General features: G+C 71.1%; 50 protein-coding genes and 1 tRNA gene. 25 read left to right on the forward strand and 26 right to left on the reverse strand.

Annotated features, from left to right (window positions below; translation table 11 throughout):
* Positions 1–170 precede the first annotated feature (170 nt).
* The 6 genes from HCK04_RS34820 (at position 171) to HCK04_RS34845 (ending at position 5,032) form a co-directional block, all read left to right on the forward strand.
* Positions 171–1,133 (forward strand): ABC transporter permease, encoded by a 963-nt coding sequence (locus tag HCK04_RS34820; RefSeq protein WP_240972104.1) that lies wholly within the window; start codon positions 171–173, stop codon positions 1,131–1,133.
* Complete coding sequence (locus tag HCK04_RS34825; RefSeq protein WP_142651612.1) at positions 1,133–1,987, forward strand: ABC transporter permease; 855 nt, start codon at positions 1,133–1,135, stop codon at positions 1,985–1,987. The genes HCK04_RS34820 and HCK04_RS34825 overlap by 1 nt, the downstream gene beginning before the upstream one ends.
* On the forward strand, positions 1,984–2,931 hold the full coding sequence (locus HCK04_RS34830) for an ABC transporter ATP-binding protein (protein WP_142651613.1): 948 nt from the start codon (positions 1,984–1,986) through the stop codon (positions 2,929–2,931). Before HCK04_RS34825 ends, HCK04_RS34830 begins: the two co-directional genes overlap by 4 nt.
* A complete protein-coding gene (locus HCK04_RS34835; RefSeq protein WP_142617308.1) occupies positions 2,918–3,580 on the forward strand; it encodes an ATP-binding cassette domain-containing protein in 663 nt (220 codons plus the stop codon). The genes HCK04_RS34830 and HCK04_RS34835 overlap by 14 nt, the downstream gene beginning before the upstream one ends.
* Before the next feature lie 162 nt (positions 3,581–3,742).
* Entirely contained in the window at positions 3,743–4,348 is a 606-nt protein-coding gene (locus HCK04_RS34840; RefSeq protein WP_142617307.1) for a superoxide dismutase, read from the forward strand.
* A 546-nt stretch (positions 4,349–4,894) separates the two neighbouring features.
* On the forward strand, positions 4,895–5,032 hold the full coding sequence (locus HCK04_RS34845; RefSeq protein WP_167530296.1) for a hypothetical protein: 138 nt from the start codon (positions 4,895–4,897) through the stop codon (positions 5,030–5,032).
* A 195-nt stretch (positions 5,033–5,227) separates the two neighbouring features.
* Here HCK04_RS34845 and HCK04_RS34850 read toward each other — a convergent pair whose 3' ends face one another.
* Together HCK04_RS34850 and HCK04_RS34855 are read right to left on the reverse strand one after the other, a co-directional pair.
* Complete coding sequence (locus HCK04_RS34850; RefSeq protein ID WP_142651614.1) at positions 5,228–6,634, reverse strand: PepSY domain-containing protein; 1,407 nt, start codon at positions 6,632–6,634, stop codon at positions 5,228–5,230.
* 153 nt (positions 6,635–6,787) lie between these two features.
* Positions 6,788–7,441 carry a hypothetical protein gene (locus tag HCK04_RS34855; protein WP_142651615.1) on the reverse strand — a complete coding sequence of 218 codons (654 nt, stop codon included), beginning with the start codon at positions 7,439–7,441 and terminating at the stop codon, positions 6,788–6,790.
* Between the two features lie 303 nt (positions 7,442–7,744).
* Between HCK04_RS34855 and HCK04_RS34860 the strand changes: the two genes are divergently transcribed.
* Positions 7,745–7,909 carry a hypothetical protein gene (locus tag HCK04_RS34860; RefSeq protein WP_168066517.1) on the forward strand — a complete coding sequence of 55 codons (165 nt, stop codon included), beginning with the start codon at positions 7,745–7,747 and terminating at the stop codon, positions 7,907–7,909.
* A gap of 118 nt (positions 7,910–8,027) precedes the next feature.
* On the opposite strand, the gene HCK04_RS34865 is transcribed toward HCK04_RS34860, so the two are convergent.
* From HCK04_RS34865 to HCK04_RS34885, 5 genes are all read right to left on the reverse strand, one after another.
* Positions 8,028–10,289 (reverse strand): DEAD/DEAH box helicase, encoded by a 2,262-nt coding sequence (locus HCK04_RS34865; RefSeq protein WP_221890019.1) that lies wholly within the window; start codon positions 10,287–10,289, stop codon positions 8,028–8,030.
* Positions 10,258–11,610 (reverse strand): ATP-binding protein, encoded by a 1,353-nt coding sequence (locus HCK04_RS34870; RefSeq protein ID WP_142651616.1) that lies wholly within the window; start codon positions 11,608–11,610, stop codon positions 10,258–10,260. The genes HCK04_RS34865 and HCK04_RS34870 overlap by 32 nt, the downstream gene beginning before the upstream one ends.
* A complete protein-coding gene (locus tag HCK04_RS34875) occupies positions 11,607–13,679 on the reverse strand; it encodes a TerB N-terminal domain-containing protein (protein ID WP_168066519.1) in 2,073 nt (690 codons plus the stop codon). The genes HCK04_RS34870 and HCK04_RS34875 overlap by 4 nt, the downstream gene beginning before the upstream one ends.
* Before the next feature lie 495 nt (positions 13,680–14,174).
* Positions 14,175–14,963, reverse strand: coding sequence for a DUF6461 domain-containing protein (locus HCK04_RS34880; protein WP_142651618.1), 789 nt, complete (start codon positions 14,961–14,963; stop codon positions 14,175–14,177).
* Positions 14,964–15,375: 412 nt separating this feature from the next.
* A tRNA-Pro gene (locus HCK04_RS34885) sits at positions 15,376–15,449 on the reverse strand.
* Between the two features lie 92 nt (positions 15,450–15,541).
* On the opposite strand from HCK04_RS34885, the gene HCK04_RS34890 reads away from it, so the two are divergent.
* Complete coding sequence (locus HCK04_RS34890; protein WP_142651619.1) at positions 15,542–15,976, forward strand: hypothetical protein; 435 nt, start codon at positions 15,542–15,544, stop codon at positions 15,974–15,976.
* A gap of 10 nt (positions 15,977–15,986) precedes the next feature.
* On the opposite strand, the gene HCK04_RS34895 is transcribed toward HCK04_RS34890, so the two are convergent.
* Positions 15,987–16,322: a DUF6458 family protein gene (locus HCK04_RS34895; RefSeq protein ID WP_142651620.1), complete on the reverse strand. Its 336-nt coding sequence runs from the start codon at positions 16,320–16,322 to the stop codon at positions 15,987–15,989.
* Between the two features lie 119 nt (positions 16,323–16,441).
* Between HCK04_RS34895 and HCK04_RS34900 the strand changes: the two genes are divergently transcribed.
* The 5 genes from HCK04_RS34900 to HCK04_RS34920 all read left to right on the forward strand — a co-directional run bounded on the left by HCK04_RS34900 (position 16,442) and on the right by HCK04_RS34920 (position 22,285).
* The gene (locus tag HCK04_RS34900) at positions 16,442–17,083 is read left to right on the forward strand and encodes a hypothetical protein (RefSeq protein ID WP_240972105.1); all 642 of its coding nucleotides are present in this window, start codon (positions 16,442–16,444) and stop codon (positions 17,081–17,083) included.
* Positions 17,080–17,985, forward strand: a complete 906-nt coding sequence (locus HCK04_RS34905) for a hypothetical protein (RefSeq protein WP_142651621.1) — start codon at positions 17,080–17,082, stop codon at positions 17,983–17,985. Before HCK04_RS34900 ends, HCK04_RS34905 begins: the two co-directional genes overlap by 4 nt.
* 7 nt (positions 17,986–17,992) lie before the next feature.
* Positions 17,993–18,187 carry a hypothetical protein gene (locus HCK04_RS34910; RefSeq protein ID WP_142651622.1) on the forward strand — a complete coding sequence of 65 codons (195 nt, stop codon included), beginning with the start codon at positions 17,993–17,995 and terminating at the stop codon, positions 18,185–18,187.
* A gap of 382 nt (positions 18,188–18,569) precedes the next feature.
* The gene (locus HCK04_RS34915; RefSeq protein ID WP_142651623.1) at positions 18,570–20,303 is read left to right on the forward strand and encodes an ABC transporter ATP-binding protein; all 1,734 of its coding nucleotides are present in this window, start codon (positions 18,570–18,572) and stop codon (positions 20,301–20,303) included.
* Positions 20,300–22,285, forward strand: coding sequence for an ABC transporter ATP-binding protein (locus HCK04_RS34920; RefSeq protein ID WP_142651624.1), 1,986 nt, complete (start codon positions 20,300–20,302; stop codon positions 22,283–22,285). The genes HCK04_RS34915 and HCK04_RS34920 overlap by 4 nt, the downstream gene beginning before the upstream one ends.
* Before the next feature lie 193 nt (positions 22,286–22,478).
* Here the strand turns inward: HCK04_RS34920 and HCK04_RS34925 are convergent, their stop codons facing one another.
* The 3 genes from HCK04_RS34925 to HCK04_RS34935 all read right to left on the reverse strand — a co-directional run bounded on the left by HCK04_RS34925 (position 22,479) and on the right by HCK04_RS34935 (position 25,148).
* A complete protein-coding gene (locus HCK04_RS34925) occupies positions 22,479–23,777 on the reverse strand; it encodes an NAD(P)/FAD-dependent oxidoreductase (RefSeq protein WP_142651625.1) in 1,299 nt (432 codons plus the stop codon).
* 15 nt (positions 23,778–23,792) lie between these two features.
* A complete protein-coding gene (locus tag HCK04_RS34930; protein ID WP_168066521.1) occupies positions 23,793–24,209 on the reverse strand; it encodes an ATP-binding protein in 417 nt (138 codons plus the stop codon).
* 159 nt (positions 24,210–24,368) lie between these two features.
* A complete protein-coding gene (locus HCK04_RS34935) occupies positions 24,369–25,148 on the reverse strand; it encodes a SigB/SigF/SigG family RNA polymerase sigma factor (RefSeq protein WP_142651627.1) in 780 nt (259 codons plus the stop codon).
* A gap of 184 nt (positions 25,149–25,332) precedes the next feature.
* On the opposite strand from HCK04_RS34935, the gene HCK04_RS34940 reads away from it, so the two are divergent.
* On the forward strand, positions 25,333–25,689 hold the full coding sequence (locus HCK04_RS34940) for an STAS domain-containing protein (protein ID WP_260617518.1): 357 nt from the start codon (positions 25,333–25,335) through the stop codon (positions 25,687–25,689).
* 46 nt (positions 25,690–25,735) lie between these two features.
* Here the strand turns inward: HCK04_RS34940 and HCK04_RS34945 are convergent, their stop codons facing one another.
* The gene (locus tag HCK04_RS34945) at positions 25,736–26,446 is read right to left on the reverse strand and encodes a GAF and ANTAR domain-containing protein (RefSeq protein ID WP_142651629.1); all 711 of its coding nucleotides are present in this window, start codon (positions 26,444–26,446) and stop codon (positions 25,736–25,738) included.
* Positions 26,447–26,543: 97 nt separating this feature from the next.
* On the opposite strand from HCK04_RS34945, the gene HCK04_RS34950 reads away from it, so the two are divergent.
* The 5 genes from HCK04_RS34950 to HCK04_RS34970 all read left to right on the forward strand — a co-directional run bounded on the left by HCK04_RS34950 (position 26,544) and on the right by HCK04_RS34970 (position 32,787).
* Positions 26,544–28,349, forward strand: coding sequence for a SpoIIE family protein phosphatase (locus HCK04_RS34950; RefSeq protein ID WP_240972106.1), 1,806 nt, complete (start codon positions 26,544–26,546; stop codon positions 28,347–28,349).
* A 304-nt stretch (positions 28,350–28,653) separates the two neighbouring features.
* Positions 28,654–29,706, forward strand: a complete 1,053-nt coding sequence (locus HCK04_RS34955) for a glycosyltransferase (RefSeq protein ID WP_142651630.1) — start codon at positions 28,654–28,656, stop codon at positions 29,704–29,706.
* Positions 29,707–29,798: 92 nt separating this feature from the next.
* Complete coding sequence (locus HCK04_RS34960) at positions 29,799–31,154, forward strand: glycoside hydrolase family 16 protein (RefSeq protein WP_142651631.1); 1,356 nt, start codon at positions 29,799–29,801, stop codon at positions 31,152–31,154.
* A gap of 43 nt (positions 31,155–31,197) precedes the next feature.
* Entirely contained in the window at positions 31,198–32,262 is a 1,065-nt protein-coding gene (locus tag HCK04_RS34965) for an RNA polymerase subunit sigma-70 (RefSeq protein WP_260617519.1), read from the forward strand.
* An 87-nt stretch (positions 32,263–32,349) separates the two neighbouring features.
* Positions 32,350–32,787 carry a hypothetical protein gene (locus HCK04_RS34970; RefSeq protein WP_142651632.1) on the forward strand — a complete coding sequence of 146 codons (438 nt, stop codon included), beginning with the start codon at positions 32,350–32,352 and terminating at the stop codon, positions 32,785–32,787.
* A gap of 3 nt (positions 32,788–32,790) precedes the next feature.
* Here the strand turns inward: HCK04_RS34970 and HCK04_RS34975 are convergent, their stop codons facing one another.
* Positions 32,791–33,840, reverse strand: coding sequence for a helix-turn-helix domain-containing protein (locus HCK04_RS34975; protein ID WP_240972107.1), 1,050 nt, complete (start codon positions 33,838–33,840; stop codon positions 32,791–32,793).
* An 83-nt stretch (positions 33,841–33,923) separates the two neighbouring features.
* Between HCK04_RS34975 and HCK04_RS34980 the strand changes: the two genes are divergently transcribed.
* Positions 33,924–34,835 carry a proline dehydrogenase family protein gene (locus HCK04_RS34980; protein WP_142651634.1) on the forward strand — a complete coding sequence of 304 codons (912 nt, stop codon included), beginning with the start codon at positions 33,924–33,926 and terminating at the stop codon, positions 34,833–34,835.
* Positions 34,835–36,508 (forward strand): L-glutamate gamma-semialdehyde dehydrogenase, encoded by a 1,674-nt coding sequence (pruA, locus tag HCK04_RS34985; RefSeq protein WP_142651652.1) that lies wholly within the window; start codon positions 34,835–34,837, stop codon positions 36,506–36,508. Before HCK04_RS34980 ends, pruA begins: the two co-directional genes overlap by 1 nt.
* Before the next feature lie 86 nt (positions 36,509–36,594).
* On the opposite strand, the gene HCK04_RS34990 is transcribed toward pruA, so the two are convergent.
* From HCK04_RS34990 to HCK04_RS41565, 3 genes are read right to left on the reverse strand one after another with little or no spacing between them, the layout of a single operon-like run.
* Positions 36,595–36,927 (reverse strand): putative quinol monooxygenase, encoded by a 333-nt coding sequence (locus HCK04_RS34990; protein WP_142651635.1) that lies wholly within the window; start codon positions 36,925–36,927, stop codon positions 36,595–36,597.
* Complete coding sequence (locus tag HCK04_RS41560; protein ID WP_205831102.1) at positions 36,924–37,286, reverse strand: hypothetical protein; 363 nt, start codon at positions 37,284–37,286, stop codon at positions 36,924–36,926. Before HCK04_RS41560 ends, HCK04_RS34990 begins: the two co-directional genes overlap by 4 nt.
* A complete protein-coding gene (locus HCK04_RS41565; RefSeq protein WP_205831103.1) occupies positions 37,238–37,729 on the reverse strand; it encodes a serine hydrolase in 492 nt (163 codons plus the stop codon). The genes HCK04_RS41560 and HCK04_RS41565 overlap by 49 nt, the downstream gene beginning before the upstream one ends.
* A 126-nt stretch (positions 37,730–37,855) precedes the next feature.
* Between HCK04_RS41565 and HCK04_RS35000 the strand changes: the two genes are divergently transcribed.
* The gene (locus HCK04_RS35000; protein WP_142651636.1) at positions 37,856–38,464 is read left to right on the forward strand and encodes a copper chaperone PCu(A)C; all 609 of its coding nucleotides are present in this window, start codon (positions 37,856–37,858) and stop codon (positions 38,462–38,464) included.
* Between the two features lie 134 nt (positions 38,465–38,598).
* Here the strand turns inward: HCK04_RS35000 and HCK04_RS35005 are convergent, their stop codons facing one another.
* From HCK04_RS35005 to HCK04_RS35015, 3 genes are all read right to left on the reverse strand, one after another.
* Positions 38,599–39,264: an alpha/beta fold hydrolase gene (locus HCK04_RS35005; RefSeq protein WP_142651637.1), complete on the reverse strand. Its 666-nt coding sequence runs from the start codon at positions 39,262–39,264 to the stop codon at positions 38,599–38,601.
* A gap of 193 nt (positions 39,265–39,457) precedes the next feature.
* Entirely contained in the window at positions 39,458–39,757 is a 300-nt protein-coding gene (locus HCK04_RS35010) for a PP2C family protein-serine/threonine phosphatase (RefSeq protein ID WP_142651638.1), read from the reverse strand.
* Entirely contained in the window at positions 39,697–40,359 is a 663-nt protein-coding gene (locus HCK04_RS35015; protein ID WP_142651639.1) for an alpha/beta hydrolase, read from the reverse strand. The genes HCK04_RS35010 and HCK04_RS35015 overlap by 61 nt, the downstream gene beginning before the upstream one ends.
* A 193-nt stretch (positions 40,360–40,552) precedes the next feature.
* Here HCK04_RS35015 and HCK04_RS35020 point away from each other — a divergent pair, with 193 nt between their 5' ends.
* Together HCK04_RS35020 and HCK04_RS35025 are read left to right on the forward strand one after the other, a co-directional pair.
* A complete protein-coding gene (locus HCK04_RS35020; RefSeq protein ID WP_142651640.1) occupies positions 40,553–40,963 on the forward strand; it encodes a hypothetical protein in 411 nt (136 codons plus the stop codon).
* 19 nt (positions 40,964–40,982) lie between these two features.
* Positions 40,983–41,438: a DUF6789 family protein gene (locus HCK04_RS35025; RefSeq protein ID WP_142651641.1), complete on the forward strand. Its 456-nt coding sequence runs from the start codon at positions 40,983–40,985 to the stop codon at positions 41,436–41,438.
* A 44-nt stretch (positions 41,439–41,482) separates the two neighbouring features.
* Here the strand turns inward: HCK04_RS35025 and HCK04_RS35030 are convergent, their stop codons facing one another.
* On the reverse strand, positions 41,483–42,322 hold the full coding sequence (locus HCK04_RS35030) for an MBL fold metallo-hydrolase (RefSeq protein WP_142651642.1): 840 nt from the start codon (positions 42,320–42,322) through the stop codon (positions 41,483–41,485).
* A 134-nt stretch (positions 42,323–42,456) separates the two neighbouring features.
* A complete protein-coding gene (locus HCK04_RS35035; RefSeq protein WP_142651643.1) occupies positions 42,457–42,882 on the reverse strand; it encodes a PPOX class F420-dependent oxidoreductase in 426 nt (141 codons plus the stop codon).
* A gap of 304 nt (positions 42,883–43,186) precedes the next feature.
* Between HCK04_RS35035 and HCK04_RS35040 the strand changes: the two genes are divergently transcribed.
* Complete coding sequence (locus tag HCK04_RS35040; RefSeq protein WP_142651644.1) at positions 43,187–45,415, forward strand: M4 family metallopeptidase; 2,229 nt, start codon at positions 43,187–43,189, stop codon at positions 45,413–45,415.
* Positions 45,416–45,547: 132 nt separating this feature from the next.
* On the opposite strand, the gene HCK04_RS35045 is transcribed toward HCK04_RS35040, so the two are convergent.
* The 5 genes from HCK04_RS35045 to HCK04_RS35065 all read right to left on the reverse strand — a co-directional run bounded on the left by HCK04_RS35045 (position 45,548) and on the right by HCK04_RS35065 (position 52,968).
* The gene (locus HCK04_RS35045; protein WP_142651645.1) at positions 45,548–48,562 is read right to left on the reverse strand and encodes a LuxR family transcriptional regulator; all 3,015 of its coding nucleotides are present in this window, start codon (positions 48,560–48,562) and stop codon (positions 45,548–45,550) included.
* 129 nt (positions 48,563–48,691) lie between these two features.
* The gene (locus HCK04_RS35050) at positions 48,692–49,429 is read right to left on the reverse strand and encodes a lysophospholipid acyltransferase family protein (RefSeq protein ID WP_142651646.1); all 738 of its coding nucleotides are present in this window, start codon (positions 49,427–49,429) and stop codon (positions 48,692–48,694) included.
* Positions 49,430–49,657: 228 nt separating this feature from the next.
* Positions 49,658–51,412, reverse strand: a complete 1,755-nt coding sequence (locus HCK04_RS44470) for a thiamine pyrophosphate-binding protein (protein ID WP_142651647.1) — start codon at positions 51,410–51,412, stop codon at positions 49,658–49,660.
* Positions 51,409–52,194 (reverse strand): cyclase family protein, encoded by a 786-nt coding sequence (locus tag HCK04_RS35060; RefSeq protein WP_205831104.1) that lies wholly within the window; start codon positions 52,192–52,194, stop codon positions 51,409–51,411. Before HCK04_RS35060 ends, HCK04_RS44470 begins: the two co-directional genes overlap by 4 nt.
* A 234-nt stretch (positions 52,195–52,428) precedes the next feature.
* The gene (locus HCK04_RS35065) at positions 52,429–52,968 is read right to left on the reverse strand and encodes a DUF1062 domain-containing protein (protein ID WP_260617520.1); all 540 of its coding nucleotides are present in this window, start codon (positions 52,966–52,968) and stop codon (positions 52,429–52,431) included.
* Positions 52,969–53,090: the final 122 nt, after the last annotated feature.

The following is a 53,090-nucleotide window of genomic DNA, read 5'->3' on the forward strand; positions in this document are numbered from 1 at the left end:
CGCGACGACGAGGTCTGGACCTACCTGGTCTATCTCCAGCACGTCTACGTCGTGCGCGGGAAGTGGACCGGCATCGCTCCGGCCGTGGAAGCGCACGAGCATGCCACCGGCGGGTTGTTCCGCACTCTGGCGGAGTGGAAGCCCGCCGCATGACGCGCGCCCTGGGACGGATGGCGGCATGGAGGCTGGCGTTCACCGCGCCGCTGCTCCTGGTCGTCACGCTGGGGATGTTCGTGCTGGCGAAGGCGTCGCCCTTTGATCCGGTGCGGCAGTATCTCGGCGATCGGGCGCTGACCACGAGCCCGGAGATCGCCCGGCAGATACGGGCCAACTGGGGTCTGGACCGGCCACTCGCCGAGCAGTACCTCACCTGGCTCGGCAACCTGCTCCGCGGCGATCTCGGGGAGTCACGGAGCATGCACCGGCCCGTCGCCGAGGTGATCGGGGAACGGCTGGGATGGACCCTGCTCGCGGCCGGCTGCGCCATGGTCGTCATGCTGGCCGCAAGCCTCGTGCTGGGGTCGCTGGCGGCCTGGCGTCGTGACTCCTGGGCCGACCGGTTGATCAGCGGCACGGCCTATGCCAACGAAGCGGCTCCGGTGTTCTGGACCGCGCTCATCGTGATCTGGATATTCGCCGTGAGACTGCGATGGCTGCCTCCCGGCGGCCTCACCGACGCGGCGTCCGGGACGGTGGAGCCCGCCGACGTGCTCCGGCACATGATCCTCCCGGTGGCCGTCCTGGCGTTCTCGCAGTCCTCATGGCTGGTGCTGTTCGTCCGCGAGTCGCTGATCACGACCTTGCGGGAGGACTTCGTCATCGGCGCCCGGGCCCGTGGCCTGCGCGAACGCACGGTCGTCGTCCGCCACGCGCTCCGGTCGGCGCTGCTGCCGTTCATCACCCTGCTGGGCGCCCGCATTCCCGAGCTCGTCACCGGGGCGATCCTCGTCGAGACCGTCTTCTCCTGGCCCGGAGTGGCCTCCGCGTCCGTGCAGGCGGCGCTCGCCGCGGACTTCCCGCTGCTCGCCGCGCTCACGCTGCTGGCGACCCTTGCGGTGGTCGCCGGCAACCTGCTCGCCGACACCGCGTACGTGATCGCCGACCCGCGGGTGCGGGTCCTGGGGGTGAGCTGATGGCGACAGGAGTCGCGGGTGGGCTCGCACGTTCCCGACGCCGCTTCCCACGCAGCGCCGCGGTGACGCTGGCGTTGCTCCTGCTCGCCGTGGTGCTCGTGCCGCTGTTCGCCAGGCTCGACCAGCAACTGGTCGACCTTCACGCCGCCTCGCTGCCGCCCTCGCTCAGGCATCCGTTCGGCACCGACGAGGTGGGCCGCGACGTGCTGCTGCGCGCCGTGTACGGCCTGCGCGTCTCCGTGCTCGTCGGTCTCGCCGCGGCCGTCGTCTCTGTCACGATCGGCACGTTGGCCGGGCTCGCCGCCGGAGCGGCCGGCGGGACGCTGAACCGGCTCATCATGAGGATCGTCGACGGTTTCAACTCCGTGCCGCACCTGCTGTTCGGCATCTTCATCGTCGCGCTGTTCACCCCGAGCACCACCGCAGTCGTCGTATCGGTCGCGCTCACCCATTGGATGACCGCGGCCAGGATCGTGCGCTCCGAGGTCCTGACCCTGCGCGCCCGGCCGTTCGTCGACGCCGCGATCTCCGGCGGATCGAGGCGGCTGCGGATCGTGCGCCGCCATTTCCTGCCCCATCTGATACCGCACATCATGCTCGCCTCGGTGCTGATGATCCCGCACGCCATCTGGCACGAGACCGCGCTCAGCTTCCTCGGCCTGGGACTGCCGGCCCATCTCGCCTCACTCGGGAACATGATCAACGACGGTGCGCGGTCCCTGCTCGCCGGCAACTGGTGGGCCTCGCTGTTCCCCGGCCTGTTCATCTTCCTGCCGACCCTGGCGATCTCCGCGCTCGCCCAGTACTGGCGCGACCGATCCAATCCGCGCTGGCGATCGGAGCTGCAGCTGTGAAACCACCACGTCTCCGCGTCGAGGGCCTGTCGGTTCGCTTCCACCTACCCGGCGCCACCGTGCGGGCCGTCACCGACGCCCACTTCGAGGTGCGGCGCGGTCAGTGCCTCGCCCTAGTCGGAGAATCCGGCTGCGGCAAATCCGTGATGGCCCACGCCCTCATGGGCCTGCTCCCCGGCAACGCCTCGGTCGAGGGCGCCGCCTGGCTCGAGTCCGGCGACACACCCCCCGTAAACCTGATCGCAGCACCGGAGAAGGTCCTCGCACGCACCGTGCGGGGCCGACGCATCGGGCTCGTCCCGCAGAGTCCCACCACGCATCTCACCCCGGTCCGCACAGCGCGCGCCCAGCTCACCGAGGCCCTGCACGAGCTAGGAAACCCCGATCACGCCGACACGCTGGCCGAGCGGGCAGGCCTGCGCCCATCTGACCTCGACCGTTATCCCCACCAGCTCTCCGGCGGGATGGCGCAGCGTGTGGTCAACGCGATCGCCCTCGCCGGCGACCCGTGGCTGATCATCGCCGACGAGCCGACCAGCGGCCTCGACCGCCCCCTCGTCGAGGCGACCATGACCGAGCTACGCCGCCTCGCCGACGACGGCCGGGCCGTCCTGCTCATCACGCACGACCTGCGGGCAGCGCAGCAGGTCGCCGACCACGTCGCCGTCATGTACGCCAGCCGTATCCTGTCCCTCGAACCGGCAGCCGACTTCTTCACCGGGCCCCGTCATCCGTACGCCGCAGGGCTGCTGGACGCGCTGCCTTCCCGGCGTTTCGCCGCGATTCCCGGCCAGCCGCCCGAGCTCACCGATCTGCCCGAAGGGTGCGCCTTCCGGCCGCGCTGCGCCAGGGCAACCGACGACTGCGGACGACTGCCCCTGCCACCCCTCGGTGACAACCGGGTGGCCTGCCACCACCCTCTGGAGAGCCATGTTGCGCGCTGAGGGCGTCGTCGTCTCCTACGGCCGCCAACGGGTACTGGGCGGCGTCGGCATAGAGGTATCGCCCGGACAGGTGACCGGACTCGCCGGGCCGAGCGGCTGCGGGAAGTCCACGCTCGCCCGCGTGCTCGCCATGCTGCTGAAGCCCGCCGCGGGCAGGCTCACCGTCGACGGAGTGGACGTCCGCCGCTGGCGCCACCGCGTCCCACGCGAGCTTCGCGGCCAGGTCGCACTGATATTCCAACAGCCCCGGCTCGCCGTCGACCCCCGCTTCACCCTGCTCGACGTTATCGCCGAACCCCTCCGCGCCGCCCACCGGTCGATCGAGCACGCGCGGGAACTGGCCGAGGAGATGGGCCTGACACCCGAACTGCTCTCCCGCCGCCCACATGAGGTCTCCGACGGTCAGCTCCAGCGGGCGTGCGTCGCCCGGAGCCTCACCCTCCGCCCTCGCTACGTGATCTGCGACGAGATGACCACCATGCTCGACGCGTCCACCCAGGCCCATCTCGTCGCACGGCTGGAGGCCTACCGCCTCGAATCGGGGGCCGGAGTGCTGGCCATCACCCACGACGACGAATTGCTCATCCGCTGGACCGGACCGTCCGGCGGATCCATCCGTCACCTGTCCGAGATGGCTCCTGCCGCCTGAGGACGTCGATCCGCTCACAGCGATCGACGCGGACAGCGGCAGCGTGGTCCTGCACCCCGATGGAGGTTCGAGTTCGACGATCACAGCGATCACACTCACACCTCCGTGTTGCGTGATAGATGTAGTTGCAAGTGATTCGCAATAACTGTTTGGAGGGACCTGATGGGCCAGTACGCCCTGCCCGACCTGCCCTACGACTACGCCGCGCTCGAACCGGCGATCACGGGCGAGATCCTGGAGTTGCACCACGCGAAGCATCACGCCGCCTACGTCAAGGGCGCCAACGACACCCTCGATCGCCTCGCCGAAGCCCGGGACAAGGGCGACTTCAGCGGACTGGTCGGCCTGGAGAAGACCTACGCCTTCAACCTGTCCGGGCACGTCCTGCACACGATCTTCTGGCAGAACCTCTCACCGGACGGCGGTGACCGGCCCGACGGGGCACTGCGCGACGCGATCGACGAGCACTTCGGCTCCTTCGAGGCGTTCCAGAAGCAGCTGACCACCGCGACCAGCACGGTGCAGGGCTCCGGCTGGGGAGTTCTGGCCTGGGAGCCCCTTTCCCGCCGGCTCGTCGTCGAGCAGGTCTACGACCACCACGGCAACGTCGGGATGAACACCACCCCGCTCCTGGTCTTCGACGCCTGGGAGCACGCCTACTACCTGCAGTATCGCAACGTCCGGCCGGACTACGTTGAAAAGCTCTGGAGCCTGGTCAACTGGACCGACGTGACTTCCCGCTTTGAGGCCGCGCGAGGCGTGGCCTGAACCTTCCCGCCCAAGACCGCGGCGGCCCGTGGTGCTAGGAGATCCTTCCGCAGCACTGTTCCAACCACGGGCCGCCGCCCGGGACTTCTCTCCCCAGCCCCGACAACCTGATGCGGAGAGGCGCGAACGAGCCTCCTTCAAACTCTCGCGCCGCGTCCGTCAGTCGCGCTCACCGTTCTCCGGTCCTGATCCGGGGTCCTCCGAGCTGTCCGGGAGCGGCGGCGTCGACGGTTTCCTGCCGCGTCCAGCAGGACGGCGGCCACTTCGAGAACAGCGAGCGCGGCCACGACCGCCCAGATCCAGCCCGGCATGCCAGTCTCCTGATCCGGGCTGTCCGCCACGGTCACCGGGGTAGCGGAGGGTGCCGCACCTCCGGCCGATGCCACCGAGTTCCTCCTGGATGGGCAGCGGACCATCGCCCTGCTGTCCGACCCGCTGGACACCGGCGCGAACTGGCTCGGCACCGCCGGGTGAACCACCCAGGCGCTCGGCACCACCCCCGCCGGAGTCGCCACCCTCCAGGTCACGGTCATCGTCATCGGCCACGTGCTGGGCACCGTCCTGGCACACGACCGCGCGCTGGCCCCGTCCCCCCGCCGGACCGCCGTCCTCGGCCAGATCCCCCTGCTCGTGCTGATGGTGGTCTACACCGTCGTGGGCCTGCTTCTCCTGTTCGCCGCCTGAGGCGCGAAGGGAGCCCGCGACGAACCGCGAGAGCCGGGCCCGCTACTACAGGCCCCAGGCTCCGTAACCGCGCCCTCCCCGCCGTACGCGCATCACGGTCATGTCCACACACGCCCACTGTTCACCACTCGGCGGGTGATGTGGCCGGAGCCCGAATTCTCGCGGATCCGGGCTCCGGCTGCACAAGCCATGCGCCTAGCCGGCGACCCTGGAACGGAGCCCGAGTAGGGTGTCAATCACCAGGAACGCGGCCAGGGAGATGCCCATCAGGGGCAGGAAGTACCCCACGACGAGGGCGAGCAGGGCCAGCGGCGCCAGAACTCCCCAGTGCACCGCCCGCCAACCGCCGCGGGGGTAGGGCCGGCCGAATCCGGGGGTCGGACGGCGCCGCCACCACATCCGGTAGCCCAGCACGATCAGCGTGACGAGCCCGATTGCGATCGCGGCCAGGACGATCTGGTTGGCCAGGCCGAACAGCAGCCCCATATGCGCGTCGATGCCCCACTCGGTGAGCTTGGCGGCCAGCGGGTAGTCGGCGAACCGCAACTCGCCCACGAACTGCCCGGTCGCCGGGTCGAACGCCAGCTGGTCCAGTCGCGTGGGAGCGGTCTTGCGGATCTCCTTGACCACGTACGCGGCCCCGGGCTCGGCCGGCGGGACGATCTCCAGCGGGCCGGACAGCCGCCAGCTGGCCGCCGCCTGCGCGATCTTGTCGATTCCCACGTCCGCGGTGTCGCCGGCCTGGCCGCCGCTCGCGGCGTGCCCGGCGTGCCCCGTGTGCCCGGCGTGCTCACCGAGATCGGTGCTGATCGACGGAGTCGCCCAGCCGAACCTCGTACGCAGCTCGCCGATGTTCTCTCCGGCGTACTTCGACCAGGTCAGGCCGGTGGCGGACAGGAACAGCACGCCCAGCACGGCCCACAAGCCCACCGAGCCGTGCCAGGACAGCGTGCGGCGTAGCCCAGTGGCGGCGCGGTCGGGAGTGAGCAGGCCACGGAGGCGGCGGCCGTTGCGGCGACGCCTGCTCAGCCACAGCGCCAGCCCGCCGAGGGCGACGACCCACAGCCAGCTGGCGGCCAGCTCGCTGTAGATCCGCCCGGGCTCTCCCAGGTGGAGGCGACGGTGCAGGTCGGAGATCCAGGCGCGTACGGGCAGCGCGCCGGAGCCGCCGTAGCTTTCCAGCGTGCCGCGCACCTGACCGGTGCCGGGGTCGACGAAGACCGCCATCTGAGTGCTTTCGGGCAGGTTCGGCACGTCCAGCAGCACCCGGGTGGTCAGGCCGGGCTCGGCCGCGGGCCGCACCGCGGTCACCTTCCCTTCGGGGAGCGCCTGGCGAGCCGCAGTGACCTGCTCGCTCAGGGGAACGCTGGTCTGAGTCACCGGCGCGGTCAGCTCATGCCGGTAGACGACGTTCTCGATCTGGAAAGAGGCGGCGTACAGCAGGCCCGTGGTCGCGGCCACGAGCAGGAAGGGGGCGATGAGGATTCCGGCATAGAAGTGCAGGCGCAGCACCAGCGGGCGCAGCACCGCCCAGGTCGCACGCCTGGGCTGGGGAGGCCGGGCCGGATCGACGGCACGCTGAATATCAGCGGTAGAAGTCATGGGGTTCTCCGTTCACGGCGAGCGCACACCGACAGGTACGCGTCACCTGCGTAGGGGGGTTACGCCGCGGACCGCGTTCAGCGCGGTTCAGGGCGGCGAAACGGGCGTACGGCATGGCGAGCCGATGCCGCCAATGGCAGGCGGCAGCCCGTATCAGAGAACGGAGACGGCCAGAGGCGGACCGCGCCGAGCGACCACCACGACGAAGTCGGAACGACGAGGGACCCGGAGGAGAGGTTCCACCACGGGGCGGGGAGAGGGTGCGGCGATGTCGACCAGCGCACTCGCGAGGACGCGCAACACGGCCCGCAGTCCTCGCACCGGCGTGACGGCCAGATGCACGATCATCGCCAGGGCCGACTCACCGTGTTCCAGCACCCAGGCGGACAAGACCGCCAGCGCGGCATGGATCAGCAGCATTCCCAAACCGGTGCCGTGCTCACCCGTCCACGGCGACGGCGACGCGTGCGCGGCGCCGAGAGTGAATAGATGGTGCATCCCGTACTGCGCGCCGAAGGAAGCGCTCAGCAGGACCCCCAGGCCCCGCTGACGGCCTGCGAGGAGGAACGCGCCCAGCCAGGTCAGCGCCATTGCGGCGACCAGGGTTCCCCCGCGCACGGGAGCCCCGCCGGCCAGCATGTGCATAGCGGCTGAGACCAGCACGCACGCTGCCGCGAACACCGCGGCACGTAACGCACGCAGGGACGATCCGCCGACATGCACAGCGCAATCGTCCCAGAACGCCCATATACCTTCCATTCTTGACATGTTTGATCGCTGTCGGATATGGGTGTCCATTTCCTTCATATGGGGCCTGGCCAGGCTCTACAGCCTGCCGCGGTTGCGGAATCAGCCGGAGGAACTCCTGAAACGCTCACAAGACGGGTAGATCAGACGATGGCCAGGTCTTCGGCACCAGCGTCGGCCGGGCGAGGCTGGCCTGGGCGCGGCTGGTGCTTTTAGCCCCGGGGACGACCGGTTCCTACGTCCCGCTCTCGACCGGCAAGAGGGTCCTGCGACCGGCTTCGTCGTACGGCCGAAGAAGAAAGACCGCTGGTACGTCACCCGCATGCGGATGAGCTGCTGCGCGGCCGACGCCATCGCCCTAAGGTGGCTGTGCTCGGCGCCGCTCCGCCGCCCGACGACACCTGGGTCGAGGTGACCGCCACCTGGGTCCCGCCGAGGTCCCGCAAGATCCTGAACGGAACCGTGCCACCGGAGATGACCGCCATCCAGGTGACGGAAATCCCAGAACCGAGCGAGCCGTACGAGTAGGCCGACACCACCCCCCAACTCTCCTCCGCCTTCCCACCCGACCCCCCACCGCCGGTCGATTCGCCCTCTCGCTGACGCCGCTTCCGGATGCTTCACGAAGCAACGGACCGGTTTGGAGCTACGAGAGACAGGCGAGGGCGCTCTGCTCGGCGAGACGGCTGATCACGTTTCGAGCACCAGGAACATCAAGCTGCCGGGCAGCGAAAGATCGGGCCAAGAGCTCCTCCCCGATCAATTCGTCGTACTTGTCAATTCTCTTGTCGGGGATCAGCCGAGCCAGCTCGGTCGCTGTGGGCAGCTCGGATTCGCTCATTTCTCTCAGCAGGTCGGCGGTGGTCTGCGGCGATGCTCCGGACAGTGCCAGTGCCAGCCCCTGTCGTTCCACGCTGACTCCCCTGGTATGCAGGGTGAGCGCGATCGTCGTCATGATCGCATCACCGCAGAACGGGAAGAGCAGGGTGTCGTTTCCGTAGGCCAGGATCGGCTGGGCTTCCAGGCCGAAGCGGCGGTAGGCGGCGCGGCCCTCCTCCAAGAGGCGCTGGGCGGTCGCATCCAGGTAGATGGGAACAGCGCTGTCCTGGTAAACGCGCCGCATCTCGGTCCGAATGCGGTCGTGTACCTCCGGGCCGGCTCCCGTGAAGCGTGGCGGGCGGCCGCCTGATGCTCGCGCGACCTCGATGACCTTTGCCCGCGCGTCGATGGCGAGGACTCGCCAACGCCGGCCCGCGAAAATCAGCAGAGCACCTTCGGGGAGTGACTGTTCGATGGGCAGGCTTCCGAGAGCCCGTCCCCCATGCACGATGCGGTATTCGGTGGGAGCCGCGAAGGCGGCGTAGAAGGTGTAATGGTTGACCAGCTTCTCCCCCGCGTCACCGTGCAGAAGGAGGCCATCGGTCTCCTGCCGGATGATCGTCGCTTCGCCGAGGTCGCGCAGCAGGGCGGCGAAGGTCGCGGCGTCGACCAGCCGAAAAGGGCCCTGGCCGCAGAGCGTTCGGTAGGCGTCGTTCGGGGTGATGCCGCCGTGTTGGGCGATCAGCGAGAGAGTCTGCTGCACCAGGGTGGACAGATGCAGCGCCGTTCCGTGTGGGGGTTCGTACCAGCGCTGTAGCAGAAGCTCGATCGTCGCGATGGTCTGCACGAGCTGAGCGCGAAGTTCCTCGGCTGGGTGCAGCGTTGGTGACAGCTCACGCTCGCGGATGTAGACCCGCAGGATCGCCGGCCCTCCGCGTCGCCCGGAACGTCCGAGGCGCTGACGCAGGGCGGCGACCCCGGGGGGCGCTCCGACCTGCGCGACCGACGAGACCGATCCGATGTCGATCCCCATTTCCAAGGTGGAGGTGCAGACGGCGGTGACCGGCCGGGCACGGTCCTTGAGGCGGGACTCGGCATGCTCGCGGATGTCCTTGGAGAGGTTTCCGTGGTGCGGGACGAACTCGTTCGGCACGCCCGCCTGGTCGCATCGACGGCTGAGCAGGTCGGTGTACTCCTCCACGGCAGCCCGGGAATTCGCGAAGATCAGGTTGTGGGAGCCGCGCAGGGTCGTGAACAGGTGATCGGCGATGGCGGACCGCTCCCCTGAGTCCTCCTCGCCCGTCTGTTGCTCCGCGTCCTCATCGGCGGTTCTGTCCAGGGCAGAGAGGTTGGGCTGCGTTTCGACGTAGCCGCGCACCTGCAACTGAAGCTCTTGACCGTCGGCGTCCGACACGATCACGGTGACCTTGTCCCCGCTGCCGGGCCGGAGGAAATCCGCCGCCGCGCGCATGTCGCCGAGTGTGGCCGATAGTCCGATCCGTGGGACGCGGCGGCGGGCGGCCAGGTCGAGCCGGTGCATGAGGGACTGCAGTTGTGCTCCGCGCTCGGTGCCCATGAACGAGTGCATCTCGTCGATGACGACGTAGCGCAGGGCACCGGCCAGGTCGCGCATCTTCCACCCGCGCAGGACGAACATCGCCTCCAGCGATTCGGGGGTGATCAGGAGGATGCCCCGGGGCCGGTCGAGGAGCTTGCTCTTGACGCCGGCGCCGACGTCGCCGTGCCAGCGGGCCACCGGGATGTCCAGGTGTTCGCACAGCTCGTCGAGCCTGCCGTACTGGTCGTTGATCAACGCCTTAAGCGGGCTGATGTATATCGCAGCGAACCCGCCGGTTTGCGGCGGATCCGCGGTCAGCGCCGAGCAGACGGGAAGGAACGCGGCCTCGGTCTTCCCCGAGGCGGTTGCCGCGGCGATGAGCACGTCTGTCTCACCCGCGAGAACGGGAGCGGCGGCCGCCTCCTGGGCCGGGCGCAGCTCGGGCCAGTCCTGCTGCCAGATCCACCGTTGCACCTTGGGGTGGAGCAGCTGGAAGGCGTCAGAGCCGGAAGGAGGCGAGGTCGTCGTCACCGAAAGCTCCGGGCTGGGTCACCGATGCCTGCGTGGCGAGACCCTCGTCTTCTTCGAGCGGGGCCAGATCGGGGTTGCTCTCCTGGTCCAGCTCGACCGAGGGGAGAATCCGCCGCCAGTCCGCTCCGGGATTCTGCTCCAGTACGGCCAGCAGGTCGCAGAAGGCTTTGATCGTCGTTCGTGGCGTGCGGAAGTAGGCGTCACCGACCCGGCTGGAGCAGTGGTGCATGAACGCGGGCAGCGCGTCGTCGGCGACGAGATAGCGGGACGGGTCGCCGAAGGCGTAGACGTGCCGGATCTTCGTGAGTAGGACGTAGAGGTCCTCCGGGGTCAAGGCGGTAAGACGGAGCACTGGCCCGGAGTAGTCCACCAGCCCGTCCCTGGCGAAGGAGTTCTCCGCCAGCCGCGACTGCAGTGCGGCGTAGCTGTAGAGCCCGCGACGGGAATCGGTGAGGAACTCGGGGGTGCCGCCGAACAAGAAGCCCAGGTGCGCGGCCGTGCCCTGCAGTGTGTCGTTGAAGATACGCAGGATCTGCTCGTAGTTGGCGTTGCGGGCCTGGGTGGAGGCCAGCTTGTAGAGGTTGACCATCTCATCCAGGCACACCAGCATGCCGTCGTATCCGGCCAGGCGGACGAACCGGCTCATCAGCTTGAGGTGGTCGTGGAAGGTCGCGTCGTCGATGATCGTCCGGACGCCGAGCGCGGACCTGGCTTCGGTCTTGGTGGAGTATTCGGCCCGCAGCCAGCGCACCGCGGCGGCCTTCAGTTGCTCGTCACCGCTGTCGTGCCCGCGCCAGTAGGCGCCGACGACCTCGGCGAAGTCGTATCCTCCGGTCATCTCGGCCAGGTGGGCAAGGCGCGTACGGATGACCTGCCCGGGGTCGGCGCCGACCTGCTGGGCCTCGGCAAGTGCCGTGGAGACGAACCTCTCGACGACTGCGGAAAGTGCCCCGCCGTCGGGCTTGGCTCTGGTGGCCATGTTGCGCATCAGTTCGGCGTAGAGGCTGCGTGCCTGGCCGCCGGTGGAGTGCAGGCGGCGGTCGGGGTTGAGATCGGCGTGAACGGTGACCAGTTTCTTCTCCAGAGCGATGGATCGCACCAGGTGCAGGAAGAAGGTCTTGCCCGCGCCGAAGTCACCGATGACGAAACGCACGGCTGACCCACCACCGGCGATTCGATCGATGTCGGTCACCAGGGCCTGGACCTCGGGGGCCCGGCCCACCTGCACATGCCGCTGGCCGGCCCGAGGGACTACGCCCGCCCGCAGCGACTGGAGGAGGGCGTCACGCTCGCGGGGGCGGATCGGGATCGTCGTGGTCACGTCAGCATCTCTCCCAGCAGGTATCGATTGACCCAGATCGGGTCGTCTCCCTCGAGTAACGGCTCACCGCCCACCTCGTAGGCGGCTTCGTTGATGCGATCGAGTGCGCCATCGGGGAGCAGGTTCCATTTCGCCGCGAGGTCCTCGAACTCCCCCCGAGACAACTGCTCCACCTGCGGGAGGCCGCGTACGAGGCCGGAGTGCGGGCCGTCCAGCCCGGCGACCGGATCAGCGGCCGGAGGCGGCGAGGGCGCGTGTGTCGGCTCCTCTTCAGTGAAGATCGAGCCCAGCAACGCCCCCACCCTGGCCGTCTCCTCAAGCTTGGCGGCGATGGCACCGTGGTCGAGGTGCACGGCGGCCGGGGCCGTTCGAACGTCGACAGGGCGGGGAATCGCAAAGCCCGGCTCCGGCTCAGCATGGCGAACGACCACTGGACCGGCCGCTGGAGCGGGGTGAGCGGCGGCAGGCAGCACGGCCTTCACCATGGCGGGATCGAGTCCGAGCAGCCGATAGATACGGCTGAGGGTCTTGACCTCTTCAGGAGAAATATGACCGTCGGCTGCGGCCACCCCGGTGAGGAACTCCGCCACGTAGGCCCGCTGTCTCTCGTCGATCTCGGCCAGGCGCCGGGTCAGGCCGGTGAGCTTCACCTCGGTGGCGATGAGCCAGCGCAGGTGCGCGTGCAGGCGCCGGCGTTCGTCCTGTGTCAGGTGCAGGGCCCGTTCGAGGTGATCGCTGAGATGACCCTGCTCCGCCTCCGAGGTCTCCCCGTCGGCGGCGCTCACGGCCGCCGCCAGATGGAGCAGGATCGTCGCGGCGCGGTAGGCGTCCGAGGATGCCGCGGTGGGACCGCCCGGAGCGGCGAAAAGCACCATGGGACCGCTCGACAGGACCGGACCGCCCAGCCGCGGATCGGGTTCGACTCCGATCCCCACGCTGCCCAGCAGTTGCGCCAAAGCGACGACGTCTTTCTTCGCCGGCTTGGCCTCAGACGCGTCCAGCAGCGCGGCGAACTCCTCCGTCGGCACGAGAGCGGTCTCCTGCGCGCCAAGACGGTTCCGCGCCCACGTCACGGCGCGGCTCGCGCCTCCCGACTCGAGGTCCAGCAACTCTGCCGGAAGCAGTGCTTGCGCCTGCACACTCGCCTGCCGGTCCGGGAAGCGTCCGACGAAACGGCTGTAGGCGTCCAAGTCGGTGGTGCACTCGTCAGCCAACGCCACGAGCTTGCGTGTCGGCGCGGCCAGCGTCAGCACGTCGGGGATGCCGTGGAGTGTCAGCCGGGGGTACCCGCCGAAGCCGGCACTGGCGGGCCGGTAATCAAGGGAGACTTCCTTGCGTCCAGGCCGGACCACCAGCCCGGCACGATGACGCGCGGCGTACCGCGCGCGGAACAGCGCATCGAACTGAGCGGCGCAACGCGTCGCCGGAGTACGCGGGTAGTAGTCGGGGTGGGAGCGGATCCAGGCCAACGCCCACTCGGCGGGGACTGGTCGTCCCTCCGCCGCGAACTCCCCCAATCCCACCGTCAGCCGAAGCGGCGTCACCTCGCGAGAAGGCTCAGGGGGATGCCCAGCGCTGGGCTGCGTGTCCTGGCCCGCCAGGATCAGCAGGTCGAGGACTTGGTCGAACTCACCGGCATAGCTCCGGAAGGAGGAGTTCTCACCGTAGATCCGGAGAAGCCGGCGAACCTCGGCCTGGATGATCGACAACTCGCGCCCCACAGTGGAACGATCCAGGCGTAGATCGTGCAGAGCCCGTCGTTCCAGGCCATAGAAGTAGAGGAACACATAGCCAATGGGCACATGCGGGTAGCGCCGTCCGTCGGCGAGCCAGGACAGATAGGCGGCACGCGAATCCGGCGGAATCGACGCATAGGACGGCCAGTAGCGCAGGCCCTGTCCCGTCCAATCCGGACGGCGCAGGTCGACGGGCAGTCGCGGGTCGATCAACGCCGGTTCGACCGTCTGCCCCGATACCGACGGTAAACCGGCGCCCACATACAGCAGGCCGCCGACGATGTTGAGCCCCGCGACGCCGACCCCGACGCCTGGCGGCAGCCAAGGTCCCACGGGAGGCGGCGGAGGCGGGGGCGACTGCGGCTGCTGCGGATATCCCGTTCCTGCAGGGACTACCGCGCGGCGGGGAGCTGCAGCCTGCCTACCGTCGTGCCCGGACGGATGATGCCCCTCGGCCGCTCGACGCCGGCCCGGCTCACCCCGAAAACGGTCCAAGAATCCCACGCGCTCACCTCTTCCGATCACACGCACGATCAGCAGACCGAGAAGCCGTGTGGATGCGATCAAGAAGCACGAGTGAACACTAGCCCCGAACGCCTTTGCCCTACCGTTCGAGCAATCACCTCGTTATCAACTTGAACCACAATTACGGGCAGGAATAAAACCACGATAAGGGACAATTCGACGCCTTCCGTAACCGTCCCATGACCCCAGTGGAAGAACCTCCGACTATCGTCCGGCTGCAAGTCGGCCCGGAGAACTCGCAGTTGACCATCCGGCCTCTACGCCGGTTTGGATCAGCCGGACACCGAGGCGGCAGAGCCGGCTTCAACGGAAGAATGCAGCACCGAGAACGGGACGCTCGATGTGCGCGGGTGTGACCACGACGCCGGAGATTCGGCCGGCAAGCGCGAGGACGGCCTGGATGGCGTTGTCGATCCAGTCGTCGGTGGCCGGGTCGATGCCGAGCTGGCGAAGATGCCGGTTGAGCCGGTCGGGTGCGGTGCCCCAGCGGGTTCCGGGTTGGCTCGGATCGAAACCGGTGACGAGCTCACCGTCGAGGGCGTAGGCGAAGTCGTGCCTGGCGGCGTAATCGTGTCGCATCACGGCGACAGCCTCCTCGCCATCGCGGGACAGCTTACCGATGACCTCGCGTTGCACGCCGAGCCAGCCGCACTCCTCGATCACGATGGTCCAATCTCCCGCCCGCCGTACCGTGACGATCTCTGTGCGGCTGGAGTCGGGGTACTCATCCACGTCGATCAGGCGGATGTGTTCCGGGGCGGCGCCCAACCGCCGCAGCACCTCGTACTCCTCCACTCCCCTGACGAGGGTGATCGTGTAGATCGGTCCCAGCGGGCCCTCGTCCTGCCACGCATAGTCCTCCGGCGAGGCACCGGGCATGCGGGCGGCGGCATGCACCGCCTCGGTCTTCTCAGCCCGCTCATACACGTCAGGGTTGGCAGCGAAGAATGCCTCGACGAGCCCGTGACCGACCCGGCCGCAATCGCTGATCGGGTGTCCATTGGCCCGCGCCCACTCCCGGATCGCCAAGTCGATGTCACGCCCGTACGCCACCTGGGTGACACGGAGCGGAGTGAAGTCGGCGTCGGACATGATCGGAACCTACCGATGCTCGCTACAGGTGACAACGCACTGCTCCCAGCCCCGGCTCGCAGCTCTCCACGTCCCCAGCGTCGGTGTGGCGAACGACGGTCACCAAGTCGTGGCCAGGAAGGTCGCCAGGGCAGCTACGGGCGTCTGCGATGGCTTCCCGCTGCGGATGCGTTGTCGATCAAGTTCCTACCGCTCAGAAGCAGGGTCCTTTACGGTGTAGATCTCCCAGTCCGTTTGAACACGAGGCGCTCCCCCGGCCAGAGGACCGGCGAATGCGGTGACACGCTGGACAGACATCTGTCACCGGGCGGCACGGTCCGGGAGGGCGACTCTTGATGACACCTGGGTGACACAACAGAAAAGCCACAATCCCCGATCTTGGGAACTGTGGCTCTGACCTGCTAGAACAGTGTCGGGACGGCGGGATTTGAACCCACGACCCCTTGACCCCCAGTCAAGTGCGCTGCCAAACTGCGCTACGTCCCGTTGCCCTGGTCTCCCTGGGCACACCCAAACCTTAGCGCAGATTCCGCCCTCGTGCGTACACGAACCGCGCCGGTGGGCCTAGGCTGGCGATCATGGGGCGGAAGGCGCGCATCGACCAGGAAGAACTCGTCCGGCTGGCGGCCGAAGGGTGGACCAACGCCCGTCTGGCCGAGCACTTCGGTGTCACGGAGTCGGGCGTCCTCCAGGCGAAGCGGGCCGCCGGCCTGTCCAAGCCGATGACGGACCACAGCCGTGCCCTGCCGTGGAAGCTCCGGCGCGAGCACAGCCAGAGCGGCCCCGCCACCAATCTGCGGAACCTCTCCGCCGCGGCCCAGGGGCGCCGAGTCCCGAAGGAAAGGCTCAACACCGCCTTGCGGTGGGCGAACCGGCTGGTCGACAACAGGCTCGACATCGCCTATGACCCGGAGATGGGCTTCCACGAGGTGCCCGCCGGGGACGACTCGCACATCGCCCGGGTCCTCGCCGAGGCCCGCGAAGCCACGGACGCGGCGGGCACCACGTCCTGACCCGTACGGCTCACGCGCCGTCGCGGGGCAGGTGCGTGGTTTCCTCGCGTACGTGCACATGGCGCTCGCCCGGGTGGACGGCGGTGTGCGGCTGGGTCTCCTGGACGTGGACGTGCGGCTCGGCCGCCGGGTCCACGGTGTACATCGTGTCCGGCTCGATGGTCTCCACCGTCTCCTCCGTCCGCGGACGGCGGGTGTAACGGCCGGTCAGCACCATGCCGACGACCCCCACGGTCATGAGAATCCAGCCGATCATTTGCAGGTCGATTCCAGGAACGTCCCATTTGACGGCGAACGCGAGAACCGCGCCGACCGCGATGAAGGCGAGACTGGCCCCGAAGCCCATGGCTACCTCCTCTGCTGGTAGAACGCCCCTTTACCCCCAGAATTCGCGATTACGCGAGGCGTGAAGGCCGCATTCCAGGGCAGTGCGGGTGAACAACGCAATCACCCCTGGAGGCAGAAATGACCGCCGTAGCATGGGTGGCCGTCGTGATCGTCGCCGTGCTGGTGATCCTTGCAGTCGGTTACTTGGTGTCGGCCCGCAACCGCCGGCGCCACCTGCAGGACCGTTTCGGGCCCGAGTACGAACGGGCGGTGCGGGAGAGCGACAGCCGTAAAGAGGCCGAGCAGGAACTGCTCGCCCGCGAGGAGCGCCACGCCACGCTGGACATCCGCCCGCTCGACCCGCAGACCCGGGAACAGTACGCGAGGAAGTGGGCCGAGGTGCAGGAGCGGTTCGTGGACGCTCCCGGCTTCGCCGTGACCGAGGCGGACGCGCTGGTCACCGCGGTGATGGCCGAGCGCGGCTATCCCACGGACGAGTTCGAGCAGCGTCTGAGCGACCTGTCGGTGGCCCACGCCACCACGCTCGACCACTACCGCAAGGCCCACGACGTCAGCAGCCGCGCCGCCCGGCAGGAGGCCACCACCGAGGAGCTCCGCCAGGCGATGGTCCACTATCGCGCGCTGTTCCAGGAGCTTCTCGGCGACGGCGCCGACGCTCCCCGGCACGACCACACCGACGACGCCACGTACGCCACCGACGGCTACGACGGCACTTCGACGAACGGCCACCACGCGGACGTACGGAAGGCGCAGCGATGACCATGCGGACGAACAGGCACGACGAGCGCGACGACATCACCGAGCGACCGACTCCCGAGACGCCCGAACCCCTTGAGGAGGAGGCGCGCAGGGAGCAGGCCGTCGCGGACGCCGGACGCGACGAGCACGAGGGCCCCGGCCCGGTCTACTCCCCCGGCGCCGCGTACGCCCCCGACCACACGGACGGCACAGCGCAGACGAAGGGCACGGCGGACACGGACGGCACTGCGGAGACGGACGGCACAGCGCACTCGAACGGCACCGTGCACACGGACGGCGCGGCGGACACGGACGGCGCCGCGTACGCGGATGGCACTGCGCACGCGGACGGCACGGTTCCCGACGCCGGCGACCGCGCGTACTCCGATGCCCCGGAGACCCGCGATGACGCGGACGACGAGCCGTACGGCCAGGCGGGCGACGACGTCCTCACGTCGCCCAAGACCGGCGGCGGGCACACGGCGGAGGACGACCCCCTCGTCGCGGGCGACCACGCCGGATCCCTCGCCGAGGCATCCGGCGACGTCGCGACCGGCGCGTACGGCACCCACGACGCCGCCACGGACCTCGACCCCGGCACGGACGGCAACGCCATCACCGGCACGACCACCGGCGCCATGGTGGACGGTCCGGTGGCCTACCCCACCACCACCGCCGCCGCCCCCGGAGACGACGAGGCGTTCGACAGCCGGTGGCGGGAGATCAAGACGGGCTTCGTCGACGATCCCCGTCACTCGGTCGAGCAGGCGGACGCGCTGGTGGAGGAGGCCCTGTCGGCCCTCACCAGCCGCCGTCAGGAGCTGCTCGACCAGTGGAAGGACGACGAGCGGGGCGACACCGAGGCGCTGCGCCTGGCCCTGCACGAGTACCACACGTTACTTGCCCATCTGAACCGGAAGTGAGGTAACAATGCTCGCCATCGCCGCGGCGGTCGTCTTCGGGATCGCCTTTCTCCTCGATCTACTCAACGCGAGCATCGGCATCGGCCTGACCGCGCTGCTCGCCCTCGGCCTGTGCCTGCTGGCCCTGCACCAGGCCGGCGTCGGCACCGCCGGGGTGAACTCCTGGCGTGGCGGCTGGCGCGGTGGACGCGTCCGCCGCTGACCCCGCGACGTCTCCCCGCACCACGCCGAAAGCACCACGCCGACAGCACAACGCCGACAGCACAACGCCGACAGCACAACGCCGAAAACGCGCTGAGGGTCTCGCGGGTGCCCACCCGCGAGACCTCATCGCTGTGTGTCACGAGAAACCCGCGAGAAGTACGCCCCATTGACCCCTGAGCCCGGCACGTGGGAAAAGGCCGACCCGCACGATCGGCCGCGTGCCCGACGCCCCCTGACGCCCCCTGGACGTCCTCGATTCCGTCCACGACCAGCGAACGCCGTTCGCTCGTGCCGAAAACCACGAGTGAGTGAGTTAGCTGCTCATATAGCGTGTTCGGCATGATTTTCCCCTCCCCGCGACGCTTCCCTGGACCACCGCCGTGCTGAGCCGTCTGCTCCGCACGTTCCTGCGGCCCTACTCCCCCGCGCTCGCGGCGGTGGTGCTGTTCCAGCTCGTCGGCACCATCGCCTCCCTCTACCTGCCGAGCCTGAACGCCGACATCATCGACCAGGGGGTGGCCACGGGCGACACCGGCTACATCCTGGCCACCGGCGGCTGGATGCTGACCGTGTCCCTCGTGCAGATCGCCTGCTCGATCGCGGCGGTCTACTACGGCGCCCGGGTCGCGGCGGGGTTCGGCCGGGATGTCCGGTCGGCGGTCTTCCACCGCGTGAGCGGCTTCTCCCAGCGGGAGGTCGCCCAGTTCGGGGCTCCCTCGTTGATCACCCGCAACACCAACGACGTGCAGCAGATCCAGATGCTCGTGGTGATGACCTGCACGATGCTGGTCGCCGCGCCCATCATGGGGGTCGGCGGCATCATCATGGCCCTGCGTCAGGACGTCGGGCTGTCGTGGCTCATGCTGGTCTGCGTCCCGGTGCTGCTGGTCTCGATCGGGCTGATCGTCTTCCGCATGGTCCCGCAGTTCCGCGCCATGCAGACCCGCATCGACGTGGTGAACCAGGTGCTGCGCGAGCAGCTTTCCGGCATCCGGGTGGTGCGGGCGTTCGTGCGGGAGCGTGAGGAGACCCGCCGGTTCGCCACGGCCAACGACGAGCTGACCGGCACGGCGCTGCGCGTCGGGCGGCTGACCGCGCTCATCTTCCCCACCGTGATGCTGATCCTGAACGCCTCCAGCGTCGCCGTGCTGTGGTTCGGCGCCGCCCGGGTGGACAGCGGCGAGATGCAGGTGGGCGCCCTCACCGCGTTCCTCATGTATCTGATGCAGATCCTTATGTCGATGATGATGGCCACCTTCATCTCGATCATGATCCCGCGCGCCGCGGTCTGCGCGGAGCGCATCACGGAGGTGCTGGACACCGAGTCGTCCGTGCGCCCGTCCGATAACCCCGTACGCCACGTGGACCGCCGGGGCGAGCTGGAGCTGCGCGACGTCGAGTTCCGCTACCCGGGTGCGGAGGCGCCGGTGTTGTCCGGCATTTCCTTCCGCGTGACCGCGGGACAGACCACGGCCATCATCGGCAGCACCGGTTCGGGGAAGACGACGCTGGTCTCGCTGGTGCCCCGGCTGTTCGACGCGACGTCCGGCGCCGTGCTGATCGACGGCGTCGACGTACGCGACCTCGATCCCCAGATGCTCTGGACGCGCATCGGCCTGGTGCCGCAGAAGCCGTACCTGTTCTCCGGAACCATCGCGAGCAACCTGCGGTACGGCAACCCGGACGCGACCGACGAGGAGCTGTGGGAGGCGCTGGAGGTGGCCCAGGCCCGCGACTTCGTCGAGGCGATGCCCGAGGGCCTGCAGGCCCCGATCTCCCAGGGCGGCACGAACGTGTCGGGGGGGCAGCGCCAGCGCCTGTCCATCGCCCGCGCGCTGGTCGCCAAGCCGGAGATCTACCTGTTCGACGACTCGTTCTCGGCGCTCGACCTGGCCACCGACGCCCGGCTGCGCGCCGCGCTGCGCCCCCACACGGCCGGCGCCGCCGTGGTGATCGTCGCCCAGCGGGTCTCCACCATCGCCGACGCCGACCAGATCGTCGTGCTGGACGACGGTGTCGTCGCCGGCATCGGCACCCATGACGAACTGCTCGGCACCTGCCCGACGTACGTCGAGATCGTCGAGTCCCAACTGACCGCGGGGAGTGCGGTATGAGCAACCGGCCCACGGCACCCGTACGACCCCGGCCCGGGGGTGGCGGCTTCGGGCCCTTCGGCGGCGGGCAGATGCCGGCGGAGAAGTCGATGAACTTCGGCCCCTCCGTGCGGCGGCTGCTGCGCCGGTTGAGCCCCGAACGGCCGAGGCTCGTGGCCGTGATCGCCCTCGCCGTGATCAGCGTGGTGTTCTCCGTCATCGGGCCGAAGCTGCTCGGCCGCGCGACCGACGTGATCTTCAGCGGTGTGATCGGCGGACGGCTGCCCGCCGGGACGACCAAGGAGCAGGCCGTGGAGGGCCTGCGCGCCTCGGGTCACGGCGACTTCGCCGACATGCTGGCGGGGATGGACGTCGTTCCCGGTCAGGGCATCGACTTCGGCGCGCTGGGCACGGTCCTGGCGTGGGTGCTGGTGCTGTACGTCGCGGCGTCGCTGTTCATGTGGCTGCAGGGCCGGCTGCTCAACGACGTGACGCAGCGCACGGTGTTCCGCCTCAGGGCCGACGTCGAGGACAAACTGCACCGGCTGCCGCTGAAGTTCTTCGACGGCCAGCCGCGCGGCGAGCTGCTCAGCCGGGTCACCAACGACATCGACAACGTGTCGCAGACCCTGCAGCAGACGCTGAGCCAGCTGCTGAGCTCGCTGCTCACCGTGATCGGCGTGGTGGTCATGATGTTCGTGATCTCGCCGCTGCTCGCGGTGATCGCGCTGGTGACGATCCCGGTCACGATGATCGTCACGGGGCGGATCGCCAAGCGGTCGCAGAAGCAGTTCGTCGCCCAGTGGGCCCACACGGGCACGCTGAACGCCCACATCGAGGAGGCGTTCACCGGTCACGAGCTGGTGAAGGTCTTCGGGCGGGGCCCGGAGGTGGAGCAGGTGTTCCGGGAGCGCAACGAGGCCCTCTACAAGGCGAGCTTCGGCGCCCAGTTCATCTCCGGGATCATCATGCCGGCGATGATGTTCATCGGGAACCTCAACTACGTCGCCATCGCGGTCGTCGGCGCCGTACGGGTGGCGAACGGCTCGATGAGCCTGGGCGACGTGCAGGCGTTCATCCAGTACTCCCGGCAGTTCACCCAGCCGCTGACCCAGGTCGCCTCGATGGCCAACCTGCTGCAGTCGGGGGTGGCCTCCGCCGAGCGGGTCTTCGAGCTGCTGGACGCCGAGGAGCAGGAGCCCGACCCGGCCGAGCCGGCGCTGCCCGCGACCCGGCGGGGGCGCGTGGAGTTCGAGCACGTGTCCTTCAGGTACGACCCCGAGCAGCCCCTCATCGAGGACCTGTCGCTGGTTGCCGAGCCCGGGCACACGATCGCGATCGTCGGCCCGACCGGCGCGGGGAAGACCACGCTGGTCAACCTGATCATGCGCTTCTACGAGCTGGACGCGGGCCGCATCACCCTCGACGGCGTCGACATCACGGCGATGCGCCGCGAGGACCTGCGCTCCCAGATCGGCATGGTGCTGCAGGACACCTGGCTGTTCGGCGGGACGATCCGCGACAACATCGCCTACGGCAACCCGCGGGCGACCGACGAGGAGATCCAGGCGGCGGCACGCGCGACGTACGTCGACCGGTTCGTCCGCACCCTCCCCGACGGGTACGACACCGTGATCGACGAGGAGGGCGGCAACATCAGCGCCGGCGAGAAGCAGCTGCTGACCATCGCCCGCGCGTTCCTCGCCGACCCGTCGCTGCTGATCCTGGACGAGGCGACCAGCTCGGTCGACACCCGCACCGAGGTCCTGGTGCAGCACGCGATGGCCGCGCTGCGCAGCGACAGGACCAGCTTCGTCATCGCCCACCGGCTGTCCACCATCCGCGACGCCGACCTCATCCTGGTGATGGAGTCCGGAAGCATCGTCGAGCACGGCACCCACGACGAGCTGCTCGCCGCGCGGGGCGCCTATCACCGGCTCTATTCGGCGCAGTTCGCCGGGGCCCTGACCGATGAGGACGCCCCCGCCGCCGAAGTGGGGTGATCAGCGCGTTTCCCGCCGGGCCGCCGGTTCCCCCGGCCCGGCGGGGGTGCCCGGGCTCGGAGCCGCCCGGCGCAGCCGCCTCCGAGCCGCCTGCAGCCGCCTCCGAGCCCCCCGAGCCACGTAGCGTGACGCTCGTCGCAGGCACGACTCGGCGCCGGTGTGACGCCCCGGAAAGGCGGCCGCCGGAGTGCGCTCACGAGCGGGCGGACAGCGTGAACTCCTTGCGCGGCTCCTCGATGGCCCCCAGCGAGATGATCTCGCGAGGGAAGAACAGCCCGAGCGTCCAGTCCATGAGGATCCGGGTCTTCTTGTTGAACGTCGGCATCCGCGTCAGGTGATAGGTGCGGTGCATCAGCCAGGCGGGGAAGCCGCGAAGCTCCCGGCCGTAGATCTGCGCGACCCCCTTGTAGAGCCCCAGGCTCGCCACCGACCCGGCGTACTTGTGCCGGTAGGGCCGCTGGACCTCCCCCCGCAGCGCCGCGAGGAGGTTGCCGGCCAGCGTCCTGGCCTGCCGTACGGCGTGCTGGGCGTTGGGCGGGCAGAACTCGCCCGGCCGGGTCAGGTCGGGGACGGCGGCGGAGTCGCCCGCGGCGAAGGCGAAGTCGGTGCCGTGCACGCGCAGGCAGGCGTCGACCTTGATCCTGCCCCTCTTGTCCAGGGGCAGGTCGCCCGCGGCGACCAGCGGGTTGGGCTTGACGCCGGCCGTCCAGACCAGGGTGTCGGCGTCGAACTCCTCGCCGTCGCTCAGCACGATGTGGCCGCCCTCCGCGGACTTCAGCAGCGTGTTCATGCGGATCTCGATGCCCCGCTCGCGCAGCTGGAGGGCAGTCCACTTGCCCATGTCGGGGCCGACCTCGGGCAGGATGCGGTCGGTGGCCTCCACCAGCACCCAGCGCATGTCCTCGCGGCGCAGCCCGGTGAAGTATTCGAGCGCGTCCGACGCCATGTCCTCCAGCTCGGCCAGCGCCTCCACGCCGGCGTAGCCGCCGCCGACGAAGACGAAGGTGAGGGCCCTGCGGCGGACCTCCGGGTCCGGCGTGGACGCGGCGATGTCGAGGCGGCCGAGCACGTGGTTGCGCAGGGCGATGGCCTCTTCGATGGTCTTGAAGCCGATGCCGTGCTCGGCGAGGCCGGGCACCGGCAGCAGCCGGGAGATCGAGCCCGGCGCGATGACGAGATAGTCGTAGTCGATGGTGAGGTCGGGCCCCTCGTGCGGGGTGAACTCCGCCTTGCGGTCGCCCAGCCGCACCTGGGTGATCCGGCCGCTGAGGATCTGGCACCGGTTCAGCACCCGCCTGAGCGGGACGACGACGTGCCGCGCCTCGATGTTCCCCGCGGCCGCCTCCGGCAGGAAGGGCTGGTAGGTCATGTAGGAGTCGAGGTCCGCGACGGTCACGAGCGCCTCGCCGCGGCGGAGCCTGCGCTGCAGGCGCAGTGCCGTGTACATGCCGACGTATCCGCCGCCGACGATCAGAATCCGTGGGACAGCCATGGCTGTCCCCTACCCCTACGCGAGGAGGAAACGCATCGTCACCGTGGTTCCCCTGGGACCGGTGGTGACCTGGAGCTCGTTGCTCAGCATGCGCGCGACCCACAGCCCCATGCCGCTGGTCGCGTTCTCCGGAGGCGGGTCGTGGCCGGGCTCGCCCTCTGGACGCCAGGCCCGGCCGTCGTCGTGCACGGCGACCACCAGGGCGGTCCCGTCGCTCCGGATGCCCAGCCGCGCCTTCGTCGACCCGTGGGTGACCGCGTTGGTGGCGACCTCGTTGAGCGCGACCAGGAAGTCGCCGATCGCGTCCTCCGGCATGCCGCGACGCAGCGCCTCGGCGGCGGCGAACTCCCGCAGGTCGGGCAGATCGGCTAAGGAGAAGGCACGCTCCTTGGCCGCTCCGGTGACGTGCGCGGGAACGCCGTCATCTTTCACCCGGTACACGCCTCCCGCCGGAAATCTGGCCGTCTCAGGGTCTTTGGGCTATGGGCAGGACGAAGATACCCCGGGACACCGCCGTGGCACAGCCGCCGTGGCACAGCCGCCGTGGCACGACGGTGTCCCGGGCATCGTCCCGGCCATCGCCGCATCCTCTCATCCCGCGACGAGCTCCGCCCGGAGCTGGTCGAGGGTCTTGCGGAGGATCCGTGAGACGTGCATCTGCGATATGCCGAACTCAGCCGCGATCTCGGCCTGCGTCATGTTGCCGTAGAAGCGCAGCAGGAGGATGTTCTTCTCCCGCTCGGGGAGAAGGTCGATGAGCGGCTTCAGCGCCTCGCTGTCCACGAGGGTGTCGAGCGCGTCGTCCTCTTCGGGGATCACGTCGCCGAGCGCGGCGGCGTCGTCGTCCGCGCCGATCGGCGCGTCGAGGGAGAGCGTGCTGTACGCCGCGGAGGCGTCCATGGTGAGGAGCATGTCCTCCTCGGACAGCCCCATCTTCTTGGCGAGCTCGGCGACGGTGGGGAACCGGCCCAGCTCCTGGGTCATGTCGGCGACGTGCCGGTTGAGCTCGGCCCGGCGCTCCTGGTAGAGGCGGGGCACCCGGACGGCCCAGGTGCGGTCGCGGAAGTGCCGCTTGACCTCGCCCGTCATGGTGACCATGGCGTACCCGCGGAAGCTGTGGCCGAGGGTGGGGTCGAAGCCGTTGATGGCCTTCATGAGGCCGACGTACGCGGCCTGGAGGAGGTCCTCCATGGGCTCGCCGCGGTTGAGGTACCGCCGGGCGATGTCCCTCGCCATCGGACGGTGCATTTCGACGATCTTCTCGCGGAGGCGTTCCCGCCGCTCCTCGGACAGACCGTCCATGACCAGTTCGGCCAGGAGCTCTTCGGCGGTCGGATTGCTGGCGGTCTCTGCACGGACCTCGGCAGCCATCTGCGCAGTCCCCTCGTATTTCTCGCGAGGGCGCCTACGCCTGGGTTGACCACGCAGAAGGCACGCCTCGCTACAGTATCGAGACGAGGCCCTCTGCTGGACCTCTGCATCAGTATATTGCCGGAAAATCGGGAGTATCACCACCCCCTCGGCACCAGTAATGTTGCCGCAGAGGAGGCGCGAGGTGTCTGACAACGGGCTGCTGTCCCTGACGTCCAGCATGGCGGGGGACATCGTGGTGATCCATGTGAACGGCGTCCTCGACGCCACGACTCGTGAGCAGTTCTCGGACTACCTGGACGCCGCGGCCGACGACCACGGCCCCGGCATGGTGCTCGACCTGGGCGGCGTGACGTTCATGGACTCGCGCGCGCTGGGCCTGATCGTGCACCACTGGCAGCGCTCGACCACGGCCGGCGGCAACTTCGCGCTGATCTCCGTGCAATACCCGAACTCCAAGGTGATGTGGGTGACCGGCCTGTCGGAGCGGCTTCCCCTGTTCGACACCCTCGACGAGGCCCTCGCCGCGTTCGCCGCCTGAGCCCGCCCGCCGGCCGCCACGTGCCCGCCGGCGCGTACGGCTCCGCTCAGTCCGGGGCGGCTCCCCCGTGCTTCTGCTGGTGCTCGGTCACCAGGAGCCTGGCCAGGTCGGCCACCTTGACCTGGTGGTGCTGCGACACCCGTCTGAGCTCGTCGAACGCCTCCTCGGCCGAGCAGCCGCTCTTCGACATGATGATGCCCTTGGCCTGGTCGATCACCGACCGGCCGGCCAGCGCCTCCTGCATCTGCGCCGCGCCGGTCAGGACGTCGTCGAACTCCCAGATGTTGGCCAGCGCCACGGTGACCTGCTCGCGCAGCAGGGCCATGAGCGGGCCGCCGGAGCTGAACACGCCGGGGCGCACGCCGTACAGGCCGATGATCACGACGGCGCCTTCCACGGCGATCGGCACGACGAGCACCGAGCGCACCCCGTGCCGTACGGCGGTGGCGGCGTAGCGGGACCATCGGGTCTCGCGCATGACGTCGGGGATCGTCATCGGCCGCCCGGTGGACAGCGCCTCCCGCGACGGGCCCTCGCGCAGGTCGCGTTCGCGGTCGATGAGCAGGGTGAGCTCGCTGTGGGAGGCGGCCAGCAGCACCCGCCCCTCCATCCACAGCTCGGCGGTGCCGCCCGCGCAGCCGGGGACGCCCCGGGCGACCGCCTCGGTGATGCCACGCAGAACGCTCTCGGCCGACGTGCCCTCTGTCACGCGGCCCAAAGCCGCGAGGTCACGCGCGAGAATGGATGTCGTCTCCATGGTAGAAAGACCATTCCCATAGTTTTCGGGTTAATCCAGGCTGGATCGATTAGACCTGGGGTTTGGCGTAGCGTCTACGTCGAGAGAGGGGGGCAGCTTGCCCGACACCGCCGAGCTCGAGCGCGCGTTGAGCGGGCTCGCCGACCGCATCGCCACCCTACGGGAAGATCCTGACCCGGGCGCGATGCTACGAGAGCTGGACGCCGCCGAGGAACTGGTCCGCAAGGCCCTGAGCGAGCTGGCGCGCAGCCGCAGGCGCAGGGACGGCGGCGGTCAGCGCGAGCAGAAGCTGCTGCGCCAGGTGTTCCGGGCGCTGCCGATCCCCGTGGTCATCATGGACACGGGCGGCACGGTGCGCCGCATCAACAACGAGACCACGCGCCTGCTCGGCAGCCCCGCCGGCTATCTGATCGGCCGCGCGTTCCCCCTGCTCGTCGACGTGACCGCCCGCGCGGCGTTCCGGCAGCGTTTCGCCGCCGTCCTCCACGGCGACGACAGCGCCTCGTTCCTGACCCGGCTGGCCCACCAGGGCCGCGCCCACACCGTACGGCTGGTGCTGAGCCGCCTGCACATGCCGGGCGAGCCGCAGGAGATGATCGCCGGGGTCGTGCTGCCCACCGAGGTCCAGCTGCCCGAGCCCGCCGTACAGGGAGGCGTGCCCGACGACGCGGCCGTGCTGGCGGCGGCCAGGCGGCACGAGCTGCTGTCGCGGCTGACCACGCTGCTGCTCGACGAGGAGAGCCTGCGCGAGCCCGTCGCCCTGCTGCGGGCGGCCCGCCTGCTCGCGGCGGAGACGGCCGACTGGGTGATCGCGGACGTCGCCAGGGACGGCGGCCTGGTGCGCACGGTCGTCATCGGGCCGAGCGACCAGCCGGTCGGGCGGCTGCAGCGGGCCGTCGAGGAGGCTCCGCCCGCGCTCGCGCCGGTCGTGGAGCAGGTGATGACCACGCAGAGCGGCGTCGTCCACGAGATGCTGACCGACGACTCCCTGCTCGGCGGCGACGTGCTCCAGGCGATGCGCGCGGGCTCGCTGCTCAGCGTGCCGATCCGCGCCGACGGCGAGGCACGCGGCGTGCTCACGCTGGTGCGGCTGCGCGACCGCCCGCCGTTCGGCCTCGCCGACCTGGGTCTGCTGGAGGAGATCGGGCTGCATCTCGGCCTCGCGATGCGGGCCCAGCAGGGGTTCCAGCGCCGGGCCCACGCCGCCGACACCCTGCAGACCGGCGTGCTCCCCCGGACGCTCCCCGAGATCCCCGGCTTCGAGATCGCCGCCGCCTATCATCCCGGCTCCGGCATGCGCGCCATCGGCGGCGAGTTCTACGACGTGTTCACCGTCAAGAACGGGTGGGGCTTCGTGATCGGCAGCGCGGCAGGGCGCGGCGAGGAGGCGGCCGCCGTGACCGCCATGGTCCGCAACGGCCTGCGCGTGCTGAGCGTGTGGGAGGACGACCCGGGGCAGGCCCTGCGCAAGGTCAGCGATGCCCTCGTCGTGCAGAAGACGGGCATGTTCGTGATGGCCGCCGCGGGCTTCGTACGGGGCCGAAAGGTGCGGCTCGCCTCCGCGGGGCATCATCCCGCGGCGCTGATCCAGCCGGGCGGCGGCGTCCGGTTCTCCGAGGGCGGCGGTGTCCCGCTGGGCTTCGAGGAGGGCTCCGTGCCCGCGACGGAGGAGATCACGCTCTCGGCCGGGGAGACGCTCGTCCTCTACAGCGACGGCCTGGTGGGCTCGCAGAGCCCGGCCGGGGACAACTACGGCGAGCAGCGGCTCACCGAGGCGCTCGCCCGCTGCTCCGGGCAGCCCCCTGGCGCGGTCGTCAAGGCCATCGAGGAGGACCACCGGGCCTTCTGCGGCACCCACGCGGTCGACGAGATCACCGTCCTCACGCTGCGCCGGGCCCGCTGACGGGATCCTCCCCCGCCGGGCCGAGAGGGCGGTCGAGACGGGCGGGCGGAGGCGGATGCGGCGCATGGCGGCGAGCGGCCCGATGAGGATGGTCCGTGAGGGTCGGATCGGCGGCTACCTGGGCATATGTCAGGAGAAGGGCGGCTGCCGTCAGGGGGCCGGCCGCCGCGCCGGGCCTGCGGACATGCGCATGATTTTTCCCGATTAGGCGTTTAGCGCGAATCAGAGTAAGGTAAACATCATCTACATCGTGCCTAGGACGCAGGCACACCCTTTCAGACGCCTTCCTGTCTTGAGGTGTGCCATGGATATCGCCATCGTCTCCGCGCACGAACTGACTCCCGACACTCCCGCCATCGCCCGCGAGCTGGGCCGGGGCCACCGGGTCACCGTCTACACCCGTTCGAAGGTGCAGGGGGACGGCGTCGAGCACGTGCCCGCCGGGCCCGACATGGAGCTGTCGGAAAACGACCTCCTCCCCTACATCCCGGACTTCAGCGACGGCCTGCGGCGCCGGTGGCGGGAGCACCGCCCGGACATCATCCACGCCTACTCGTGGTCGAGCGGCCTGGCCGCCATCGCCGGGTCCGAGGGCCTGGGCGTGCCGGTCACCCAGACCTTCCACAGCCACTACGACGACAGCCGCAGCGCCGCGCCCGTACGGCGGCTGGAGTGCGCGATCGGCCGCAGGGCCAGGGCCGTCATCGCCGCCTGCGCCGACGAGGAGTCCGAGCTGATCCGGATGGGCGTGCCGCGCCGCAACATCTCGGTCGTCCCGCACGGCGTGGACATCGAGCGCTTCCGCCGCCAGGGCCCCGCCTTCCCGAGGGGCGAGCGGCCCCGCCTCCTCCACGTGGGGCACGTGGGCGCCGACTGGGCCGTGCACGCCCTGCGTGCCGTTCCGGAGGCCGAGCTCGTGATCGCCGGCGGCGACGACCTGAGCGTCGAGCGGCTGCGCGCCCTCGCCACGGAGCACGGCGTGGCCGACCGCGTGGAGATGCTCGGCATGGTGCCGCACACCGCGATGCCCAAGCTCATGCGCAGCGCCGATCTGGTGCTGTCGCTGCCGTCGACCGTCCCCACGGGCACGGCCGCGCTGGAGGCCATGGCCTGCGGCATCCCGGTCATCGCCTCGGCCACCGGCGCGCATCTCGACTCGGTCGTGGACGGCGTGACCGGCTTCCTGACCCGGCCCGACCGCCCGCTGGAGATCGCCCATCGGATCCGCCGCCTGCTCGGCGACCCCACCCTGCGCACGGCCATCGGCTACGCGGCCGCCGACCGCGCGCGTTCCCGCTATTCGGTCGAACGAATCAGCATGGAACTGCTCCGCGTTTACGAGAAGACGTGCGCGTAAAAAGGCAAGAGATATTACCGGATTAAGGCAGTTATCTGAGTGAAATGATGTGATTAACTCGGCTCATGTCACGTCATGGGCCTGGTTTAGCGGTGGCGGCGGCGATGCTCATCGCCGCCGCCACGGCCTGTTCGAACGCGGACTCCGTGAAGGTGTTCACCGCCGGAGACGAGTCCGCCGCACAGGGATCGGCGTCCTCCCCCGACTCGTCCGGCGCGCGGCCGGGCAACGCGAACGCGGCGGGGCTGAGCGCGACGCAGATCGCCACCCCGGCCGCCGCACCCGCCGAGGACGCCGGGCAGGAGGGCGAGAAGGCCGCGGACACGACCGGCGACGCCACGATCGCGGAGAAGATCGGCGACATCCCCGCGGTCGCGCCGCGTCCCTCCCCCAGCCCGTCCCCCCTTCCGTCTCCCGGCCTTTCGCCCGGCGCGCGGGCGTCGGCCGGAACCGGAACCGAGCCGCCGATGCGGCTGGCGGAGCCCGTTCGCCCCGCGGACGGGCCGGTCGTGGTTCACGCCATCGAACCGGAGGACGTGCCCCGGGCCGCCGCCCAGGCGACCCCCGGGGCCGCACCGGCGTCCTCTCCGCCGCCGAGCACAGCGCAGAGCAAGGCGCCGAGCGCGCCGGCGAGCCCGCCGTCCGGCACACCGGCTCCCCGCGCGTCCGGAGCCTCCGCGTCCGGCGCCTCCGCGACCGGCTGGGGCGCGCCGGCCCTGGCCGAGGACTTCGGCGGGCAGGCGCTGCGCGTCACCGCGAACGGCGGCGGCGTGGACCTTTCCGGGGCCGCGCTCCAACGGTACGGCCGCTGGGAGGTCCGCCTGCAGGCCGACGAGGGGGCGCTTCCCGCCGTGCTGCTGCAGTCGCCCCGGTCGGACGCCGCCGAGTATGGAAACGCGCGGCGCGGCGGCTCCCGGTCCGGCCGATCCTCCGCCGAGGCACCCCGCTACGACGACCCCTCGTACGACTCCCTCGACGGTGCCCGATACGACAACCCGTACGGCGACTCGTACGACGACGTGTACGACGACGTGTACGGCGACTCCGCGTACGGCTCGCAGTACGGTGGCTCGCGGCGCGGCGGCTCGCGGGACGACGTCCCGGGATCCGCGCGGTTCCCGGGGACGCGTGGCACGGGGGCCGGGGACGCCGGGGCCGAGGACGCGGCGATCGGCGTGGCGGCGACCGCGGGCGGGCGCGCGGAGCTCTCCGTCCGGCAGGGCCGGGAGCTGGCCCGGGCCGAGCTGGCGACCGCCTTCACCCAGGGGCACACGGTCACCGTCGACTGGCTGCCCGGCCGGGTGACCTTCTGGCTGGACGGCAGGCAGGTGTGGAACTACACCGGCCCGTACGTCCCCCGGTCTCCGCTGGGCCTGGTGCTGCGCAACGACGCCTCCGGCGGCACTGTGTACGTCGAGTGGGTGCGGGTCTACCGGGCCCCGCAGTAGGCTCCGGCTGATCACGTACGGGTGACGGAGACGCGGGGCGGGCGTGAGCGAACAGCACGTCACGGCCGGGGACTCCCCGGCCGCCGACGCCATGGCGGAGGCCGTCCGGTCGGGCGACCAGGCCGTCTTCGGCGAGCTCGCCGCGCGTCACCAGCACGAGCTGCGGGTGCACTGCTACCGGATGCTCGGGTCGTTCACCGACGCCGAAGACATGGTGCAGGAGACGCTGCTGCGGGCCTGGCGGGCGCGGGAGAGCTTCGAGGGACGCTCGACGTTCCGGGCGTGGCTCTACCGGATCGCCACGAACGCCTGCCTCGACGCACTGTCCGGCCCGGCCCGCGCCCGCGAGACGGTGGCGGCGGACGTCGCGGAGAGCCCGGGGCGTCCGGCCGCGGCCGACGTCGCCTGGCTCCAGCCCTATCCGGACGACCTGCTCGACCTGGCGGCGCCGGACGAGGGCGCGCCCGACGCGGCGGCCATCGCCAGGGAGACCGTCGAGCTGGCGTTCCTGGCGGCGATCCAGCACCTCCCGCCGCGGCAGCGGGCCGTGCTGATCCTGCGCGACGTCGCCGGCTGGCCGGTGACCGAGACCGCCGAGGCGCTGGAGATGAGCGTCGCCTCGGTCAAGAGCGCGTTGCAGCGCGCCCGCGCGACGCTGCGCGAACGGCTGCCCAGGCGGCGGGCGGACTGGGCCGCGGCCACCCGGCCCACCCGCGAGGAGCTCGACCTGCTGCAGCGCTATGTCACCGCATCCAGGAACGCCGACCTGCCGGCGCTGGCGGCGCTGCTGCGCGAGGACGTCCTGCAGGCCATGCCGCCCGCCGCCCTGGTGTACGTGGGGCGGGCGGCCGTGCTCGACATGTGGCGTCCGGTGCTGGAGGGCGAGGAGCGCTGGGGCGAGTGGCACTGCGTCCCGCTCGCGGTGAACCGGCAGCCCGCGGTGGCGAACTACGTGCGGCGGCCCGGCGAGACCTCCTACGCCGCCGTCAACATCGACGTGCTGTGCGCCGAGGACGGCCTCATCACGGAGATCACCACGTTCGGCCCCGAGCTGCTGCCGCTGTTCGGCCTGCCGCTCTCGATCGAATCCGCCGTTATCGAGTCGTGATCTATTTCTTCCGTCCGGACCGATTCCCTTTCCCCGCCCGCGCCGTCGTACGAGCGGCATCACACGAACGGAAGGAAGGGAGACACCATGCCGGACATCACCACGACGCAGCCGGACGAACAGCTCCGGGCGCTGAACCGGCTCGTCGGCACCTGGCGCGTGACCGGCGGCTCGGAGGGCACGGTCACCTACCGCTGGATGGAGGGGGGCTTCTTCCTCATCCAGGACATCCGGCTGGAGCAGGACGGTCAGCCGATCACCGGCCTGGAGATCATCGGCAGGGAGAGGTCATACGGGGCCGACGGGCCGAGCGAGGACATCAAGTCCCGCTATTACAGCAGCTCAGGCGACACCCTCGACTACGTCTACGAACTCGACGGCGACACGCTGACCATCTGGTTCGGCGCGAAGGGGTCTCCGGCGTACTTCCGGGGCACCTTCACCCCGGACGGCGACGCCATGACCGGACGATGGAACTACCCGGGCGGCGGGGGCTACGAGTCGAACATGACCAGGATCGGATAGCCGTCACGAGGGGAGCAGGGCCGCCGCCTTCAGCGACAGGTGGAGCAGCAGGCGGTCCTCCCCGTCGGCGAGGTCGAGCCCGGTGAGGCGCCCGGCCTTGCCCAGGCGGTAGTACAGCGTCTGCCGGTGCACGCCCAGCACCGCAGCCGTCTCCTGGACCTGCCCGGCGTGGTCGAGGTAGGTCTCCACGCTCGCCGCGATCCCGGGCGTGAGGGCGGCCGACTCGGCGGCGAGATCGGCCAGGTCGCGCGGCGACAGCCGGGCCAGCAGCCGATAGACGCCGAGCGTGCTCCAGTCGGCCACCGGGGCGTGCCGCCCGACGTGCTCGGCCACCCGCAGCGCCAGCAGCGCCTCCCGCCAGCTCTGCCACGCCTCCCCCGGATCGTCGCGCGGACCCCCGATCCCGGCGGCCATGCCGTACAGCTTGTGCAGGAGGCGCGCGACGTGCGCGGCCTGCCCGGCGGGCGCCAGCACGGCGAGCAGCGGCGCGTCCACGGCCGTGTCGGTCACGTCCGGGTCGGCCAGCACGCCGCGCGGCAGCGTGCGCGGCGGCCCGGAGACCGCCGTGGGCGTCCGCACGGCCAGCGCCGTCACCGGTCCCTCGACGTCCACCCGGGCGGTGGCGCGGACCGCGGGGTCGGCCGAGAAGAACTGGCGCAGCGGGGCGTGCCGGCCGCGGGCCTGCCTGGCCAGCAGCGCGGCCGCCTGAGCGACCAGCGGCGCGATCTCGGCCAGCCGCTCGTCGGTGAGCTCCCCGGATTCGAGCGCCCACAGGTAGCCGTAGGTCACCCCCTCGTGCCGCAGCGGCACGCACACGCGGCCGAGCAGGCCGGACAGCCCGGGGATGCGCACCGGGCCCGTCGCGGTGGCGATGCCGTACGCCTCGAAGTGGGCCCTCACCTCGTCGGACGCGTGGCGGCGCAGGATCGACTCCTGCCGCACGCGGTCGATGTCCCCGCTCTGCGCGCCGTACGCCAGCAGGTTGAAGGAGCGGTCCTCCAGGGTCACGGAGGCGTCCAGCAGCCGGGAGATCTCATCGACGATGTCTTGCATGCTGACATTCTTGTACATTTGTCGAAAAATGCTGTGGCGGATGTCCGTGGAACTTCCGTGACGTGCGGATTTAGCCTGAGGCCATGCTCGGTTCCCTGCTTCTCGCGTGCTCACGAAGCCCGCTCGCCCGCCGGGCCGTGTCGGGGCTCCCGCTCACGCGCAAGGTCGTCGACCGCTTCGTGGCCGGAGAGTCCACCGCGGACGCCGTCGCCGCGACGCGCCGCCTGACCGGCTCGGGGCTGTCCGTCACCATCGACCATCTGGGCGAGGAGGTCCGGGACCCCGGCGCCGCCGTCGCCACCGCCAAGGCGTACGTCTCCCTGCTCGAGGAGCTGCGGCCGCTCGGCCTCGGCGACCGGGCCGAGGTGTCGGTCAAGCTGTCGGCCGTCGGCCAGGCCCTCGACCCGGGCATGGCGCTGGAGAACGCACGGCAGATCTGCGCGGCGGCGCGCGAGTGCGGCTCCACCGTCACCCTGGACATGGAGGACCACACCACCGTCGACGCGACGCTCGGCACGCTGCGCGCGCTGCGGGAGGACTTCCCGGAGACGGGCGTGGCGATCCAGGCCTACCTGTTCCGCAGCGAGGCCGACTGCCGCGATCTCGCGGGGTCGCGGGTGCGGCTGGTCAAGGGCGCCTACGCCGAGCCCGCCTCGGTGGCCTGGCAGAGCAAGGCCGAGGTCGACCGCGCGTACGTGCGGTGCCTGCGGACCCTCATGTCGGGCACGGGCTATCCCATGGTGGCCACGCACGACGACCGGCTGATCGCGATCGCCGAGTCGCTCGCGGTGAGCGCCGGGCGCGGCCCGGACGACTACGAGTTCCAGATGCTCTACGGCATCCGGGCCGACAGGCAGGCGGCGCTGGCCGCGGCCGGGTCCCGGGTGCGGGTCTACGTCCCCTACGGCGACGACTGGTACGGCTACTTCATGCGCCGCCTCGCCGAGCGCCCGGCCAACGTCGCCTTCTTCCTTCGCGCTTTGAGGGGTAAATGATGGATGCGATCACCGAGGTCCCGGTGCCGGCGAACGAGCCGGTGCACGCGTACGGGCCGGGCAGCGCCGAGCGCGCGGCCCTGGAGACCCGGATCAAGGAGCTGTCGGGGACGTCCCTCGACCTGACGATGACGATCGGCGGCGAGCGGCGCATGGCCGGCGGCGCCCCGATCGACGTCGTGCAGCCGCACAACCACGCCGCCGTGCTCGGCCGTACGGCCGACGCCACCGCGGCCGATGTGCGGGCGGCGGTCGGCGCGGCGCTGGAGGCCGCGCCGCGCTGGCGGGCCCTGCCGTTCGAGGAGCGCGCCGCGGTGTTCCTGCGGGCCGCCGAGCTGCTCAGCGGCCCGTGGCGTAACACGCTCAACGCGGCCACCATCCTCGGCCAGTCGAAGTCGGCGCAGCAGGCCGAGATCGACGCCGCCTGCGAGCTGATCGACTTCTTCCGGTTCAACGTCGCCTACGCGCGGCGGCTGCTCGCCGAGCAGCCGGTGTCGTCGCCGGGTGTGTGGAACCGGATGGAGTATCGCCCGCTGGAGGGCTTCGTCCTGGCGATCACGCCGTTCAACTTCACCTCCATCGCGGCCAACCTGCCCGCGGCGGCGGCGCTGATGGGCAACGTCGTGGTGTGGAAGCCGTCGCCGACCCAGCAGTTCGCGGCGCACTTCACCATGCGCCTGCTGGAGGCGGCCGGGCTGCCGCCCGGTGTGATCAACATGGTCACCGGCAACGGCGCCGCCGTCTCCGAGGTCGCCCTGCCCCACCCCGAGCTGGCCGGGATCCACTTCACCGGCTCGACGGCGACGTTCCAGCACCTGTGGCGCGCCGTCGGGGAGAACATCTCCGGCTATAGGAGCTACCCGCGGCTCGTCGGCGAGACCGGCGGCAAGGACTTCATCCTGGCCCACCCGTCCGCGGACACCGGGGTGCTGTCGACCGCGCTGCTGCGGGGCGCGTTCGAATACCAGGGCCAGAAGTGCTCGGCGGCCTCCCGGGCGTACGTGCCGCGCTCGCTGTGGACGCGGATGCGCGACGACTTCGTCTCGGCGGCCGAGTCGCTCACCGTGGGCGACGTGTCGGGCGACCTGTCCACGTTCATGGGCGCGGTGATCGACGCGCGGGCCTTCGCCAAGCACAAGGAGGCCATCGACCGGGCGCGCTCGGCCGACTCGATCTCGGTGCTCACCGGCTCCTACGACGACTCGACCGGCTACTTCGTGCGGCCGACCGTGCTGGAGTGCGCCGACCCCGCAGACGAGGTCTTCGTGAAGGAGTACTTCGGCCCGATCCTCGCCGTCCACGTCTACGACGACGCCGCGTACGACTCCGTGCTCGACCAGATGGAGGGCATCGCGCCGTACGCGCTGACCGGGTCGATCATCGCGCAGGACCGGTACGTCATCGACGACGCCACCGAGCGGCTGCGCTTCGCGGCGGGCAACTTCTACGTCAACGACAAGCCGACCGGCGCGGTCGTCGGGCAGCAGCCGTTCGGCGGGGCCCGCGCCTCGGGCACCAACGACAAGGCCGGTTCGATCTTCAACCTGATCCGCTGGGTCAACGCCCGCACGATCAAGGAGACCTTCGTGCCGCCGGTCGTGAGCGGGCCGTACCGGGGCGACGTGCCGCAGGGCGGCTGGCAGCAGCCCGACCTCGGCGACCTCGGCTACTGACACACCACGATGCCCTCGGACCCCCTCACTGGGGGCTCCGAGGGCATCGTCGTCTCACACGGGGACCCGGCTCTTCTGGGTGCGTTTCAGTCCTCGGCGGGGACGGCCATCTCGCCGAGGAGGGACCAGTCGTCCTGCGGGACCTTGACGTTGACGATTCTCGGGGTCTCGGCGAGGTGGGGCGGCAGCGTCCGCTGGGCCGTACGGAAGTGCTCCGACCCGACGTGCGCGGCTCCGGCCTCGTCGTCCCGGAACGCCTCGACGAGCACGTACTCGGCGGGGTCGTCGAGGCTGCGCGACCAGTCGAACCACAGGCAGCCCGGCTCGGCGCGGGTCGCCTCGGTGAACTCACGGGTGATCTCCGGCCACTGGTCGGCGTACTGCGGCAGCACCCGGAACTTCGCGGTGATGAAAATCATCTGGCGTCTCCTCGTGTGATCGCGGCCAGCACCACATCTTCCAGGACCGCTCTCGGCGCCGTGTCCTGTCCGGCCTCATCGTAGGCGCCCGCCGGGACGACGACCACGAGATCGAGATCGGGCAGCAGGAACAGCCGCTGGCCGCCGTTGCCCATGGCCGTCGCCCGCCCCTCCTCGCCCACGTACCACAGGTGCCCGTAGGAGACGCCCTCCCAGGCGGGCACCCGCGGGCGCAGCATCTCCCCGATCCAGCCGGGGGCGATCTCCCGGTTCAGCAGGGCCTGGCCGATCCGGGCCAGGCCGCGCGGCGTCAGGTGGCGCTCCAGCACGTAGCGGCAGCGGTCCCGCGCCAACTCCATGGCGATCTCGCTGTTGGCCGGGCTGGTGTAGGCGCGCTCTCGTCCCACTCCAGGCCCATCGTCATCGTCAGCGCGTGCCCGATCGTCAGCCCGGCCCGGCGGGGATCGGCCGCGAGGTCGGCGTGCTCGGGGAAGACCGTCAGGAGCGGCTCGCCGGGCTCCGGCACCAGGCCGGACTCCAGCGCCATGCCGTACAGGAGCGCCACCAGGCTCTTGGTGACCGAGCGCAGGTCGTGCGGCGTGTCCGGCCCGAAGTCCACGTGGCCGAGCGGGGTGTTCAGCACGTGGTCCTCGCCGCCGCCGTACCACTCGAGGACGACGCGGCCGTGCCGGGCCACCACGACGCCGTGCAGGGCCGGGGCCCCGCCCCGCCGTACGAGGGCGTCCAGCCGGTGGGGCAGGTCCGCAGGGAACCCTGCCCTCTCCGGGGCGATCAGCCGCATGCGTCTCCTCCGCGTTCTCGGGGATTCCTCCGGGGTCCCGGCGCTCGCATGATTCCCCGGCGGTAAACAACCGGGTTAGAGGGGTACCCAGCCTCGAAAGACGCCTACGAGCGAGCCGAGGTCGACATGCGCGCAATCCTGGCGGCTCTCTGCGTCGCGGCCGCGACCGTCACCGCGGCCTGCGGCGACATGAAGCAGGACTTCTACACCGAGACGATCCCCCAGAACGACGGGGCGAACGCGGACCTGCCCGGCATGCTGCTCCGCAACGCCTTCATCATCGGCCCGCTGCAGCCCGCCCCGCCGGGGACCGACATGCCGATGTACATGATGCTGCTCAACCAGACGGGCCGCGCCGACCGCCTGGTGTCGGTGGACACCGGGGGCCTGTTCCGGGAGGCCCGCCTGCCCGCCCCGGACGGCCTGGAGATCCCCGCCGGGAAGTACGTCGGCGGGACGCCCTTCCCGCAGGTGCTGCTCGTCGGCCTCACCCGCCCGCTGCGCAGCGGCGGCACGATCCCCGTGACGTTCCGGTTCCAGAACGCGGGGACGACCCGGGTGGACGTGCCGGTCCTGCCGCCGGGAACGTGGCGGAGCACCTACTCCCCCTGGCCGGGCATGTCGCCGTTCGCCTCACCCACTCCGTCGCCCGCCCTTTCGCCCAGTCCGACGCCTGCCCTTTCACCCGGCTCCTCGCCGGCCGTCTCGCCCAGTCCGTCGCCGACCGGGAGCTGACCCGTCCCGGATCCCGGGGTTCGCGGCGATGATCCCGCCGCCCGCGCGTCCCGCACCCGTGTCACCGATGGCGTCACTCCTCCATCGTGACGCGGCCGGGCGGCGGTGGGCCGCCCGGCCGGAAACAGAGGCGATCAGCTGTTGAGCAGATCGCGGATGCCGGACATCGCCTGGATGTTGCTCAGGATCGACAGGTGGTCGACACAGGCGAGGGTGTGGTTGTCCGCCCCGGACAGCCGGGTGCTGGTGTAGGGGATGATGATGCCGTCGCAGGGCGACACCCAGGTGCCGTATTTCGCCGACCCGGGCGTCTCGTCGCCGCTCAGCGAGGTGATGTACGCCGAGCCGGGCAGCATCTCGATGCACGAGACATAGATGGTGCAGGCGGCGGCGTACGTCGTGCCGTGGTTGGCGCCGGCCAGCGAGGCGACGTGGCCGACGTTGGCGGCGCCGCCGAGCTTCTGCAGGTAGTACCGCGTCACCAGGCCGCCCATCGAGTGGTTGACGATGTCGACCTGGGACGCGCCCGTGCTCGCCTTGATCTGGTTGACGAGGGCGGCCAGGCCCTGGGCGCTGACCACGTTCGAGCCGGCCCAGTTGTAGTTGTAGCCGTACAGCCGGCTGGCGGACCAGCCGTTGGCCACCAGGTACGCCTGCAGGGTGGCGAAGTTGGTGCTGTTTCCGGTGTAGCCGTGGACGAATACGACGGGGTTGTGCGTGGCCGCCTGCGCGGGGGCAGTGGGGGCGAGGAAGCCGAGCAGGGCCAGGATGCCGAGGAGGGGGCCGACGATCCTACGCATGAGATCTCCTTGCCGTGGGGGATGACAGGAGTCTCGTGATCTGAACCGGTCACGGCATCGGGGAAATCACCAGTCGCCGTCCCCTGTTTCCGCCCGGGAGGACGGCACGGGAGGACGGCACGGGCGGGCGGAGCGGGCAGACAGCGCGGGCGGAGCGGGCGGGCGGCGCGGGCGGCGCGGGGAGACTGCGCGATCAGGCGGGGATCTTGAGCACGAGGACGGCGATGTCGTCGCGCGGCAGCCCGGACTGGAAGGCGACGGCCTCGTCCACGACCGCCTCGGCGATCCCCGCCGCGTCCATGGCGCGGGAGGCGCCGAGCAGGCGCCGCAGCCGGTCCTCGCCGTACAGGTCCTCGCCCCTGCGCGCCTCGACGACGCCGTCGGTGTAGAAGAGGACCACGTCGCCGGGGGCGAGATCGACGTCGACGTCGGTCAGCCTGATCTTGGGCAGCAGGCCGAGGACGCTGCCGGGTCGCCCGATCTCGCCGACCATGTCTCCGGCGGCCCGCACAGGAACGTCACCGTCGCGAACCGCTTGGCGATGTCCGGATCGGTGCGGCAGAAGCTGTTGGTCAGCTCGGCCCCCAGCTCGGGGCGCTCCGGATTGCCCATGATCACCGGGGCCATGGCGCTGGACCAGCCGAGGTAGTTGCTGTCGAGAGACTCCAGCAGTTCCTCGATGTCGGCCGCGCTGAAGCCGCCGGTGTAGCCCTCGTCGTCGATGTAGCGAGGCGACGGCCCGACCATCACCAGCGCCCCGAAGCGCGCCGGCTCCCTGATGGCCGCCAGCGCGCCGATCATCGCGCTCACCGAATGGCCCACGAAGACCGCGCCGGTCAGGTCGAGCTCGGCGCAGACGTCCAGGACGTCCTGCGCGTACCCCTGGAGCGAGGAGTAGCGCTCGGGCGAGTAGGCCGACAGGTCGGAGTCGCCGGAGCCCACGTAGTCGAACAGGACGACCCGGTGGTCGTCCTCGAACGCGGGCGCGACCAGCCGCCACATGTTCTGGTCGCATCCGAACCCGTGGGCGAAGACCATGGGGCGGCCGTCCGCCCGGCCGGTGACTCGCACGTTGTTGCGCACCTGCACGCTCATGACGCGCAAGCGTACAAAGCGAACGGGCGCCCGGGTACGCCGGGCCGCCGGGGGTGGACGGCCGTCCGTCCGCGCCGTACGGCGGGCGGTCGCCGGAACCACGGCCCTCCCCGGGCCGGGGCTTCGCGGGAGGCCCTGTTTGATCTGGGCCGAGGGGGTATGGCGGCTTGTGCGCGCGCCGGAAGGGGGAGCGATGACCGACGACACCATGGCGGGCACACCGGAACGCTTCGCGTTCGACTTCGACTCCCGCTTCGCCGCCCTGCTGTCCGTGCTGGGCATACGCCAGGACACCGCCGGGGTCCTGGTCGGCCCCGGCACGCTGCGGGTCCGCTTCGGGCCCTGGGTGATCGAGACCCCGCTGGCCAACGTCTCGGGCGTCGAGACGACCGGCCCCTACTCCCCATGGCGGGCGATCGGGGTGCACGTGTCGCTCGCCGACCGCGGCCTGACGTTCGCCACCAACGCCCGCAAGGGGCTGTGCGTACGGTTCCAGGAGCCGATCCGGGGCGGCGAGCCGCTCGGGCTGCTGCGCCATCCCGGCCTGACCGTGACGGTCGCCGACCCCGCGGGACTCGCCGAGAAGCTGTCCCGCCGTCTGTAGAAGCTCCAGGAGGAAGACCTTGATCCGCCGACTCGTACGCGGCGCCGCCGCCGGAGCGCTGTCCACCCTCGCGATGAGCGGGGTGATGCTCGCCGGGCAGAAGAGCGGCCTCATGCCGGGCCAGCCGCCCAAGCACATCGTGAGGGCCGCTCTGCCGGGCCACCGGCACCGGCCCAAGCCCGGCGAACGCGTGCTCGGCGCCGCCGCGCACCTGGGATTCGGCGCCACCTGCGGCGCGGCGTTCGCGCTGCTCACCCGCGGGCGCGGGGCCGGCGTTCCCCTCGGGGTGGGCTACGCCCTGCTGATCTGGCTCGGCGCCTACGAGGGCTGGGTGCCCGCGCTGAACATCCTGCCGCCCGCCTCGCGCGACCCCGCGCGCGGACGCCCGGTCGTCATGGCCGCGGCGCATGTGGCGTACGGCGCCACGCTGGCGCTCGTGGTGCGTGCCATGGCGGACGGACGACACGACGCATAGGCGCGCCCCTCTGGTCCTGTTCGCGTGCCACGGCGCGAGACGGCTCAGGACGTGACGGCCCTCGCGGAGTTCCACAGCACCCCGCGGTTGATCCGGTCGGGATAGAGGGCGACGACGGCCTCGTACAGGTCGGCGTGGTCTCCGGCCTTGTCCGCCGCGGCAGCGAAGTCCTCGATGTAGCGGCGGGTCCTGGCGAGGTCGCCGGGGCTGTCGGGATCGCCGTCGCGCTTGTGGCCGGAGACGACGGCGCTGGGCCGGAGGCTCTCGATGGTGTCCAGTGCGTCGAGCCACTGCCGCGTGCCGTCGCCCTTCGACTCGGCCATGTAGAGGTGGACGTCTCCGTACACGGCGTCGCCCGCCACGACCAGCCCGATGGACGGGACGTGCAGTGCGCTGGTGGCGTCGGTGTCGGTGTGTCCCAGCTCGATCGCGTGGAGCCGCTCCCCTTCCAGCTCGATGTCGCCGGTCAGCGGTCGCGCGACCACGCGCCGATCCGAGATCTGGCCGGGGAAGCGCGGGTCCCAGAACCCGTCGAACCAGCGCGGCCCCCATTGGGCGCCCATCTGCGCCGCCACGGCCGGCGTGGCGACGAGCGTGGCCTCCGGGAAGCGCTCGAGGAGCGCGGGGGCACCGAAGAAGTGGTCGCCGTGGGCGTGCGTGACGAAGACGGTGGTCACGTTCTTGCCGGTGGCCGCCACCCAGTCGGCCAGGGCACGTGATTCGTCGATGGTCATGAGCGGGTCCACCAGGACCGCGTCGTTCGCGCCGTAGATGAGGGTCGACGCGGTCGGCGACCACATCCGCCGTGCCTCGCCGGGGGGCAGGTCGTCGGAGACCACGAACTTCGACGGTGCGACATACACGGAGTAGTCCAGGCGTGCCATGGGGGTGTTTCCTTCGGGAAGCCGGTCCGGCTCTCAGCCGGGTTGACTGAGGCGTAATTGTTTTGCCTCTGTCATCATGCTCGCGCCACACAACAGAAGTCAACACGCTTTGCCTATGTCGCCGGGCGGCGTCCTCAGCCGGCGACGTCCTTGAACGCGATGACCTTGCCGACGCGCAGCCGCACGAGGAGCTCTCCCGGCACGCCGTTGCGCCTGCCGTACTCCTCGGCCCGCTCCTGGCCCATGTAACGGCCGCCGAGCACCGTCGCCCAGTGGCGCACCTCGGCGAGGTCGTCCGACAGGGTCGTCTCCCCCTCGATCAGCACGTACGAGTACGGCGGGGCCTGGTCGTCGACGCACATGGCCGCCCGGGGATCGCGGCGCAGCGCGCCGGCCTTCACCCCGCTCTCGTGGGTGGTGAACACCACGTCGTCCCCGTCGAGGGCGAACCAGATCGGCGTCACGTGCGGCCGCCCGTCCGCCCGGGTGACGGCGAGCTTCCCGGTCCTGGTGCCGCTCATCGCGAACTCGCGCCACTCCGCCTCGGTCATCCTCTCCATGGTGTCGAAGCTATCGCCCCGCATCTTTCGTCTTCCCCACGTGGCGGCCGTTTTCTTACGACCTACGCACAAAGCCAGTCGCTTTTCCGTAGATGTACGGATATCGCTACGGATGTTCGCGTCGGGACCGTGGTTCTAACGTCGCGCACGGGCCGGATTCCCCGGCCGGAAGCCCCCATCCATTTCTCTCATCACCCCCCGAATCCCACCGTGTCCGCCGCCCGGGTTCGTCTCCCGGAGGCGGGCCGCCGGTGCCCGCCCACAAGGCGGACGCCCCGTGGGAGGCAGAGAAAGGAAGACGCCCATGAGGCGCACAGCACTGCTCGCGGCCGCCGCCGCGCTGGCCGTGACCGGTGTGGTGGCACCCGCCACCGCCGCTGCCGCCAAGCCCACGCCCGGCAGCGAGACCGCGGTCAGGTCCCTCGCCGACGACCCCGCGCAGCGGGCCGCGGCCGCCGCGGACCAGGCCGTCGCGAGCGGCCTGGACGACCTGCGCGTGTCCCCGAACGAGACCTACCGGCGCACCGCCGTCACACCGGGCGGCGGCATGTTCTACGTCACCTACGAGCGCACGTACAAGGGCCTGCCCATCGTGGGCGGCGACGCGGTCGTGGTCACCGACTCCAACGGGCGGGTGCGCGACACCGAGTCGGCGTCCGGCGCCCTCCCCCTGGGCGTGCCGACCTCGCCGACGGTCAGCGCCGAGGCCGCCACCGAGACGGCGAAGACCGTGCTGTCCCGCGTCGACGACACCGCGGCCCCGCGCCTGGTCGTCCTGGCCTGGGGCGAGAAGCCGCGGCTGACCTGGGAGGCGGTGGTCTCCGGCATCGCCGGCGGCAGGCCGAGCATCCAGCACGTGTTCGTGGACGCGGTCTCCGGGGAGATCGCCGACTCCTACGACCAGGTGAAGGCCGGCACCGGCAACGGCTACTACTACGGCACGGTCACCATCAACACGAGCGGCTCCGGCAGCTCCTATTCGATGACCGACTCCACGCGCAGCGGCATCCGGTGCGGCGGGCAGAACGGCTCCGCGTACACCGGCTCGGACGACTCCTGGGGCAACGGCAGCGGCACCAACTTGGAGACCGCCTGCGTGGACGCGCTCTACAGCGTGCAGCGCGAGTGGGACATGCTGCGCGACTGGCTCGGCCGCAACGGCATCAACGGCAGCGGCGGTGGCTTCCCCGCCCGCGTGGGCCTGAACGACGTCAACGCCTACTGGAACGGCAGCTACACCAACTTCGGGCACTCGCAGGACAACGCCCGCCAGGCCACGCCGATCGACGTCGTGGCGCACGAGTTCGGCCACGCCATCTTCCAGACGACCCCCGGCGGCGCCGGCTCGGGCAACGAGAACGGCGGCCTGAACGAGGCCACCGGCGACATCTTCGGCTCGCTCACCGAGGCGTACGCCAACAACCCGAACGACCCGCCGGACTACCAGGTGGGCGAGAAGGTCAACCTCGTCGGTTCCGGGCCGATCCGCTACATGTACAACCCGTCCCTCGCCGGCGACCCCAACTGCTACTCCAGCTCGATCCCGAGCACCGAGGTGCACGCCGCGGCCGGCCCGCTGAACCACTGGTTCTACCTGCTCGCCGAGGGCTCCTCGCCCGGCGGCGGCAAGCCGAACAGCCCGATCTGCTCGGGCGGCCCGTCCTCGGTGACCGGCGTCGGCATCCAGAAGGCCGGCAAGATCTACATGGGCGCGCTGCAGCGCAAGACCTCGACCTGGAAGTACGTCAACGTCAGGACCGCCTCGCTGGCGGCGGCGGTCGAGCTGTACGGCGCGAGCAGCGCCGAGTGCGCGGCCACCAAGGCGGCCTGGAACGCGGTCGGCGTGCCGGCGCAGTCGGGCGAGGCGAGCTGCACCTCGTCGGGCGGCGACTTCTCGCTGTCGCTCAGCCCCACCTCGGGCAGCGTGACGCCGGGCCAGTCGGCCACCGCCACGGTCGCGACGTCGACCACCTCGGGTAGCGCGCAGACGGTGAGCTTCAGCGCCTCCGGGCTTCCCTCCGGCGCCACCGCGAGCTTCAGCCCGTCGTCGGTGAGCTCGGGCGGCTCCTCCACCCTGACGATCGCCACCAGCGCGTCCACGCCCTCCGGGACGTACACGGTGACGGTCACCGGAAGCGGCTCGTCCGGCTCGCACACCGCTTCCTACACGCTGACGGTGTCGGGCACCTCCGGCGGGCGTACGTTCACCAACGGCACCAACTACACGATCAACGACCTGACCACGATCAACAGCCCGATCACCTCGACCGCCACGGGAGCGGCGATCTCCCCGGTGCAGCTCAGCATCACGATCTCGCACACCTGCGCCGAGGACCTGCGGATCAGGCTCCGGGGCCCGAGCGGCACCTACTACACGGTCAAGTCCAGCGGCGGATCGAGCTGCACCTCCTTCGGCACCAGGACCTACTCCGTCCCGGTCACCCAGACGGCGGCGGGCACCTGGACGCTTGAGATCCGCGACCAGTACTACCTCGACACCGGCTACCTCGACTCGTGGAGCATCACGCTCTGAGCGACGCGGCACCGGCCCCCGGGATCGCACGGTCCCGGGGGTTTCCGCGCGTCCAGGGGTTTCGGCGCGTCCGGGGGTTTCCGCGCGTCCGGGGGTTTCCGCAGGTCCAGGGTGCCGCGTGCCCGGTGCTCGTCAGGCGGGCGGCGCGATCTGGGTCCGCGACCGCACGCCGAGCTTGCGCAGCACGGTCGCGACGTGGGTCTCGACGGTGCGCGTGGACAGGAAGAGCACGTCGGCGATCTCACGGTTGGTACGGCCGAGCGCGACGAGCCGGGCCACCTCCCGCTCCCGCTGCGACAGCGTCCCGGCGCCGCGCCGCCCGCCGCGCGGGAGCGGGACGTCCACCCCGATGTCGCGCAGCACCCGCCTGCACCGGGCGGCGTCGTGGGTGGCGCCGAGCATGCCGTACGTCTCCGCGGCCTCCCGGAAGCCCGTCGCCGCGGCACGGTCCCCGAGCGCGAGCCGGGCTCCCGCCTCTCCTTCGGCCGCCCGCGCCGCCGCGTACGGCTGGGGCAGGGCGGCGTACGCCTCCCGGGCCCGGGCGAAGAACGCGGCGGCGTCGGCGTGCCGGAGCCGCGCGGCGGCGAGCGCGCCCCGGGCGGCGTCGAGCGCGGCGTGCGCGGCGGGCGCCACCCGGCCCGCGATCCCGGCGGCGTACTCGTCCACCAGCTCCGCCGCCGTCTCCATGCGGCCCACCCGGGCGAACGCGGCCACGGCCGGCGGGACGAGGCCCGCGCCCCACACCCACACGCCCTTGCGGCGCAGCCGGGCGACCGCCGCCTCGGCCTCCGCGGCCGCCTCGTTCACCGCCCCACGGGCGAGATGCAGATCGACGAGCCCACCGGCGGCGGCCGTCACGACCGGGACGTTGCGGGCCTCCGGCGCGTCCAGCCCCGCGCGGTGGAACTGCCTGACCGCCTCCTCCCATTCGCCCGTCGCGAGGGCGAGCAGCCCGAGCACCAGCCACAGGTCCACCGCGACCAGCGGCGTCTCCGTGGCCGACTCGCCCAGGGACGCCGCCCGGTCGCGCAGCCCGTCCCATCGCCCGGTGAGCCACTCCCTGCGGATCGTGGAGGCGTCGAGGAGGAAGGCGGGATACTGCGCGCCGGTCTCCAGGGCGAGCCGCCGCCCCTCCCGGCCGAATCGCTCGGCCGCCGCGTAGAGGCCCACGGTCGTCGCCGAGTCGTGGAGGTTGCAGTAGGCGCGGGCGACCTCCCGCCGGACCCCCGTACGCGGGTCGTCGGCCGGCAGCCGGGCGGCGACGTCGAACGCGCCGGGAGAGCCGGTCGTCATCTCGAAGGAGGCACGGTTGGCCAGGACCGCGGCCGACAGCTCCGGGTTGTCTGCGGTGGCGACGAGCGCCTCGGCCCTCGCCATCCATTCCGCGTGCTCCGCCAGCGACTCGGCGCCCCACTCGGGCATCGCCATGCTGGCCCAGCCGCGGGCGGCGAGCGTCGGCCGGTCGGTCAGCTCGGCGAGGGCGGCCATGATCTCCGGCCGTCCCGCGGCGGCGTCGCCCGCCTGGTTGGACAGGACCACCCCGAGATTGAGCCGCACCTCGCCGCGGACGCCGCGGGACAGGAAATCGCCCCGCAGCACCTGGCGCAGCAGCCGCACCACCCGCTGGTGCGACAGGCCCGTCGCCGCGAAGCGGCTCAGCATCAGCACCAGCGGACCTCTGTTGCGCACCGGGAGATCGGGGTCGTCGAGCATGCCCTCGACCACCTCGACGGCGAGGGCGGTGTCGCCCAGCGCGGCGGCCTGCTGGGCGGCGGCGGCCCCGTGGCGCACCCAGGCGTCGGTGTCCCCGGCCTGCCGGGCGTGGAAGGCCAGTTGCACCAGTGGCGGCGCGTCCGTCGCCGCGAGCGCGGCCATCGCCCGGACGTGCGCGGCACGGCGTTCCGGGCCGGGGATGGCGTCGTAGACGGCCTGCTGGGCCAGCGCGTGGCGGAAGCCGTACCGGCCGCCGGGGTGCTCGTGCAGGACTCCGGCGCGCAGCGCCTCGGCCAGCCCCGCAGCGCCCGATGCGACAGGACCCGGTCCGGTGGAGTCCGGCCCGGCGAGGCCCTGCCCGGCAGGGTCAAGGGCGGCGGGGCTCACGACAGCAGGGCCCAGCGCAGAAGGGCCCAGCGCAGAAGGGCCCAGCGCAGAAGGGCCGAACGCAGAAGAGCTCAGGACAGCAGAGCTCAGCGCGGCGGGGTCGGCGCCGACCGCGGTGATGAGCCGCTCGTCCGCGGGGAGCCGCAGCACCGCCGCCGCCCGGACCGCCGCGGCCGCCGCCGGGGAAAGACCGGCCATCCGCTCGGCCATCGCCTCGCGCAGCAGCAGCGGGACGCCCGCCCGGTCGACGGCGCGGTCGAGCGCGTCCGGGTCGTCCGTGCCGGGCGGCGAGGCGGGCAGGGACCGGACCAGCTCCTCCACCACGAACGGGATGCCCGCCGTGCGCTCGTGCAGCCGCGTGACGAACCCCGGTGACAGATCGGACCGCTCCAGAAGCGCGCCGGCCAGGCTGGCCACGCCTGACGCGTCCAGCGGCGTGAGCCGTACGACCACGCTGGTCGTGTCGGGCTGGTGCCGGTAGGCCCGGCCGAGCGGCGGGCCGGTGACGCCGTCGCGGCGGCACGTCGCGACCACCGCCAGCCCCTGCGGCGGCTGCCCGGCCAGGAAGCGCAGCAGGTCGAGCGTGCCGTCGTCGGCCCAGTGCAGGTCCTCCACGACGAGCACGGCCGGTCCCACCGCCGCCAGCAGGGCGCGTATCGCGCGGAACACCCGGTGGCGTTCGGCCCGCGGGTCGTCCAGGGGCTGTGGCGACGGCGGCAGCGCGCCGTCCAGCTCGGGGAGGTGGTCGCGGAGCGCGCCGATGACCGGGTTGAGCCGGTGCGCCGCCGGGAGCCGTCCCCTGATGTCCCGCAGCGCCTCGAAGACCGGCCCGTACGGGAAGGGCTCGCGGATCTGGTGGCAGTAGCCGAGGAGGACGGCCCGGTCGCCGGACGGCAGGCGGTCGAGCGCGGCGCGGACGAGCCGGGTTTTTCCGATGCCCGCCTCGCCCTCCACCAGCACGACCGCCGGGGGGCGGGTCACCGCGTCGATTAGAGTCCGCAGCTCAGTGGCGCGTCCGACCAGCGGGGGCGGGGGCACGATGCTCATCCACGGCTCCAGGGTCAGGGTTGCGAGTCCCCCAGGCTCGGCTACGGCTCAGTTATCCCCGCCTCTTGACCGCCGGTCAACCCTCCGGAGTAACGGCCGTGTTGCGGAACCGGACAGATCTCCGGAGCCCTACGCGCGGCGGGGCCGGGCGGCGGCGTCGAGCGCGGCGGCCTCCTCCGGGGTGGGCGCCGTGCCGCCCAGGTGGGCCGGCTGCCACCACACGCCTTGCCGCTGGTCGGGGTAGGTCCGCTGGGCCGCGTCGAGCAGGTCCGCCATCCGCCGCCGCAGGTCGCCGGTGAGCGCGGCGATGTCGTCGCCCACGCTGGGAAGCACGGGCTCGCCGACCAGGATCGTGATCGGGACATGCCGCTGCAGCAGCCTGCGGGGCCGGCCCTTGGTCCACAGCCGCTGGCCGCCCCACAGGGCGACCGGGATCACGGGCACCCCGGCCTCGGCGGCCATCCGGATCGGGCCGCTCTTGATCTCCTTGATGGTGAACGACCTGCTGATCGTCGCCTCGGCGAAGTTGCCGACGATCTCGCCGTCCTTGAGCGCCTGTACGGCGGCGTCGTAGGCGCCCGCCCCGGCCGACCGGTCCACCGGGATGTGGTGCATGCCGCGCATCAGCGGGCCCGACACGGGGTGGTCGAAGACCTCCTTCTTCGCCATGAACCGGACCAGCCGCCCGGCCGGGTGGGCGGCGAAGCCGGCGAAGATGAAGTCGAGGTAGCTGACGTGGTTGCTCACCAGGACCGCGCCGCCGCTCCGCGGAATCCGCTCCGTGCCCTCCATCCGGAACCTGATGTCGAGCAGCTTGAAGGCGGTCAGCGCGGTCCACAGGACCGGTGGGTACACGATCTCGGCCATGCCTGAAACCGTAACCTACTCGCCCGTAACTTTTGTGGGCCGAAAGTCCTCTTTCCGGCCGCTACACGTCGGCGCCCCGCGTCGGTCCCGCGTTCGGCACCGCCCCGGACCGGCTCCGGTGCGGCGCCGTGCCCGGTGCGGCGCTGTGCCCGGTGCGGCGCTGTGCCCGGTGCGGCGCTGTGCCCGGTGCGGCGCTGTGCCGTACCCGGTGCGCGGCGCCGTGTCCGGTCAGTGACCGCGGAAGGCCTCCTCCAGCCACCACGAGGGGCGGTCGGCGGTGACCTTCGCGTGGACGAGCAGGGGCTTGTCGCGCGGCCCTTTCAGCCACGCGGCGACCCCCGACAGGTCCTCCTCACGCCGTACGGTCACCGCTTCGAAGCCGAAGCCCCGCGCGATCGCCGCGATGTCGGCGGGCGGGAACGTGACCGCGCCGAGCGGGAACCCGTGCGGGCCGAAATGGTGGACCTCCGCGCCGTATCCCTCGTCGTCGTAGACCACGACCACCATCGGCAGGCCGAGCCGTACGACCGTCTCCAGTTCGGCGACGCCCATCAGCGCCCCGCCGTCCCCGAGGGCGGCGACCGCGAGCCGGTCGGGCCGCGCGACGGCCGCGCCGATGGCGGTCGCCAGGCCGAGCCCGATCGACTGGTACGCCTGGGTGAAGCAGAACGCGCTACCGTCCGGGACCGTGAGGAACATCGACGGATATCCCATGAAGTTCCCCGAGTCGACCGACACCAGCCGCTCCTGCGGGAGCAGGTCGTCGAGCCCGATGGTCAGCGTGCGGGGGTCGATGCGCCCGCCGGTGCTCAGGTCGTCGTAGGGCACGTCGCGCCAGCGGCCCTCGCGGGCGATGCGCTCGGCGATCTCCGGGGAGCGGTAGCCGCGCGTCCCCGTCTCCCCCTCCGTCGCGGGCTCGGCCTCGCCGAGCAGGGCGACGACCGCCCGCGCGGTCTCGCGTACGTCGCCGACCACGCCGAGGTCGATCTCGCGGTGCACGCCGAGCGCGTCGGGGTCGAGGTCCACCTGGACGACCTTCGTGTCCGGCCCGATCAGCGCGCCGTGCCGCGTGGTCCACATGGTGAACGTGCAGCCCCAGCCGACGACGAGGTCGGCGCTCCGGATCAGCTCGGCCGCGAGCGGGGTGGCGAAACCGCCGCTCACGTCGAGGTCCCACGGGCTGCCGTGGAAGTGGCCCTTGGCGACCGCCGAGGTGGCGAACAGCGCCCCCACCCGCTCGCCGAGCGCCTCCAGCTCCCGCCGCGAGCCGCGGGCTCCCCGGCCGGCCACGAAGACCGGCCGCTCGGCCTCCGCCAGCATCCGCGCGAGCCGCGTCAGCGCGTCGGACGGCTCCGCCGGGATGCCCTGCGTCTCCTCGTCGTCCCTGGCCTCGATGGGGAACGTCAGCCCCCACGCCGCCGGCACGCGGCTCGCCACGTCGCGGTGCGCGCCGCCCCGGCCGGCCAGCAGTTCGCGTACGGCCTCGGCGGCCTCGTCGGGCAGCTCCTCGGCCTGCACATCGAGAGGCAGGTTGAGCACCACGGTCCGGCGCCCGAGCAGCGCGGCGAGGAAGGCCATCACGGTGTCGTCCACGACCGTGGCGGCCGAGCCGACCCTGGCGCAGTGCGCGCCCACGGCCTCGGCGAGCGCGGTCTGGTCGATGCGGAAGTTGGAGGTGGGCGAGGTCACCTCCGGGGCGAGCACGAGCAGCGGCGTGCGGCTCTTGGCCGCCTCGGTGACACCGGTCAGCGCGTTGGTCAGGCCGGGCCCCTGGTGGACGGTGAGCACGGCGACCGTGCCGCTCATCCGGGCGTAGGCGTCGGCCATCGTGGCGGCCCCGCCCTCGTGCCGCGCCGCGACGTAGCGCACGCCGTGCTCGATGAGGGCGTTGGTGACGTGGAAGTTGCCGCTGCCGACGACGCCGAAGGCCGCCCTCACGCCGAGGGCGGCGAGGGCCGCGCCGACGGCCTCCGCGACGTTCACCGCTCCACCAGCGCGAGCACGCGGACCGGGCTGCCCGAGCCGCCGACGATCGGCAGCGGCCCGGCGACCACCACCGCTCCAGTGGGCGGCAGCCGGTCGAGATTGCGCAACTGCGTCAGGCCGTACTTCCCGGCGCCGAGCAGGAAGGAGTGGCAGGGGAAGGGGGGGTCGAAGGAGTGGGCCGCGCCCGCGTCGGTGCCGACGGTCTCCACGCCGATGCCCGTGATCGGGGTCTCCTCGGCAAGGTAGCGGGCGCAGTCGATGGACATGCCCGGCGTGTGCGGCCCGGTCTCGTCGGCGTTCAGAAACTCCGCCTGGTCGTGGGCGCGGGCGTCCCACCCGGTGCGGTAGAGCAGCCAGCCGCCGTCGGGCAGGGGCCCGTGCTCGGCCTCCCATGCCTTGACGTGGTCGACCTCCAGCAGGAAGTCGGGGTCGGCGGCCGACTGGGCGCTGAAGTCGAGCACCACGGCGGGCGCGATCAGCTTGGCGGGGGCCACCTGCGACACGTCCTCGCCGTCGCGTCCGGTCACCCAGTGGACCGGCGCGTCGAAGTGCGTGCCGGTGTGCTCGCCCGTGGTGAAGTTGTTCCAATACCAGGCCGGGCCGCGGTCGTCGTATCGGCTGATCTCCTGCATCGAGAACGGCACCGTCTGCCCGAAGGGCTCCGGCAGCAACAGGATCGGCGTCTTGTCGCTCAGCGGCGCGGTGAGGTCGAGCACCTCGATCCCCCCGCTCCGGATGCCGTCCACCAGATCACGCAACACCGACACAACGCCTCCCATGACTCAGGCCCCTGCGATACTCCTACACCCGCCCCCCGGAACGCCATATCAGACGCGGGTGAACGTACGCGACGATGATCGTCCAAATCATGCGTGCGACGCCAGACACGGCGGGCACTCCGAGCCCCGGAACCACCGCGCGGCCGGGCCGGGCCTCGCTCCGTACGCGTCCGGGGGCGGCTCCGGGCCTCCGGAACCGCCCCCGTCCGGCTCACGCGCCGCGGCTACATCCGGTCAGTCCCCGGGCAGCACGGTGAAGGCGAACCCGGTGCTCGTCGTACGGCGCGGCGGAACGTCGCACTTGACCCGGCGCAGCATCTCGTTCCTGCTGAGGCCGAGCCCCTGCGCGATGAGCCGCTCCGGGCGCACCGGCACCGGATCGTCGAAGACGACCTCCACCCGGACGGGCCACCCCTCGTCGAGCCATGCCGACGGGGTGTCCAGCCGCCAGGCCCCCGTCCAATCGAGAGCGACGCGGTTGCGCCGGGCGAACAGCGGATCGAGCAGCGTGGACGCCACCAGCTCCGGATCGTTGGCGTGGTAGCGCTCCAGCTCGGCCGGGTCGAACGAGGCGACCGGCGCCCGTTCGTGCACGTTGAGCTTGCTCGTGCGGTCGCAGGACACGCAGCGGACCAGCAGCCACACGTCCAGCAGCTTGCCGTTGGCGTTGACGCGGAACCTGCCCTCGCCGGTGGTGGCGGACTCCGACCGGCAGTCCACGCACCGCGACGACAGCAGAGGCAGCCTGGTCCGGCGGACGACCCAGGGCAGCACGATATGAGGTTGTGAAGACATGATCTCTCTAGACCTGACACGAGGCCGATTGCGCGCGGCCCCAAACGCTGCATGACCGGGCGCACGCGGGCAGCCCGGCAGAGCCGACGGAACGGTCGGCG

This window comes from Microbispora sp. CL1-1 (assembly GCF_012034195.1).
Lineage (GTDB): Bacteria > Actinomycetota > Actinomycetes > Streptosporangiales > Streptosporangiaceae > Microbispora.

What these genes read in the sequence shown, in the direction of transcription:
- HCK04_RS35050 (WP_142651646.1), bottom strand. Translation starts at nt 49,429, where the DNA reads ATGGCCGAGATCGTGTACCCACCGGTCCTGTGGACCGCGCTGACCGCC.
- HCK04_RS34975 (WP_240972107.1), bottom strand. Translation starts at nt 33,840, where the DNA reads ATGCAAGACATCGTCGATGAGATCTCCCGGCTGCTGGACGCCTCCGTG.
- HCK04_RS35015 (WP_142651639.1), bottom strand. Translation starts at nt 40,359, where the DNA reads ATGAGCGTGCAGGTGCGCAACAACGTGCGAGTCACCGGCCGGGCGGAC.
- HCK04_RS34990 (WP_142651635.1), bottom strand. Translation starts at nt 36,927, where the DNA reads ATGATTTTCATCACCGCGAAGTTCCGGGTGCTGCCGCAGTACGCCGAC.
- HCK04_RS34855 (WP_142651615.1), bottom strand. Translation starts at nt 7,441, where the DNA reads ATGAAGGAAATGGACACCCATATCCGACAGCGATCAAACATGTCAAGA.
- HCK04_RS34910 (WP_142651622.1), top strand. Translation starts at nt 17,993, where the DNA reads ATGCTCGCCATCGCCGCGGCGGTCGTCTTCGGGATCGCCTTTCTCCTC.
- HCK04_RS41565 (WP_205831103.1), bottom strand. Translation starts at nt 37,729, where the DNA reads ATGCGGCTGATCGCCCCGGAGAGGGCAGGGTTCCCTGCGGACCTGCCC.
- HCK04_RS35020 (WP_142651640.1), top strand. Translation starts at nt 40,553, where the DNA reads ATGACCGACGACACCATGGCGGGCACACCGGAACGCTTCGCGTTCGAC.
- HCK04_RS34980 (WP_142651634.1), top strand. Translation starts at nt 33,924, where the DNA reads ATGCTCGGTTCCCTGCTTCTCGCGTGCTCACGAAGCCCGCTCGCCCGC.
- HCK04_RS34840 (WP_142617307.1), top strand. Translation starts at nt 3,743, where the DNA reads ATGGGCCAGTACGCCCTGCCCGACCTGCCCTACGACTACGCCGCGCTC.
- HCK04_RS34905 (WP_142651621.1), top strand. Translation starts at nt 17,080, where the DNA reads ATGACCATGCGGACGAACAGGCACGACGAGCGCGACGACATCACCGAG.
- HCK04_RS34880 (WP_142651618.1), bottom strand. Translation starts at nt 14,963, where the DNA reads ATGTCCGACGCCGACTTCACTCCGCTCCGTGTCACCCAGGTGGCGTAC.
- HCK04_RS35060 (WP_205831104.1), bottom strand. Translation starts at nt 52,194, where the DNA reads ATGGGAGGCGTTGTGTCGGTGTTGCGTGATCTGGTGGACGGCATCCGG.
- HCK04_RS35035 (WP_142651643.1), bottom strand. Translation starts at nt 42,882, where the DNA reads ATGGAGAGGATGACCGAGGCGGAGTGGCGCGAGTTCGCGATGAGCGGC.
- HCK04_RS35000 (WP_142651636.1), top strand. Translation starts at nt 37,856, where the DNA reads ATGCGCGCAATCCTGGCGGCTCTCTGCGTCGCGGCCGCGACCGTCACC.
- HCK04_RS35005 (WP_142651637.1), bottom strand. Translation starts at nt 39,264, where the DNA reads ATGCGTAGGATCGTCGGCCCCCTCCTCGGCATCCTGGCCCTGCTCGGC.
- HCK04_RS34850 (WP_142651614.1), bottom strand. Translation starts at nt 6,634, where the DNA reads ATGACTTCTACCGCTGATATTCAGCGTGCCGTCGATCCGGCCCGGCCT.
- HCK04_RS34895 (WP_142651620.1), bottom strand. Translation starts at nt 16,322, where the DNA reads ATGGGCTTCGGGGCCAGTCTCGCCTTCATCGCGGTCGGCGCGGTTCTC.
- HCK04_RS41560 (WP_205831102.1), bottom strand. Translation starts at nt 37,286, where the DNA reads ATGGAGTTGGCGCGGGACCGCTGCCGCTACGTGCTGGAGCGCCACCTG.
- HCK04_RS34945 (WP_142651629.1), bottom strand. Translation starts at nt 26,446, where the DNA reads ATGGAGACGACATCCATTCTCGCGCGTGACCTCGCGGCTTTGGGCCGC.
- HCK04_RS34955 (WP_142651630.1), top strand. Translation starts at nt 28,654, where the DNA reads ATGGATATCGCCATCGTCTCCGCGCACGAACTGACTCCCGACACTCCC.
- HCK04_RS35030 (WP_142651642.1), bottom strand. Translation starts at nt 42,322, where the DNA reads ATGGCACGCCTGGACTACTCCGTGTATGTCGCACCGTCGAAGTTCGTG.
- HCK04_RS35010 (WP_142651638.1), bottom strand. Translation starts at nt 39,757, where the DNA reads ATGGTCGGCGAGATCGGGCGACCCGGCAGCGTCCTCGGCCTGCTGCCC.
- HCK04_RS35045 (WP_142651645.1), bottom strand. Translation starts at nt 48,562, where the DNA reads ATGAGCATCGTGCCCCCGCCCCCGCTGGTCGGACGCGCCACTGAGCTG.
- HCK04_RS34890 (WP_142651619.1), top strand. Translation starts at nt 15,542, where the DNA reads ATGGGGCGGAAGGCGCGCATCGACCAGGAAGAACTCGTCCGGCTGGCG.
- HCK04_RS34835 (WP_142617308.1), top strand. Translation starts at nt 2,918, where the DNA reads ATGTTGCGCGCTGAGGGCGTCGTCGTCTCCTACGGCCGCCAACGGGTA.
- HCK04_RS35040 (WP_142651644.1), top strand. Translation starts at nt 43,187, where the DNA reads ATGAGGCGCACAGCACTGCTCGCGGCCGCCGCCGCGCTGGCCGTGACC.
- HCK04_RS34825 (WP_142651612.1), top strand. Translation starts at nt 1,133, where the DNA reads ATGGCGACAGGAGTCGCGGGTGGGCTCGCACGTTCCCGACGCCGCTTC.
- HCK04_RS34925 (WP_142651625.1), bottom strand. Translation starts at nt 23,777, where the DNA reads ATGGCTGTCCCACGGATTCTGATCGTCGGCGGCGGATACGTCGGCATG.
- HCK04_RS34970 (WP_142651632.1), top strand. Translation starts at nt 32,350, where the DNA reads ATGCCGGACATCACCACGACGCAGCCGGACGAACAGCTCCGGGCGCTG.
- HCK04_RS34935 (WP_142651627.1), bottom strand. Translation starts at nt 25,148, where the DNA reads ATGGCTGCCGAGGTCCGTGCAGAGACCGCCAGCAATCCGACCGCCGAA.
- HCK04_RS34900 (WP_240972105.1), top strand. Translation starts at nt 16,442, where the DNA reads ATGACCGCCGTAGCATGGGTGGCCGTCGTGATCGTCGCCGTGCTGGTG.
- pruA (WP_142651652.1), top strand. Translation starts at nt 34,835, where the DNA reads ATGGATGCGATCACCGAGGTCCCGGTGCCGGCGAACGAGCCGGTGCAC.
- HCK04_RS34820 (WP_240972104.1), top strand. Translation starts at nt 171, where the DNA reads ATGGCGGCATGGAGGCTGGCGTTCACCGCGCCGCTGCTCCTGGTCGTC.
- HCK04_RS34920 (WP_142651624.1), top strand. Translation starts at nt 20,300, where the DNA reads ATGAGCAACCGGCCCACGGCACCCGTACGACCCCGGCCCGGGGGTGGC.